47 protein-coding genes and 1 tRNA gene (1 of these 48 running past the window's edge) are annotated in these 57,671 nt (G+C 71.6%); 24 read left to right on the top strand and 24 right to left on the bottom strand.

Translation table 11 applies throughout. The features are described from left to right. Positions 1-668 carry the 5' portion of a phosphoenolpyruvate carboxykinase gene (locus KY469_16260; protein ID MBW3664654.1) on the bottom strand. The gene continues 871 nt to the left of window position 1, outside the view, so 668 of the gene's 1,539 nt are visible here — the first part of the coding sequence; its start codon is at positions 666-668; the stop codon falls past the left edge of the window. Between the two features lie 256 nt (positions 669-924). Between KY469_16260 and KY469_16255 the strand changes: the two genes are divergently transcribed. Then, positions 925-1,326, top strand: a complete 402-nt coding sequence (locus KY469_16255) for a hypothetical protein (protein ID MBW3664653.1) — start codon at positions 925-927, stop codon at positions 1,324-1,326. On the opposite strand, the gene KY469_16250 is transcribed toward KY469_16255, so the two are convergent. The 5 genes from KY469_16250 to KY469_16230 all read right to left on the bottom strand — a co-directional run bounded on the left by KY469_16250 (position 1,327) and on the right by KY469_16230 (position 6,602). After that, a complete protein-coding gene (locus tag KY469_16250) occupies positions 1,327-3,201 on the bottom strand; it encodes a dynamin family protein (GenBank protein MBW3664652.1) in 1,875 nt (624 codons plus the stop codon). Positions 3,202-3,644: 443 nt separating this feature from the next. Next, a complete protein-coding gene (locus KY469_16245) occupies positions 3,645-4,010 on the bottom strand; it encodes a universal stress protein (protein MBW3664651.1) in 366 nt (121 codons plus the stop codon). A 2-nt stretch (positions 4,011-4,012) separates the two neighbouring features. After that, positions 4,013-4,786, bottom strand: coding sequence for a hypothetical protein (locus KY469_16240; GenBank protein MBW3664650.1), 774 nt, complete (start codon positions 4,784-4,786; stop codon positions 4,013-4,015). A 36-nt stretch (positions 4,787-4,822) separates the two neighbouring features. Continuing rightward, a complete protein-coding gene (locus tag KY469_16235) occupies positions 4,823-5,656 on the bottom strand; it encodes an MBL fold metallo-hydrolase (GenBank protein ID MBW3664649.1) in 834 nt (277 codons plus the stop codon). Between the two features lie 103 nt (positions 5,657-5,759). Then, on the bottom strand, positions 5,760-6,602 hold the full coding sequence (locus KY469_16230) for an NUDIX domain-containing protein (protein MBW3664648.1): 843 nt from the start codon (positions 6,600-6,602) through the stop codon (positions 5,760-5,762). 169 nt (positions 6,603-6,771) lie between these two features. On the opposite strand from KY469_16230, the gene KY469_16225 reads away from it, so the two are divergent. Genes KY469_16225 through KY469_16185 form a run of 9 tightly spaced genes read left to right on the top strand, consistent with a single transcriptional unit; the run spans position 6,772 to position 21,002 of the window. Beyond that, positions 6,772-9,264, top strand: coding sequence for a hypothetical protein (locus KY469_16225; GenBank protein ID MBW3664647.1), 2,493 nt, complete (start codon positions 6,772-6,774; stop codon positions 9,262-9,264). Between the two features lie 59 nt (positions 9,265-9,323). Beyond that, a complete protein-coding gene (locus KY469_16220) occupies positions 9,324-10,253 on the top strand; it encodes an ABC transporter ATP-binding protein (GenBank protein MBW3664646.1) in 930 nt (309 codons plus the stop codon). Beyond that, positions 10,250-11,389, top strand: a complete 1,140-nt coding sequence (locus KY469_16215) for an ABC transporter permease (protein MBW3664645.1) — start codon at positions 10,250-10,252, stop codon at positions 11,387-11,389. Before KY469_16220 ends, KY469_16215 begins: the two co-directional genes overlap by 4 nt. After that, positions 11,386-13,044 (top strand): hypothetical protein, encoded by a 1,659-nt coding sequence (locus KY469_16210; GenBank protein ID MBW3664644.1) that lies wholly within the window; start codon positions 11,386-11,388, stop codon positions 13,042-13,044. Before KY469_16215 ends, KY469_16210 begins: the two co-directional genes overlap by 4 nt. 2 nt (positions 13,045-13,046) lie before the next feature. After that, on the top strand, positions 13,047-14,030 hold the full coding sequence (locus KY469_16205; GenBank protein MBW3664643.1) for an AAA family ATPase: 984 nt from the start codon (positions 13,047-13,049) through the stop codon (positions 14,028-14,030). Further along, on the top strand, positions 14,027-14,914 hold the full coding sequence (locus KY469_16200; GenBank protein MBW3664642.1) for a DUF58 domain-containing protein: 888 nt from the start codon (positions 14,027-14,029) through the stop codon (positions 14,912-14,914). Before KY469_16205 ends, KY469_16200 begins: the two co-directional genes overlap by 4 nt. Further along, positions 14,911-16,872: a BatA and WFA domain-containing protein gene (locus tag KY469_16195; protein ID MBW3664641.1), complete on the top strand. Its 1,962-nt coding sequence runs from the start codon at positions 14,911-14,913 to the stop codon at positions 16,870-16,872. Before KY469_16200 ends, KY469_16195 begins: the two co-directional genes overlap by 4 nt. After that, positions 16,872-19,808: a VWA domain-containing protein gene (locus KY469_16190; protein ID MBW3664640.1), complete on the top strand. Its 2,937-nt coding sequence runs from the start codon at positions 16,872-16,874 to the stop codon at positions 19,806-19,808. The genes KY469_16195 and KY469_16190 overlap by 1 nt, the downstream gene beginning before the upstream one ends. Before the next feature lie 30 nt (positions 19,809-19,838). Further along, the gene (locus KY469_16185) at positions 19,839-21,002 is read left to right on the top strand and encodes an acyl-CoA/acyl-ACP dehydrogenase (protein ID MBW3664639.1); all 1,164 of its coding nucleotides are present in this window, start codon (positions 19,839-19,841) and stop codon (positions 21,000-21,002) included. Between the two features lie 150 nt (positions 21,003-21,152). Here the strand turns inward: KY469_16185 and KY469_16180 are convergent, their stop codons facing one another. After that, positions 21,153-21,305 carry a hypothetical protein gene (locus KY469_16180; protein MBW3664638.1) on the bottom strand — a complete coding sequence of 51 codons (153 nt, stop codon included), beginning with the start codon at positions 21,303-21,305 and terminating at the stop codon, positions 21,153-21,155. A gap of 143 nt (positions 21,306-21,448) precedes the next feature. Here KY469_16180 and selA point away from each other — a divergent pair, with 143 nt between their 5' ends. The 5 genes from selA to nrfD all read left to right on the top strand — a co-directional run bounded on the left by selA (position 21,449) and on the right by nrfD (position 30,282). After that, positions 21,449-22,804, top strand: a complete 1,356-nt coding sequence (selA, locus tag KY469_16175; protein ID MBW3664637.1) for an L-seryl-tRNA(Sec) selenium transferase — start codon at positions 21,449-21,451, stop codon at positions 22,802-22,804. A 2-nt stretch (positions 22,805-22,806) separates the two neighbouring features. Continuing rightward, positions 22,807-24,666, top strand: a complete 1,860-nt coding sequence (selB, locus tag KY469_16170) for a selenocysteine-specific translation elongation factor (protein ID MBW3664636.1) — start codon at positions 22,807-22,809, stop codon at positions 24,664-24,666. A gap of 458 nt (positions 24,667-25,124) precedes the next feature. Then, on the top strand, positions 25,125-28,424 hold the full coding sequence (fdnG, locus tag KY469_16165; protein MBW3664635.1) for a formate dehydrogenase-N subunit alpha: 3,300 nt from the start codon (positions 25,125-25,127) through the stop codon (positions 28,422-28,424). After that, positions 28,424-29,374 (top strand): 4Fe-4S dicluster domain-containing protein, encoded by a 951-nt coding sequence (locus KY469_16160; GenBank protein ID MBW3664634.1) that lies wholly within the window; start codon positions 28,424-28,426, stop codon positions 29,372-29,374. The genes fdnG and KY469_16160 overlap by 1 nt, the downstream gene beginning before the upstream one ends. Then, positions 29,371-30,282: a polysulfide reductase NrfD gene (gene nrfD, locus KY469_16155; GenBank protein ID MBW3664633.1), complete on the top strand. Its 912-nt coding sequence runs from the start codon at positions 29,371-29,373 to the stop codon at positions 30,280-30,282. Before KY469_16160 ends, nrfD begins: the two co-directional genes overlap by 4 nt. Here the strand turns inward: nrfD and KY469_16150 are convergent. The 4 genes from KY469_16150 to KY469_16135 form a co-directional block, all read right to left on the bottom strand. Next, on the bottom strand, positions 30,279-30,746 hold the full coding sequence (locus tag KY469_16150; protein ID MBW3664632.1) for a RidA family protein: 468 nt from the start codon (positions 30,744-30,746) through the stop codon (positions 30,279-30,281). The genes nrfD and KY469_16150 overlap by 4 nt on opposite strands. A 1-nt stretch (position 30,747) precedes the next feature. Beyond that, a complete protein-coding gene (locus tag KY469_16145) occupies positions 30,748-30,909 on the bottom strand; it encodes a DUF4177 domain-containing protein (GenBank protein ID MBW3664631.1) in 162 nt (53 codons plus the stop codon). A gap of 136 nt (positions 30,910-31,045) precedes the next feature. Then, positions 31,046-31,354, bottom strand: coding sequence for a WhiB family transcriptional regulator (locus KY469_16140; protein ID MBW3664630.1), 309 nt, complete (start codon positions 31,352-31,354; stop codon positions 31,046-31,048). Positions 31,355-31,501: 147 nt separating this feature from the next. Further along, positions 31,502-32,881: a hypothetical protein gene (locus KY469_16135; GenBank protein ID MBW3664629.1), complete on the bottom strand. Its 1,380-nt coding sequence runs from the start codon at positions 32,879-32,881 to the stop codon at positions 31,502-31,504. A 147-nt stretch (positions 32,882-33,028) separates the two neighbouring features. On the opposite strand from KY469_16135, the gene KY469_16130 reads away from it, so the two are divergent. After that, complete coding sequence (locus tag KY469_16130; protein MBW3664628.1) at positions 33,029-34,084, top strand: ATPase; 1,056 nt, start codon at positions 33,029-33,031, stop codon at positions 34,082-34,084. A 126-nt stretch (positions 34,085-34,210) separates the two neighbouring features. Next, the gene (locus tag KY469_16125) at positions 34,211-35,407 is read left to right on the top strand and encodes an AAA family ATPase (GenBank protein MBW3664627.1); all 1,197 of its coding nucleotides are present in this window, start codon (positions 34,211-34,213) and stop codon (positions 35,405-35,407) included. 186 nt (positions 35,408-35,593) lie between these two features. Here KY469_16125 and KY469_16120 read toward each other — a convergent pair whose 3' ends face one another. Continuing rightward, complete coding sequence (locus tag KY469_16120) at positions 35,594-35,836, bottom strand: WhiB family transcriptional regulator (GenBank protein MBW3664626.1); 243 nt, start codon at positions 35,834-35,836, stop codon at positions 35,594-35,596. A 255-nt stretch (positions 35,837-36,091) separates the two neighbouring features. On the opposite strand from KY469_16120, the gene KY469_16115 reads away from it, so the two are divergent. The 6 genes from KY469_16115 (at position 36,092) to KY469_16090 (ending at position 43,535) form a co-directional block, all read left to right on the top strand. Further along, the gene (locus tag KY469_16115) at positions 36,092-38,806 is read left to right on the top strand and encodes a transglycosylase domain-containing protein (GenBank protein MBW3664625.1); all 2,715 of its coding nucleotides are present in this window, start codon (positions 36,092-36,094) and stop codon (positions 38,804-38,806) included. Beyond that, positions 38,807-39,700 carry a metallophosphoesterase gene (locus KY469_16110; GenBank protein ID MBW3664624.1) on the top strand — a complete coding sequence of 298 codons (894 nt, stop codon included), beginning with the start codon at positions 38,807-38,809 and terminating at the stop codon, positions 39,698-39,700. 108 nt (positions 39,701-39,808) lie between these two features. Next, positions 39,809-39,886, top strand: a tRNA-Pro gene (locus KY469_16105). Positions 39,887-40,017: 131 nt separating this feature from the next. Beyond that, the gene (locus KY469_16100) at positions 40,018-40,986 is read left to right on the top strand and encodes a cation diffusion facilitator family transporter (protein ID MBW3664623.1); all 969 of its coding nucleotides are present in this window, start codon (positions 40,018-40,020) and stop codon (positions 40,984-40,986) included. A gap of 1 nt (position 40,987) precedes the next feature. Next, positions 40,988-41,266 (top strand): pyrophosphohydrolase, encoded by a 279-nt coding sequence (locus tag KY469_16095; GenBank protein MBW3664622.1) that lies wholly within the window; start codon positions 40,988-40,990, stop codon positions 41,264-41,266. Between the two features lie 169 nt (positions 41,267-41,435). Beyond that, entirely contained in the window at positions 41,436-43,535 is a 2,100-nt protein-coding gene (locus KY469_16090) for an EAL domain-containing protein (GenBank protein MBW3664621.1), read from the top strand. Between the two features lie 42 nt (positions 43,536-43,577). Here KY469_16090 and KY469_16085 read toward each other — a convergent pair whose 3' ends face one another. Both KY469_16085 and KY469_16080 read right to left on the bottom strand, forming a co-directional pair. Beyond that, positions 43,578-44,642 carry an aspartate-semialdehyde dehydrogenase gene (locus tag KY469_16085; protein MBW3664620.1) on the bottom strand — a complete coding sequence of 355 codons (1,065 nt, stop codon included), beginning with the start codon at positions 44,640-44,642 and terminating at the stop codon, positions 43,578-43,580. Continuing rightward, on the bottom strand, positions 44,639-45,922 hold the full coding sequence (locus tag KY469_16080; protein ID MBW3664619.1) for an aspartate kinase: 1,284 nt from the start codon (positions 45,920-45,922) through the stop codon (positions 44,639-44,641). Before KY469_16080 ends, KY469_16085 begins: the two co-directional genes overlap by 4 nt. 121 nt (positions 45,923-46,043) lie before the next feature. On the opposite strand from KY469_16080, the gene KY469_16075 reads away from it, so the two are divergent. Continuing rightward, positions 46,044-47,024 carry a hypothetical protein gene (locus KY469_16075; protein MBW3664618.1) on the top strand — a complete coding sequence of 327 codons (981 nt, stop codon included), beginning with the start codon at positions 46,044-46,046 and terminating at the stop codon, positions 47,022-47,024. 96 nt (positions 47,025-47,120) lie between these two features. Here the strand turns inward: KY469_16075 and KY469_16070 are convergent, their stop codons facing one another. From KY469_16070 to KY469_16025, 10 genes are all read right to left on the bottom strand, one after another. Then, entirely contained in the window at positions 47,121-47,750 is a 630-nt protein-coding gene (locus KY469_16070) for a phosphoribosyltransferase (GenBank protein MBW3664617.1), read from the bottom strand. A gap of 12 nt (positions 47,751-47,762) precedes the next feature. Next, positions 47,763-49,184, bottom strand: coding sequence for a cell wall-binding repeat-containing protein (locus KY469_16065; GenBank protein MBW3664616.1), 1,422 nt, complete (start codon positions 49,182-49,184; stop codon positions 47,763-47,765). A 141-nt stretch (positions 49,185-49,325) separates the two neighbouring features. Further along, positions 49,326-49,772, bottom strand: a complete 447-nt coding sequence (locus KY469_16060; protein MBW3664615.1) for an SRPBCC family protein — start codon at positions 49,770-49,772, stop codon at positions 49,326-49,328. A 51-nt stretch (positions 49,773-49,823) separates the two neighbouring features. Then, positions 49,824-51,560 carry a bifunctional sulfate adenylyltransferase/adenylylsulfate kinase gene (locus KY469_16055; GenBank protein ID MBW3664614.1) on the bottom strand — a complete coding sequence of 579 codons (1,737 nt, stop codon included), beginning with the start codon at positions 51,558-51,560 and terminating at the stop codon, positions 49,824-49,826. A 200-nt stretch (positions 51,561-51,760) separates the two neighbouring features. Next, entirely contained in the window at positions 51,761-52,183 is a 423-nt protein-coding gene (locus KY469_16050) for an MmcQ/YjbR family DNA-binding protein (GenBank protein MBW3664613.1), read from the bottom strand. Positions 52,184-52,284: 101 nt separating this feature from the next. Further along, positions 52,285-52,884: a recombination mediator RecR gene (recR, locus tag KY469_16045; GenBank protein MBW3664612.1), complete on the bottom strand. Its 600-nt coding sequence runs from the start codon at positions 52,882-52,884 to the stop codon at positions 52,285-52,287. A 90-nt stretch (positions 52,885-52,974) separates the two neighbouring features. Next, on the bottom strand, positions 52,975-55,566 hold the full coding sequence (locus KY469_16040; GenBank protein MBW3664611.1) for an ABC transporter permease: 2,592 nt from the start codon (positions 55,564-55,566) through the stop codon (positions 52,975-52,977). Further along, entirely contained in the window at positions 55,563-56,270 is a 708-nt protein-coding gene (locus tag KY469_16035; protein MBW3664610.1) for an ABC transporter ATP-binding protein, read from the bottom strand. The genes KY469_16040 and KY469_16035 overlap by 4 nt, the downstream gene beginning before the upstream one ends. A gap of 28 nt (positions 56,271-56,298) precedes the next feature. Beyond that, on the bottom strand, positions 56,299-56,814 hold the full coding sequence (locus KY469_16030; protein ID MBW3664609.1) for a PadR family transcriptional regulator: 516 nt from the start codon (positions 56,812-56,814) through the stop codon (positions 56,299-56,301). A gap of 186 nt (positions 56,815-57,000) precedes the next feature. Continuing rightward, positions 57,001-57,444, bottom strand: coding sequence for a hypothetical protein (locus KY469_16025; protein MBW3664608.1), 444 nt, complete (start codon positions 57,442-57,444; stop codon positions 57,001-57,003). Between the last annotated feature and the right edge of the window lie 227 nt (positions 57,445-57,671).

The raw sequence follows: 57,671 nt of genomic DNA, 5'->3' as shown, positions 1-57,671 counted from the left end.
TTCCCGGTGCCCGACAGCCCGATGATCAGCGCGAGCTTCTCCTCGCCGTCGGGGGTGTTCGCGGCTGGGAACGTCTTGCACCCGGCGTGCATGGCGAGCCCGCCACGGTCGTAGACCAGCTTGTTCCACATCCTCAGTCCGCCCATCTTGGACTCACCGAAGTAGTCGGAGCCGAAGACGCGCGTCACGTAGTTGTCGAGGTCGACGATGATGAGCCGGTCGTCGGGCACACCCGGCGCCATCAAGCCCGGGGTGTAGATGACCGAGAACTCGGCCTCGAAACCGTCCTCGCGGGGGAAGTACAGCTGCTGCTGCATCGCGGGGATGTTGGCCTGGGTCTTCTCGATGTACAGCTGCGACGCGGTGCGGAAGTCGGGGTCAGGGCCGATGTAACCCTCGATCAGGATCATGTCCTGGTCGGCGATGTAGGCGTCCTGCTTGGCCGCCCAACCGTCGGCCTCGGAGCGCGACATGCGCTGCTGATGGATCTCCTCGTCGGCCACGAAGAACGTTGAGCGCTTGAGTCGAGCCGTGACGTCGGCCTGGTAGTTGAGGTTGCCGAACTGGGTCTCGGTCACCCGTGGCATGTGCTCGAGCACCCACGCACGCATCTGCTCCTGCGTGGGGTTGACCTCGACGGACCGGGCCTCGGGGAGCTGGAACGCCACGGCTGCGATCTCCTGTGATCCGAACGGGGATGCTGCCGCTTCGCCACGGCGGCCCTGGACCTGGGAGCCTATCAGCGGCCGGTTGGGCGGCAGGAACCGACCGCGGTCGTTCGCAGAGTGCCCCGCGTCCCCGCGCGGAGGTTTGACCGGCCGAGCGGTGACTGGTTCGCTAACGCCTGGTAACGGGGGAAGAGACTCGCGCTGAGACCGGCACAATAGGGCCGGACGAGACGGGCGCGAACCCGGGAGGCGAACCTTGCCAGCGATGTCGAAAGCCCACAAGCAGGCACTGGCGAAAGGCCGCAAGCAGGCCCGCGCCGTGCGCGATTACCTCGAAGCGCTCGATCGGACCAAGAAGCGCGGTCCGAAGCCGGACAAGAAGGCCCTGTCGAAACGGCTGAGTGACCTCGAAGGACAGATCGGCGCGGAGGACGATCCCGCCAAGAGGCTCGAGCTGGTCCAGAAGCGTATGGATGTCCAGGAACGTCTGACCGACATCGAGGACAAGCCCGCGGTCGACGAACTCGAGAAGGAGTTCGTCAAGGTCGCCGCCGAGTACGGCGAGCGCAAAGGGATCAGCTACCCGGCGTGGCGCGAGATCGGAGTCCCGGCGTCGGTGCTGCAGGAAGCAGGGGTGAAGCGCACCCGGCGAACCTGATCAGGCCGCGACCGTGACCCTGACGGCCTGCCGGGCACGTTCGGCGCAGCCGTCGAACGCGGCGATGAAGCGCTGGCCGTCGAGGCGGTAGCTGTCGAGCAGGGCGGGATCGTTGGCCAGGCTCTCGACCAGATCGAACTGCGTGTAGAGGTCCTCGGCGAACATCTGGCGTCGGCGAGCAGCGGCACGACGGAGGGTCTCGATGCCCGCGTCCACCTGCGCGTCGAAGTCGCGAGCGAGCTGGTCGGCGATCTCGTCCAGCCGCTGGATCATGCCCTCGCGCATGCGTTCGATCCCCGAGCCGCCGAGCATCCCCGACAGCTTCCAGCCGACGAGCGCCCCGCCGAGCAACCCCAGCGGACCCAGCAGCCCACCGATGGCGAGCATGGCCATGCCGCCGCCGGTCAACGCGCCGCCCGCCGCGCCGGCCATCGCGGTCTGCTTCTTGCGGTCCTCCGCGCGGGCGAGCTCCTGCAGGTGCTCGGGAGCGACCAGCAGCGCGCCCCGCCCGAGGTTGACCTCGGGGATGTTGGGGGAGAAGTCGCTCATGACCGCGTGGAACTGCGCCTCGAGCGCGGCACGGACACGATCGGCGATCGTGCGGAAACCATCCGCGAGGTTGCGGGACGCCACCTCGCCGGCGACCTCGATCTCGCGGCGGAACTTGCCCGCGAAGCGCTCGAGCTCCTCGACCTCCTGCATCCGGCTGACGGCACCCTTGGCGCGCGAGAACGGCTGCAGCAGCATCCCGCGGATTCGCATCTTCAGGGGACCGAGCTCGGTCATCGCCGAGTTGACGACGCGGTCGTACTCGGCCTCGAGCTCCCTGACGTTCCCGTCGAGCTGCACCCGTCGTTGTGCGAGCTGCGCGGGATCGTCGAGCAACCGCAGACGTACCTGCACGTCGCTCTTCGCCATCTTCGTCAGTTCGACGATGCGCCGAGCCGTATCCGCGAGCACGTCCGCGCCGGCGACCTCGGTCAGGTACAGCTCGAGCTCGCGCATGAGCCGGTCCGCACCGGACCGCTTCCACTTGTCGATGTCGTCCTCGAGCTGGGCGTTCCAGGCCTCGAGGGCACAGACGGGGTAGACGCGGACCTCGCCGGTTCCGCCTGCGCGGCGGGTGGCCTCCACGATCTTGCGCCCCGCGTACTCGAGCACCGCGTTGCGCGTCTCGACGTCGTAGAAGTGCTGGGGGTACATGTTGCACACGAGGAAGGTCTTCTTGAGGTTGCGGGCGACGATGTGCTCGAGGAAGCGCATCTCGGTCGCGCTGACGTTGGGAGGGCTGAGGAACACCACGACCCCGGCGTCGCAGATGTCCAGCTCCTGCATCGTGCGCTCGGTGTAGACCTCGTCGGCGTGTGCGTCATCGAGCCCGGGCGTGTCGATCAGCCGGGTCCCGTTGCGCAGGAACCCGACGGGGACGCGCTGGTGGACGTAGGTGACGCCGAGCTGGTTGTTCGCGTTGGACTTCTGGCTCGTGTACTCGGCGACATCCTCGACCGCCACGTGCCGGACGCTGCTGTCGGCGAAGTGAACCTCCGCCTCCGGCGTCTCGCCGTAGCTGCAGTAGACCGGCACCGCGGTCTCGGGTGTCACGTGCATCTCGCTGACCTGACGGCCGACCAGCGCGTTCATCAGGGTGGACTTGCCGCGCTTGATGAGTCCGAACACGCCGACGGTGAACGACGTGGCCTCGAGGTCGTTGCGGATGAGCATCAGCTCGTTGGTGACGAGGCTGTCGGAGACCGACTGGCCCTCGATCTCGAGCGCCCGTCGCTCGAGGAAACGGTCCCAGACCTCCTCGAAGTGACGCAGCGCTTGCAGGAGCGACCCGCGTTCGACGTCGAAGCTGTCCAGGAACTCGGCCATCGAGGCTCCTCCGGGCGTGCCTGCACACGGCCCTGTCCATCCGTTCGGCACGAACCGTACCCACCTTGACACTGGCTACCGACGAGGGGCCGACGTCGCGGCCGGGTGACTCGGAAGGACTAGACGAATTGGTCCTTCCGTGGCTGGGGGGTCGCCCGGTGGGTCGGTACAGTCTCGTGTGTAGAGATGCCGGTGTGACTCTCCCCTCAGGTCACGCTGGCGGGTGGATAACCAACGGAGCGGGTCTCTCCCCATCCCCTCTCCCGCTCCGTAGGGAACCACCACGCGGAACCCCTCCTCCGGGAGGGGTTCCGCGGTTTTGGCCCAGTGGGTGCAACCAGACCCGCCCTCCGGGTCCAGATGCACACGCTGCGGCTGTCGCGAACCCAGTGGGTGCAACCAGACCCGCCCTCCGGGTCCAGATGCACACGCTGCGGTTCGGATCAGGTGGTGGCGGCTATCAGCACGTCGCACGGGGCGGTGTGGCTGACGGTGTTGGGCACCGATCCGAGCACGAACCGCCGCGCGCCCCGCATGCCCCGGTTGCCCACCACGATGCAGCCGGCGCCGAGGTCAGTCGCCGCCTTCACGAGCATCTCCGCGGGGTCGCCCTCGCGGTGCAGGGTGCGCACGTCGTCGTCGGGGTAGGGCTCGACGGCCTGGCGCAGGATGTTCTCGGATCGGTCCGGCGCCCCGATGTAGACGACGTGCACGGTGGCGCCCGTGGCCCGACCCAGCTCGACCGCCCGTCGCACGGCCTCCGACGCGGTCACTGAACCGTCGGTCCCCACCACGATGTCGCGGTAGATGCTCACGGGCTGTCGCCGGGGAAGCGGGTGCGGTCGAAGCGGTAGGCGTCGTCGCGCCAGACGTAGACGTCCGTCGTCCACGCGGCGACCGGGAGCGGGCTGTCGTCACAGGTGGCGTGGACCTCCGCCGACCCGTCGCCGTCGGTGTCCTCCAGTTGCGCCCCGACGACCCCGTAGGTGTGGGACCCCGCGTGGCAGCCGCCCTGGGCGGTCAAGGGGTCGAAGCGTCGGGCACCGTCCGCCGCCCGCCACAGCGTCAGCGACTGGCCGGATGCACCCACCGACTGCGACACGGCGATCTCGGTACGGCCGTCGGCGTTCACGTCGCGGACCGACAGGTTGTCGACCCGGTCGGCCGCCCCGCCGTCGCCGGTCCACTCGATGCGGTACTCGGCGCCCGCCCACCAGGCGACCTCGACCCTCGAGACCGAGGCCGCGGTCTGGACGTAGACGAACACGATCTCCTCCACGGCGTCGCCATCGACGTCGATCGCCACGTGCTCGAGGTCGCCGGCACCGTCGGGGTGGTGCCCCTGGATGAAGCGCGCGCGATCGGTGTCCGTGGGATCGTGGGGAGTCGGCGACACCTCCTCCAACGGGGAAGGTGACGGGGACGGTGCGGGCAACGGTGTGCTCGGCGTCGCCGGAGGCGATGGCGGGTCGACCGGCACAGCCGTCAGGCTCGGGCGGGCGGTCGGCTCCGGTGCGGCGTCGTCGCCGCCGCACGCCACGGCCAGCACGGCCATCAGCGCGCACGTCCCGATCGTCCGTCTCATCACGTCCTCCGTCGCGGCATCTTGCCAGGGGTCGGCTCAGCCACCTGCGTCGACCAGCCGCGCGATGTCCTCCTCCAGGGCTACGACGCCCTGACGCTGCAGCTCCTCCACAGCCGCCCGGGTCGACAGCTCCGCCGCGTCCCACAGACCGCGGTCGACATCGGCGTAGATCCGGGCCACGAGCTCTCGTGGAGTGTGCGGGGCACGCGCGAGCACGGCGATGATCTGGCGCATCCGGAACTCACGGTGGGCGCGGTAGTAGGCGATGACCTCGGTGGCATCGCCGGCGACCAGCTCGGGCCCGTGGCCGGGGTAGAGCGCATCCGGGCCGACACCGAGCACGCGTCGCAGCGACTCGAGGTAGGCCCCGAGGTCCCCGTCGGGGTAGGCGACGACCGAGGTCCCGCGGCCGAGGATGTGGTCGCCCGTAAGGAGAGGACCGTGCGGCAGCCGGAACGCGAGGTGATCCGCCGAGTGTCCCGGGGTCGCCACGACCGCCACGGTCGCGCCCGAACCCGGCATCGCGACGAGGTCCTCGGCACCGAGCACGAGACCATCGGGGCCGGCCACATCGGGGCGTGCTGCCGCCACGCGACACCCGAACCGAGACGCCCAGGCGAGGGCTGCCTCGGCGTGATCGCGGTGGTGGTGGGTCACCAGGATCAAGGCGACCTCGGCGTCGAGCTCAGCGATCGCCGCTTCGACCGCAGCGAGGTGCTCGGGGTCCTCAGGACCCGGATCGACCAGCAACACCACCCCCGCCCTCGGTTCGCCGACGAGGTAGGTGTTGGTCCCATCCAAGGTCATCGGCGAGGCGTTCGGGGCGAGCACGCGGGTCACCCGAGGGTCGAGCTCCACCGTGGTCGGCATCGTGCCGAACGGAGGAAGGTCCCACGTCGCGCGTGGGTCGGCGGGCGGCTCGAGCGCGGCCAGCGGATCGGCGGTCACGCTCCGAGCGTATGCACCTCTCGGCTCAGCCGGGTTCGGGGGGGCCGCCGTGGGGGTGCTGGACGAGCAGCTCGCCCTCGGGGCCGCGGATGATGCGAGGTTGGACGCGGCGGCGGTCAGTCTCGCGCGCCGCAGCGGCCGCGAACGCGGTGGCAGCGGTGGGGTAGGCAGACAGGGCCGCGAGGTTCTTGCGGGTCGGGTAGACGATCGTGACCGCGCCCCGCTCGGCCTGCGCGAGGGCCTCACTCGGCGCGATCCAGCGCGAACCGGTGGTCTCGACGTGGTTGTGCGCGGCCACCTCGGCCTGCTCGTCCGGTAGCTGGGCGAGGAAGAAGCGCGTGTCGAAGCGCCGGTGCACGCCAGCAGGTGTGGCCCACCACGAGAAGAGCGCGAGCGCGCTGAGATCGAGCGCCAACCCCTCGGCCGCGAGCCAGGGCCGCCAGTCCCACGGCTCGCCGCGCACGTTCAGCCGTCGCCGCGCCTCGACGTACGTCTCGGTCGCGAGCAGCGCGGCGTCGACCGGACCGTCGGGGGAGGTGGCCAGCAGCACCCCGGCCTCCTCGAACGTCTCGCGGACCGCGGCGACGTGGAGACCGAGTGCGTCGGCTGGGGCGTCACAGGACAGCTCCCGTGCCAGCTCCGATGCCTCGGGGCCGGACCAGCGCCCCGCGTCCAGCGAGCGGTCGGTGTCGTCGACCTTCCCGCCCGGGAAGGCGTACGCCCCGCCCGCGAAGTCGCTGTCGAGGTGGCGCTCGAGCATCAGCACCTCGAGCCGCTCATCGCCGCCCCGCAGCAGCATCACCGTGGCCGACGGCGTGGCGGGTACCTCCTCGCCGGTGATCTCGCCGACGCCGATGCGTTCCGCCACTGCAACCTCCCGCGCCGCTCGTGCGTCACGGAGGGCGAACGGCGTGCGCCGAGCACCGTAGAGGGGGATACTGCGGCCCGCCGAACCCGGCGGGGGCGGTCCGGAACCTCACGGGAGCGGGGCGCGTCTGACGAGGTGAGTCAACAGCAGGCGCGGAAGGGTGGAGATCGTGCGACGACGGCGGGGTGTCGGCGCGTTCGCGTTCGTGTCCCTCCTGGCCTGGTCGCTGTTGCTCACCTTGGCTCTCACCGCGACACCGGCAGGAGCCGGGGAAGCCGACGCTGCGCTCACCGCCGAGGAACTCGGGCTCGAGGTCCGAGCCGGGTTCTCGGACGACCACGGCTTCGGCTGGGTACCGGTTACCGTGCGGCTCGCCCCGACCCGCGTCTTCGCCGGCACGATCTCCATCGGCGCCCACCTGTCCGTCGCCGAGATGGTCGAGGAACGCGAAGTCGAGGTCCCGGCCGGCTCGGAACAGGTGTTCCGCTTCCTGATCGCACCGACCGAGCGCATCCGGGTGCGGGTGAGCGAGGACGGTCGCGACCCGCTGGAGCGGGCCGTGACGCTGCGGCTGATGACCTCCTCGTACGCCGTCGGGGTCGTGGGAGAGGTGCCGGCCACCGCCCCGACGATCCAGTTCGCCGCGACGCAGGAGACCGCGCTGCTCGTCCCAGTCGATCCCGCCTGGCTCGAGGTGTCTCCGCGTTCGATGCAGTCACTGTCGACCCTGATCATCACCGCCGACCAGCTCGTGGCGCTGCCGGACGAGGGTCGCACCGACCTGGCCACGGCCGTCACGTCCGGGCTCGACCTCGTCGTGTCGACGACGACTCCCGGGCCCGTCGATCTCGGCCTGCCCTGGAGTCCCGCGACGGCGGTCGAGCCAGCCGGTGAGGCTCCGGCGCTCGTGCCTGCCGAGGGTGCACGCACGATCGAACGTGACGACGCGGTCATCGCGGCGGCGACGATCGCCGGACGCGGCCGGGTCACCGTGACCGCCGCCGTGCTCGGCGAGCCGCCCCTCGGCACCGACGCCGGACTGTGGAGCCAGCTCGCCCCCAAGTCCGTCGGGTCGGTGGAGCGTCCTCCGAACTTCGACGACAACCACTCGGTCACCGGCATCGCGACCGAGGCGGTCGGCAGCCAGGGCCTCGACGTGCCGTCGCTACCGTGGCTGACGGCCTTCCTGGTCGGCTACGTGCTGCTCGTGGGTCCCGCGAACGGCCTGATCCTCAGACGACTGCGTCGCCCCGAGCTCGCCTGGGGGACGGTGCCGGTCATCACGCTGTTGTTCGCTGGAGGCGGCTTCCTGGCCGCGACCGGCTCCCAACCGCCGGTCGGGCTGCAGGGAGCGACGAGCTGGTGGCTCGACGGGAGCGGTGCGGAGCTCGTGACCGCGGTCGTCCGCGCCCCGACCCCCGGCGAGCACCAGGTGGTGCTGCCTGGGACCGACTGGGACGTGATCCCCCAATCGTTCTCGGGACCCGCGCACCTCTCCCGGGGCTCCGACCGGGTCGAGGTCGAGTTGCCGCTCGAGTCGCTGCAGGTCGGTTCGGTGGTGGCGTGGCGACCGACGGCGCAAGCGCCTCCCCTCGACGTGGTCGCCGAGGTCGATGGCGACGAGCTCACCGTCGAGGTCACCAACCTCGGCGACGCCGTCCTGCAGGACGCCCGGATCCGACTGGCCACCCGCGCCGTGCGCCTCGACGACATCGGACCGGGCGAGCGCACGAGCGGCACCGTCGCGCTGCCCGAGCGGCTCGGTACGGTCGACCCCTACCTCGATCCGTTCCAGGGACTGCGCAAGGCCAACGGCCAGCCCACACCGCCGGGCGCGTTCGCAGCCCTGCTCCGGAACTCGATCCTCGACGGGAGCCCTGGGGCGGTGTTCGTGACTGGCGCCTACGCCACCGAGGAGGACGCGACCGGCGCGGTCGAGGTCGACGGCCGCCCGGCCCGCGACCTCGGTACCTTCGTGGCGGTCGGCATCACCCCATCAGCGGATGGCGTCGCGAGCCCCGCGCTGACGCCCCGCGCGGTGCTCACCAGCCGCGGGTTCGGCGACCTCTGGCGTCCTGGGCCGCTGGCGGTCGAGGGTTCGGGACAGGTGCTGTTGCGCTTCCGGCTGCCTCAGACCGACGGCGACACGCTCGTGGCGACGCTCGGGGCGCAGGCGGGTCACCTGCTCGAGCCCGGTGGCCCGGTGGCCGTGCCGGGCGACTGCTTCGACCAGGACGGGATCACCGTCTGCCCCGGCGGGGCGGGTCTACCACCCCTACCCCAAGCGATCCCAGCCCCACCCCTTCCCGACTGTCCCCCCAACGCGGAGTGCAGCTTCGATGGTGAGGTCTTCGAGATCTGCACCTCCGACGGGGACGTCGTCGAGTGCAGCGCGATCGTCCAGTCCGAACCGATGCCTCCACCCCCGCCCGACTTCCCCTTCCCCGGCGGACAGGTCCGCCTGTCGGTGTGGGACCACGTGGCCGGTGAGTGGCGCCCCTTCGACGAGGCGTTCCGGGAGGAGCGTAACGGCGAGGTGACCGCCCCGGCGGAGCCCTACCTCCTGCCGCTCGGTGACGTCTACATCCGCGTCGAGGGCGAGTTCTTCCCGTTCGACTTCTCGGGACGAGGCCTGACCCTGCGACAGAGGGCGATGACGTGACCGCGACCGCAGTACCGCCCGACACGTCGGCGTCCGAGGTCGTCCTCGGTGACGCGGCGATCACGGTCCGGGGTCTCGTGAAGCGCTACGGGCATCTCCGGGCGGTCGACGCGCTCGACCTCGACGTCCCCAGCGGGGCGGTGTTCGGTCTGATCGGGCCCAACGGGGCGGGCAAGACCACGACCATGCTCGCGATCGTCACGCTCCTGACCCCGGACGGCGGCTCGATCGAGGTCTGCGGGTTCGATCCGACCACCGATCAACGCGAGGTGCGCCGTCGCGTGGGCTACATGCCCGACTTCTTCGGCACCTACGACGGGCTCACGTGCGCCGAGTACCTCGACTTCTTCGCCAGCGCCTACCACCTGTCCGGGCCCGAGCGGCGCCGGCAGGTCGGCGACCTGCTCGAACTCGTCGAGCTGAGCCACAAGCGCGACACCGACGTGTCGGGGCTGTCGCGCGGCATGCAGCAGCGGCTGTCGCTGGCCCGGGCGCTGGTGCATGACCCGGAGGTGCTGGTCCTCGACGAGCCCGCGTCGGGTCTCGATCCGCGGGCCCGGGTGGAGCTGCGCGAGATCCTGCTCGAGCTGAGCCGGCAGTCACGCACGATCCTGGTGAGCTCGCACATCCTGGCGGAGCTCGAGGAGCTGTGCGACCAGGTCGGCATCATCGAGGCGGGCAAGGTCCTGGCCCAGGGCACCCCCGACGCGATCCGGGCCACGCTGGCATCGGCGATCACGATCTCGATCCGCATCCTGGGGGACGAGGCGACCGTCGAGCGCGCCGTGGCGACGATCGGACGCCACGGTGGCACAGCGATCGCGATCACCGGCAACCGCATCAACACCGAACTCGCCGGGAGCGAGGAGGCGGTCGCCGACCTGCTGGCGGATCTCGTCACCGACGGGATCCGGGTCGTGGACTTCCGGGAGGCGCGGGGCGGCCTCGAGCACCTGTTCCTGTCGGTCACGGAAGGGATCGTGCGATGAAGGCCCTGGCGGTGAACCCGGTCCTGCGTCGTGAGCTGCTGGAGCGCTGGCGCGGCCGCCGCACCTTCGTGGTCCTGACCGCCTACGTCACCACACTGGCGCTGCTCATGCAGTTGCTGTGGTGGTGGGCGAACCACGACATCGAGCAGCACGCGCGCTTCGCCGGGTTCGAGGACTTCGCACTGAGTCCGTCGCTCGGGCGCTTCCTGTTCGACAACCTCCTGGGGTTCGTGCTCCTGCTCGTGCTGTTCATCGCTCCGGGGTACGCGGCGGCCCAGATCGCCGGGGAACGTGAGCGCCGGACGCTGTCGCTGCTGCAGGTGACCCTGGTGCGGCCGTGGTCGATCGCGTTGGGCAAGCTCGGGGCGTCGGTCGCCTGGCTGCTGCTGCTCGTGGTCGCCGCGCTGCCGTTCGGGGCGGCCACGTTCTTCCTCGGCGGGGTCTCGGCCGGTGACCTCGCGAAGGGCGCACTCGCGCTGATCGTCATCGCGATCTCCCTGGCCGCGATCAGCCTCGGGATCTCGTCGTTCGCACGCCGCACGTCGGCGGCGGTCGTCACGACCTACGGCCTGGTGCTGTTCCTGACCATCGGGACGGGCTTCGGCCACCTGATCGAGACGTCGGTGCGTGAGCTCAACTTCACCGGCAGCACATCGATGTCGCTGCACCTCAACCCCTTCTACGGCGTGGCAGACGCGGCCGGCGCAGCGCGGCAGCTGTACGTCGGCCGCGAGCTGCCGACGCTGCTGTCGCCGTTCGCATCGCAGCTGCCGTTCGGAGATGGAGGGATGGAACACGTGATGCTCGAGGGCGGGTTCGTCGAGGGTGAGTTCCTCGACGCGCCGGCGTTCTTCGAGGAGCGGATCTTCGAGGAGCAGGGCTTCGTCGGTCCCGACTTCGTCGGCTTCGACGAGGAGCCCGAGGACGTGTGGTGGCGGGTGCTGGCTATCTACGCCGGACTGGGCCTCGTGGGCTTCGTGGTGGCGGCGCGACGCCTGCGCCCCGACCGGGTCCCGCCCCGGTACCGCCGACGCGTGAAGGGCGCCAACGGCACCCTGATCGAGCCGCTGCCCGACCTGACCGTTGACCCGCCGCCCGCGACGGCGGCCGGTGACGACGAGGAGGTTGTGAGGTGACTGGGCCGACCCCCAACCTCGACCGGCTCGTGACCCGTGCGCGTCGGCGCATGCGCGCCAACCGCGCCATCGCGGCGGGCGCGCATGCACTCATCGCGGCGGGCGCCGTCGGCGTCGTCTGGGGCATCGCCTCACGGCTGTGGCTGCTGCCCGACGCGGACGTGGTCCTGGTGGCGCTGCTCGGCACGGCCGTCGCTCTCACCCTCGCGGTCGCCGCGAGCGTCCGCATCCCGTCGGTGTGGGCGGCCTGGGCAGCCGACCGCTGGCTGGGGACACACGACCGGTACGCCACCGCCGTGGAGCTACGCGAGCGCGAGAGCCGGTCACAGCTCGCGCTGCCGCAGATCGCCGCGGCCGAGGCTGCGGCCGGGTCGGTGGAGTCGTGGCCCGACGGGTTGCGCCGCCCCGGCAGGCTCCACGCCCTCGGCGCCGTCGCGATCCTGGCCGCCGTCGCCCTGGTCGCGGCGCCCAACCCGATGGACGAGGTACGGGCCGAGCGTGCCGCCGTCGAGCAGCTCCTCGACGACGAGGCGGAGCAACTCCGTGAGGAGGCAGCGGAACTCGCGCGCCCCGGCGATCCCGAGCGCGACGCGCTCGCTGCCGAGCTGGAGCAGCTCGCCGAGCGGCTCGAGAGCGGTGAGCTGGAACAGGCGCTGGAAGCGCTCGCGCGTTCGCGGGCGGAGCTCGCGGAGCAGCTCGACCGTGACCTGGCGTCCCAGCGCACCGCCTTGACCGGACTCGCGCGCGATCTCGCTCGCTCGCCACTGGGAGCCGGCGACACGGTCCGGTCGCAGCTCGAGGATCTGGCGCGCCAGGCTGAGCAGCTGTCCGACGAGGAGGCCGCCGCCACCGCGGAGCGGCTCGCGGAACTGGCGGAGTCGCTCGCGTCGGGACAGCCCGAGGTCGCTGCGGCGCTGGGTCAGGCTGCCGACGCGCTGGCCAGCGGGCAGGCCGGTGAGGCCGCCGGGGCGCTGGCCGAGGCATCCGAAGCGGTCGGTTCGGCGCTCGACCACCTCGACGCGCAGGGCGCCACGGCGCAGGCCGAGGGCGCGGTCAGCGGGGCGCTGCAGCGCCTGCGCAACCCGGCGGCGGGCGGGGGCCAAGGACAAGGCCAGGGCCAAGGCCAGGGGCAAGGCCAGGGGCAAGGCCAAGGACAAGGACAAGGGCAAGGCCAAGGACAAGGACAAGGGCAAGGCCAAGGACAAGGACAAGGCCAAGGACAAGGACAAGGGCAGGGCCAAGGCCAGGGCCAAGGGCAAGGACAGGGCCAGGGACAGGCGCAGGGGAACACCGGTGGGGGTGGCAACCCGACCGGGACGCAGGGACAGGGCGACGCGACGCCGGGAGAGGGCCCGGGCAACGCCGCCGGTGCCGAGACACAGCCCGACCTCGCGACGGTCTTCGATCCGCCGCAGCTGGCGGGCCCGGACGGGGACGACATCCACCTCGGCGGGCGCGACTCGGGGCAGGGCGAGCAGGCCACGGTCGGGCGGGGCGAGGGCGAGGGCGTGCGCAACGAGGCGCTGGTGCCCTACCTGGATGTGCTCGCCCGCTACCGCGACGCCGCGACCGAGGCGATCGAGCGCGCCGGGTTCCCGGTGCGCCTCCGCGACCTCATCCAGGGCTACTTCGACCGCATCGGGACCGGAGGTTGACGATGGACGCTGACGGCTTCGCGGATCTCGCAGGCCGCGTCGAGTCCGAGATCCGCAAGGTGATCGTGGGGCAGCGCGAGCTGGTCCGTGATGTGCTCGCGGGCCTGTTCGCCGAGGGCCACGTGCTGCTCGAGGGCGTGCCTGGCCTGGGCAAGACCGTGCTGCTGCGGACCCTGGGCGAGGCGCTGCACCTCACGTTCACGCGCGTGCAGTGCACCCCGGACCTGATGCCCGCGGACATCGTCGGCACGACCGTGCTCGGCGAGGCCATGGAGGCCACGTTCCGCCAGGGGCCGGTGTTCACCCAACTGCTGCTGGCCGACGAGATCAACCGCGCCACGCCGAAGACCCAGAGCGCCCTGCTCGAGGCCATGGCGGAGCGACGCGTCACCGTCGGCGGGGTCACCCGCGACCTGCCGCGGCCGTTCTTCGTGATGGCGACCCAGAACCCGATCGAGATGGAGGGCACCTACCCGCTGCCGGAGGCCCAGCTCGACCGCTTCCTGGTCAAGGTGCTCGTGCCGTTGCCGACGGCGGACGACCTCGTCGACATCCTCGACCGCACGACCGGCGTCGACACCCCCATCGCGGAGCCGGTCGCGACCGACCGCGACCTCGTGGCGGCCATCCGACTGGTGCGTGAGGTGCCCATCGCGTCGCACGTCACCCGCCACGTCGTCGATCTCGTCGAGGCCAGCCACCCGACCTCGGCGACCGCACCCGACGTCGTGCGTCGCTACGTGGCGCATGGCAGCTCGCCGCGTGGGGCGCAGTCGTTGGTCCTCCTCTCGAAGGTGTACGCCCTGTTCGATGGGCGCCTCCAGGCGTCGGTCGAGGACGTCCGCGCCGCCGCCTACCCGTGCCTGCGCCACCGGCTCGTGCTCGGCTACGAGGCGCTGCCCGCCGGCATCGTCCCCGACGACGTCATCGACGCGGTCCTCGAGGCGGTCCCGGTTCCGGGACCGCCGGTCAAGGGCGCGGTGTGAGCCGACTGCTGTCCACCGACCTGGTCGCGGGGCTGTCACGGTTCCGTCTCCAGGCGCGGCGCCGCGTCGCGGGGCGCTACGCCGGTGGGCACGCATCCCGTCGCTTCGGCAGCTCGCTCGACTTCGCCGACTACCGCGAGTACGTCGCGGGCGACGATCCCCGACGTCTCGATCTGCCTGCCTACCTGCGGCTGGGACGGATGCTCGTCAAGCTCTACGAGGCCGAGGACGAGGCGGCCCTGCGCATCGTGCTCGACCGTTCGGCGTCGATGACGTTCGGGGACAAGCTCAGCGCCGCGCAGCAGGTCGCGGCCGCGTTCGGGGTGCTCGCCACCAACGGTCAGGACCGCGTCCGGCTGATCGCTGCCGATGGCGATGCCGTAGCTGCCGGTCCGTGGCTGCGTGGCCCGTCGGCACCCTACGCCCTGGAGGACCAGCTCCTGGCGGCCGTGTCTGCGGTCGGGGGCGACGAGCCCGCCGGCCGCCCCGACCTCGTCGCCGCGCTCCGACGCGCCCACGGCGAGGGACCGACAGGGCCGGTCGTGCTGATCAGCGACCTGCTGTTCGACGGTTGGGACGAGGTCGTGCGCACGCTCGCGGCAGGGCGGGGCGACGCGCTGCTGGTGCAGGTCCTCGGGCGTGACGATCTCGACCCGCCCGAGCGCGGGGACCTGCGACTCGTCGACGCCGAGACCGGCGAGGAGGTCGAGGTCGGCATCGCCGAGGACACCCTCCGTCAGCACGCAGAGGTCCGCGACGCCTGGCTCGACGCCATCGCGGAGGCGTGCGGTCGGCACGGCGTGGTGCTGTCGCGTCTGGTCGACGACGAACCGGTCGATCGGCTCGTGTTCGAAGCGCTCCGGCGGCTCGGGGTGGTGGCGTGAACCTCGCGGTCCCCATCGGCCTCGGGGCCGCCGCCCTCGCGGTCCCTCTGGTGGTCTGGTACCTGCTGCGCTCGCGCCGTCCCGCCGTCCGGGTCGCCTCGACCTACCTCTGGGGGCACACCGATCGGTCCGTGACCGCCGCCGTGCCCTGGCAGCGCTTCCGACCCGACGCCACGTTCTGGCTCGTGCTGCTGGCGATCCTCGCGGGAGCGGTCGCACTCGCGCGTCCGTTCGTGACCGTCCCGGCGGAGCTGGGCGACCACACCATCCTCATCGTCGACGCGTCCGCATCGATGCTCGCCGACGAGGAGGGTCCGACCCGACTCGAACTGGCGCGACGGGAGGCAGACGAGCTCGTCGCGCGGATGTCACCGGGGCAGGAGATCTCGGTCGTCGAGGCGTCGAGTCGTGCCCGCGTGCTGCTGTCCGCCTCCTCGGACCCCGCCGCGATCCGGCGTGCGCTCCGTGCGGTCCGCCCCACCCACGGCGCCGCCGACCTCGTCGACGCGTTCACGCTGGCAGCAGCGCTGCAGCGCCCCGCCCAGTCGACCGTGCTGCACCTGCTGACCGACGGCGCGGTGCCGACCGAGGCGCAGGCCGCCGTGCCCGAGGAGCTGGTCGTGACCGCCGTGGGCATCGACCGACCGAACCTCGCCGTGACCCGCCTCTCCGCGGTCCCCCTCGGGGCGGGTACGAACCAGGCCCTGGTGCAGGTGCGCAACCTCGGCCAGCTCGGAGCGGACGCCGTGCTGACCCTGTCGGTCGACGGCATCGACGTGGTCGAGGAGACCGTCCACCTCGCGCCCCGCGGGACCGAAGACCGTGTGCTGACCGTGCCGGCTGGCGACGGCGAGATCCTGCGCGCCCGCGTCGAGCCGGTCGGGACCGACGTGACGGGAGTCGCGGTCGGTGATGCGCTCGGGCTCGACGACCAGGCGTTCGCGGTGCTGGCCGCGCCGCGCGAGCTCACGGTGATGATCGCCGGTCCCGGCAACGTGTTCCTCGAGGCCGCGTTCGCAGCGGTGCCGGGTGTGACCGTGCAGACCTCCCCCGTCGTCCCGACCAACCTGCTCGAGGTCGACCTGCTCGTGGTCGATCGTGTCGCCGCCCCGGGCGCCCCGACCCTGCCCACGCTCTACGTCGCTCCCGCCGAGCCACCGGCCGGCGTCGTCGCCTCCGGCGAGGTGGAGCTGCCGCCTGTCACGTTCCAGGATCCCGCCCACGAGCTGCTCGCGGACGTCGACCTGTCCGAGATCGCGATCGCGGCCGCGACGAGCTACGACGCGGCCGCGTTGGCGCAGGTCGTCGGCGGCCCCGACGGGGCGCTGGTGCAGGCGGGGCGGCTCGACGGAGCGCCGGTCGTGCTGGTCGGGTTCGACCTGCTCCAGTCCAACCTCCCTCTGCTGACGGCGTGGCCCGTGTTCGTCGCGAACGCGGTGTCGTGGCTCGCAGGCCCTCCCGCGACCGCTCCCGCCATCGCCGGTTCGACCGTGGCGCTTCCCGCCGATGCGCCAGGTGCGGACGGCGACGGAGCCATCACCGTGGCTCCACCCAGTGGCGACCCGGTCAGCGTCGATCCGCTGCGCCCCCAGCTGCTGGTCGACCAGGTCGGGGTCTGGCGCATCGAGGGCGGCTCCGACGCGGCACCCGCGGCGATAGCGGTCAATGCGGAGCCGACCGAGGCCGACCTCTCCCGAGCGCGCCCCGACCCCGTCGAGGCCCGCGCTGAGGCCGACGTGGTCCGATCGGGCGCGGCCGAGGGCCGCCGCAGCTTCGCCCCGTGGCTGGTGCTCGCGGTGGCGGTCCTTGCGGCCGCCGAGTGGCTGTGGGTCCACGTCGGACGGCGTTGGCGGTCGCGCCACGGCGGTTCGGGACGTGAGCGTGGACCCGTGCGGCGCGGTCGCTTCGGGCGGGGTCGGGGCGCGGAGCCCGCCGACGCCGCGGGAGGTGCGGCCTGATGCGTCTCGCGTTCGATCATCCGCTGTGGCTGTTCGGACTCCTAGTCGTCCCGCTTATCGTGTGGGCGGGGCTGCGCCGAGGCGGCCCGGTGGCGGCGGTGCGACCGCGCCAGCAGCGCGCCGCCACGTGGCTGCGTGCCACCGCGATCGCGCTGCTGGTCCTCGCGCTCGCCGCACCCCGGTGGGCCTCGGCGGGGCGCGACGTCGACGTCGCGTTCCTGGTGGACGTGTCGGACTCGGTCGGCGGCAACCAGCACGACGCACGCGATTGGGTGGACGCTGCCATCGCCGCCAAGCCGGAGGGTGACCGCGCCACGCTCGCGGTGTTCGGCCGCGACGCACGCCTCGAGTACACGCTGCGCCCCGACCCACCCACGGACGAGTTCGCCACCGTGGTAGACGCCAGCGCCACCGACCTATCCCGAGCGCTGCGGCTGGCTCAGGGCGCGCTGGGCAGCCAGCAGCGGCGACGGGTCGTGCTGATCACCGACGGACGCGAGACGTCCGGCGATGCGCTCGCCGCCGCCGAGGAGCTGGCCGTCTCCGGCGTCGCGGTCGACGTCGTGCCGATCGCGTCGGGTCAGCGCGCCGACGTCCTCGTCGAGTCGGTGCACGCACCGTCGAGGGTGCGCGAGGGTGACGCGTTCGACGTGACCGGGGTGATCCGCAACACGGGCGGGTCCGCAACCGATGTCGTCGTCGTGGTCGAGGCCGACGGCAGCGAGGTGCACCGGGAGTCCGTCTCCGCCGCGCCCGGACGCACCGAGGTCACCGTCCCGCAGGTCGCCGACCGCACCGGCACGGTGCGCTACCAGGTCCGGCTCGCGTCCGGAGCGTCGTCGATCACCGCCAACGACGTCGCCTACACCGCGGTCCAGGTCGACGGGCCGGCACGCGTGCTCGTCTACGAGCACGAGACCGGCGCGGGCAGCGACATCGAGGCCGCGCTCGAGGCGGCATCGGTCCCGGCCGACCGCTCCGGCGCCGAGCAGGCCCCGCTGCCCCCGCTCGACCGCCTCCTCGACTACGACGCGGTCGTGCTCGTCGACGTGCCGGTCAGCGCGATCGGCGAGCAGGGGATGGTGACGCTGGACGCGTACGTGCGCGACGCGGGGCGCGGCCTGGTCACGGTCGGCGGCGACGACTCCTACGGCATGGGCGGCTACGACACCACGCCCCTCGAGGACCTGCTCCCGGTGTTCGCCCGGGTCAAGGACCCCAAGCGCCGACCCTCCGTCGCTGAGGCGCTCGTCGTCGACGTCTCCGGGTCGATGGCCGCGTGCCACTGCCGCGCCGACGGCTTCGGCGGCGGCCCTGGCATGTCGGAGGAGGGCGGGATCAACAAGACCGACATCAGCAAGGAGGCGGTCGCCAGAGCCGTCCGTGCGCTCGAGGCCCAGGACCTCGTCGGCGTGCTGGCCTTCAACGCCAACGCACGCTGGGTCCTGCCGCTTCAGAGCCTGCCCTCGGACGCGGTCGTGGACGACGCCCTCGCCAAGCTGCACCCCAACGGCGAGACCAACGTCCCCGGCGCCATCCGCGAGGCCATCACCGCGCTCAAGGACGCCAACGCCCGGCTGCGCCACATCGTGCTCTTCACCGACGGCTTCAGCGAGAACCCCGACATGCTCGACGTCGCACGGGAGGCCGCCGAGGCCGGGATCACCCTGTCGGTCGTCGCGACCGGCGAGGGCACCGGCGAGGTGCTGCGCCGCATGGCCGAGGCGGGTGGCGGGCGCTACTACCCCGGACGCGACCTGATGTCGATCCCCGACATCATCGTCTCCGAGGTGCAGTTCGCCGCGCGCCCCATCATCAACGAGGGCTCGTTCCTCCCCGTCGTGACCGGCATCGCCCCGGCGACCGAGGACCTGTCCGAGACCCCGCCGCTGCTGGGCTACCTCGCCACGACCGCCAAGCCGACGGCACGGACGCTGCTGCAGATCGGCGAGGAACGCGACCCGTTGCTCGCCACGTGGCAGGCGGGGCTGGGAACCGTGACCGCGTGGACCTCCGACGCGACCGACCGATGGTCGGCGGGGTGGGTGTCGTGGGAGCGCTTCTCGCAGTTCTGGGCCGACGTCGTCAAGGCGACCCTGCCCGCGGACCCCGACCCCAGTTTCGCTGTGTCCGCCACCACCGACGCGGACCGGATCGAGGTGACCGTCGACGCCGCGGAGGTGGTCTCCGGCGACGTCACTGGGCTGGCGACGGTGACCCTGCCGGACGGCAGCCGGGTCGAGGTGCCGCTCGAGCGCACCGACCTCGCCACGTTCTCCGCATCGGTTCCCGGTGGCGGCGAGGGCGTGCACGCGGTATCGGTCCAGCTCTCGCGGGGCGACACCGCGGTGTTCCACGACACCGTCACCGCGATCCGCTCGTACTCGACCGAGTACGCGCTCGACGCCAGCAACGTCGGGCTGGCCGAGCGCATCGCGGAGGCCGGTGGCGGGCGCTTCGATCCTGCCCCCGAGTCGGCGTTCGCGGCCGAGGGCCTCGAACCCGGCGAGGCATCGCGAGAGCTGTGGCCGTGGCTGGCACTGCTCGCGCTGCTGCTGCTGCCCGCGGACGTGGGCCTACGGCGGCTGCGGCTCGAGCGGGGCGACCTCGGCCGCGTGGGCCGCTGGTTCGTCGCGCGCTGGCGCGGGCGCCGCGCCCCGGCCGAGCGCCGCGAGTCCACCGAGGGCCTCATCGCCGCCAAGCGCCGCGCCCGCGAGCGACTCACCGCCGAGCGACCGACCCCCGACCGCTCGGGGGACCATCCCTCTCCGGATACTGGGTCCAGCGCTCCCGTCGACGAGGGAGCGGCGACACCCGCCCCTCCGGAGCCGCCACGGGACGGCGGGCCCGAGCCGCAAGGGAGCGCCGGGGCGGCGGGCCTGCTCGATGCCCGCCGGCGTGCGCGCGGTACCGGGGACGACGAGCCTCACCGGTAGCGTGCGCCCCCCGCCGAGGACAGGGGCGTCGTGGACTTCTCGATCCCCGACGAGTTGCAGGCACTGCGCGACTCGTACGGCTCGTTCCTCGAGCGCGAGGTACGCCCGGTCGAGGATCGTTGGCGGCCACAGCTCGAACTCGGCGAGTGGACCGACGACATGCAGGCCGACGGGGTCGCGATCCGCAAGCGCTCGGCGCAGGAGGGCTTCTACGCCTGCTACCTCCCCGAGGACGTCGGAGGCCAGGGCGTCTCCACGCTGGGGACGACGCTGCTGGTCGAGGACACCGGCCGCAGCGGGATGCAGTTCGCGATGGCCGCGATGGGGCCGCCCAACCCCGCGGCTCCGTCGCCTGTGCTCCTGGACGCGCAGCCGCACGTCCGCGACCGCTACCTCCCGCCGCTCGTCGCCGGCGAAGAGACGATGTGCTTCGCCCTGACCGAGCCCGAGGCCGGCTCGGACGCGCAGGCGATCCGCACGCGGGCGGAGCAGCGCGGCGACACGTGGGTACTCAACGGCACCAAGCACTACATCACCGCGGCCGACGACGCGTCGCTCGCGCTCGTGTTCGCGGTCAACGATGCCGACAAGCGCGCCCACGGCGGCATCACCGCGTTCATCGTCCCCCGCGACCAGTACCGGGTGGTCCGCCAGCAGCTCACGGTCGCGGGCACCCACCCCTACGAGCTGGTCTTCGACGACGCCGAGGTGCCCGCCGACCACGTCGTCGGCGAGGTCGGCTTCGGCTTCTACACCGCCATGACCTTCCTCAACGCGGGGCGGGCCTACATCGGCGCGAACTGCCTCGGCATGGCGCAGTTCTGCCTCGACGTTGCGGTCGAGCACGCCCAGAGCCGCACCGTGTTCGGCAAGCCGCTCGCCCGCAACCAGGGCGTGTCGTTCCCCCTCGCCGACACCAAGGTCGAGATCGAGGCGGGGCGCTGGCTCACCTACAACCTGGCCTGGAAGGTCGACCAGGGCGACGCGCCGATGCTCGAGTCCAGCATCGTCAAGCTCTACGACACCGAGATGGCGTTCCGCGCCGCCGACCGCGCGATGCAGGTGCTCGGCGGCATGGGACTGATGCGCGAGGCCCCGATCGAGCGCGTGTGGCGCTACGTCCGCATGCTCCGCATCGTCGAGGGCGCCTCCGAGGTCCAGCGCCTCGTCATCTCCCGGTCCCTCGGCCTGTGAGGCAGACGCCTGCGCCCCGTCCATGTACCTGTTCCGGTGCCATCTGGCACCGAAGCGGGTACATCGACCCACGCCGTCCGTTCGGACGCGTCAGTGCTCGTCGTGGGGGTGGTCGTGGTGGCCCCGACCGGAGCCGCGATCAGCGGCCTGTCAACAGCCGGGCTCGCCGTGGTTACCGCAACAGTTGCTGCGTGTGCGCAGCTTGATGGCCTGGTTCTTGGCCGACAACCGGAGCTTGGTCGCGATCGACGCGTCGTAGGTGCGCCAGTTCGTGAACACGTCACGCATCGACGGGCGAGCCATGTCGGTCTCCTGGATCGGGCCGTCGCCAGCCTAGGAGACGGGCAGGGAAGAGCGCACAAGTAGGCTGGGCGACCATGACCGATCCGGACTCACCCCCCAGGCCGGCAACGCCGGCCCCTCCCCCCTCGACGAGGGGGGAGGCGATGACACCGGACCTGTCGCGGCTGCCCCAGCTGGGGATGCTGTTGGAGCGGCACGCGGCCGTCGCCCCGATCGAGCAGTACGGTCGGCGCGCCGTCACCGAGGCGCTGCGACGTGCGCTGGCGGAGGCGCGCGAGCGCGTCCGCAACGGCGGTCCGGTGCCGCGCCCCGACGAGCTGTTCGCCGTCGCCACCGAGGACCTCGCCGCGCGACGCCGTGGTCGGCTCACGCGCGTCGTCAACGCCACGGGGGTGGTGCTGCACACCAACCTCGGCCGCGCCCCGCTGTCCCTGGACGCGCGGCGGGCCGTCGAGGAGGCGGCGGGCTACACGACCCTGGAGTTCGAGCGCGACGAGGGAGCGCGCGGGTCGCGCACCCGGCACGTCGGTCGGCTCGCGGCGGAGGCGTGCGGGGCGGAGGCCGCGACGGTCGTCAACAACGGTGCGGCGGCGCTCGTGCTGGTCCTCGCCGCGCTGTCGGGAGGCCGCGAGACCATCGTGAGTCGCGGCGAGCTGATCGAGATCGGCGGCTCGTTCCGACTGCCCGACATCATGGCGGCGTCGGGAGCACGCCTGCACGAGGTCGGCACCACCAACCGCACGCGCCCCGGCGACTACGAGGCCGCGGCCAGCGACCGCACCGGACTGATCCTCAAGGTGCACCAGTCCAACTACCGCGTCGTGGGCTTCTCCGAGACCCCGAGCGTCGAGCAGCTCGCCCGCGTCGCCAAGGACGCCAGCGTTCCGCTCGCCTACGACATCGGCTCGGGTCTGCTGCACGACCACCGCGGCGTACTCGCCGGAGAGCCCTCCGTCGAGGCAGCGCTGGCGGAGGGAGCCGACCTCGTGATCTTCAGTGGCGACAAGCTGCTCGGTGGTCCGCAGGCGGGGATCATCGCGGGCCGGGACGACCTGATCCTGCGCTGCTCGCGACACCCGCTCGCGCGAGCGCTCCGCATCGACAAGCTCCAGCGAGCCGCACTCGAGGCGACCCTCGAATCGCATCTGCGCAACGACGTCCCGCTCGATCTGCCGACGTGGGCGATGCTCCACGCCGATCCCGAGACGCTCCACGCACGGGCCCGCACCGTCGCCGACGCGATCGGGACCGACGCCGACGCCCAGCCGAGCACCGCGCTGGTGGGAGGCGGTTCGATGCCTGGCGCCGATCTGTCGTCGTGGGCGGTCGCGTTGCGCGTGGCTGATGCCGACGGCTTCGCCGCTCGCCTTCGCAGCGGCGAGCCGCCGATCGTCGCCCGCGTGGAGGATGGGCTGGTGCTGCTCGACCTGCGCACGGTCGCCCCCAGCCAGGACGAGACCGTCGTGGCTGCGGTCCGGGCGGCGCTGGGGGTCGACTGACGGTGCGGGTCGTCGCGACCGCAGGGCACGTCGATCACGGCAAGTCGAGCCTGCTCCGCGCGCTCACCGGCATGGAGCCTGACCGCTGGGAGGAGGAGCGCCGCCGCGGCCTGACGATCGACCTCGGGTTCGTCTGGACCGACCTCGAGGTCGCGGGTCGCACGGTCACGGTCGCGTTCGTGGACGTCCCGGGCCACGAGCGGTTCGTGCCCAACATGCTCGCCGGGGCGGGCGCGGTCCGGCTCGCGCTGTTCGTCGTCGCCGCCGACGACGGCTGGTCGGAGCAGTCGCAGGAGCACCTCGACATCCTCGACCTGCTCGAGGTCGACGGGGCGGTCGCGGCGGTCACCAAGCTGCGGCTCGCTGGCGAGGATCGCGCGCTCGAGGTCGCGGCCGACGTCGAGGAGCGGCTGGCAGCGACCACGCTCCGTGGCGCACCGGTGCACCTCGTCGACTCCGTGACCGGAGACGGCCTCGACGAGCTCCGCGCCAGCCTGGCGTCGCGCCTCGCCGCCGCGCCCCGACCCCGCAACCAGAACCGACCGCGGCTGTGGGTCGACCGCACGTTCAGCATCAGCGGCGCCGGCACGATCGTGACCGGCACCCTGACCGGGGGGGTGCTCGCGGTCGGCGACGAGGTGACGCTGCTCCCCGAGGGCGGGACGACCCGCATCCGCGGTATGCAGTCGCTGGGCGAGCCCATCGAGCGCGCCGAGCCCGACAGCCGTGTCGCGCTCAACCTCGCCGGGGTGGCACGCGAGGACCTCGGACGAGGCCACGTCGTGGTCGCAGGCCCTGCTGACCGCTGGGTCGTCTCCAGCACCTTCGACGGGTGGGTCCGGGTGCTACCGGGACAGGAGGTCGGCAGGACGGGGGCGTGGCACGTCCACACCGGAGCGGCGGAGGTGACCGCGACGGTCCACCCACTGCTCGGCGAGGACCTCTCCGGCGGGAGCGAGGGGTACGTACGCCTCGACCTCGATCGCCCCGTGGTCATCGCGGCTGGCGACCGATTCGTGCTGCGTGATGCCGGCCGACGTGCGACGTGCGGCGGGGGGGAGGTGCTCGACCCGCTGCCGGACGGGCGCATCCGCGGTACCGACGCCCGGCTCGAGCGCGTCAGCGAACTCGAGGCCGTGCGCCACGCGCCGCGAGACGCACGGCTGCGTCCGCTGCTCCTGGCACACGGCGGGGCGTGGAGCCGTGGCGTCGCCCTCGCTGCCGCCGGTGTCGACGAGCCCTCACCGGGAGTCGAGACGGTCGGCTCCCACCTGGTCGAGCCGGGCCACCTCGCGGCGTGGGCGGGTGCAGTCGCGGCTGCCGCTTCGAGGCACCACGAGGCAGAGCCGACCAGTCCCGGCGTGGGACGGGGCGCGTTGACCGCCGCCGCGACCGCCGCTGGCTGCCCTCCGGAGGCGGCGGACCAGCTGATCGATCACCTCGCTCAGTCAGGCGACCTGCGCCGGTCAGGGTCGGCGTACGCGCTGGCCTCCTTCGCGCCTCGACGTGACGAGGCCCGCGAGCGACGACGGACCGAGCTGCTGCGACGCCTCGGGGAGGAACCGTTCGGCCCACCGGACCTCGCGGCGACCGCCCGGGAGCTCGGCATGAGCCACGAAGAGCTCACCGGGGTCGTGCACGATGGCGTGGTGGTCCGCTGTGGGCCGGTCGCGTTCACCCGCACCGCGGTGGACGATGCCGCGGCGCTCCTGCGTTCGCTGGCAGCGACCCAGGGACCGTTCACCGCCTCGGAGGCGCGGGAGGCGCTCGGCACGTCGAGGAAGTACGCCATCCCGCTGCTCGAGCACCTCGACGCAGCGGGCGTCACCGCGTTCGACGGCGCGACCCGCACGGTCCGTTGACCGCCCCTACGGTCGCGTCCCCCGTGTCAGAGACGGTGATGCCCGCGGCCCCCAGCGAGCCGCGGGCACCACCTGGCATGGACCGCGAGATCTGGGCTTGGTGGTCGAGTTGCTCAGGCGAAGATGAGGATCAGGATGATGATGAGCAGCAGGGTGCCGAGGCCGATGTACACGGTGTCCTCCTAGGTCGCGGTGTTCGCGCTCCGTTCGTGTCCTCAATCCTGCCGCAGGTCGCCGGGACGCGGCGGTGTTCGCCCTGACCGTGGGTGGGTGACCGCGACCGGGCCGGACCGACCGGCCGAGACTCGCTCGACCGAGTGGCCACCGTCGTTCGTCGTGCAACACGCCGCCCCCCGGTCGCGGCGAGGTTGACTAGCGTCGGCGATAGCACCACCTGAGTGCTCAAGTAGCGAAGCGATAGCACAACCTGATGGTGCGGCGGAGGCGCGGGAGGATCCGTGGGTCTGGGTGAGCGGCTCGAACGCTGGCCTGTCGTGCGACAGCTGCGCCACCGCGACCTGACCGCGCTGCTCGTGGACACCGCCGGCAGCGAACGTTCCGCCTCGCTGGCCCCGCGCAGCGACGAGGCCGACGGCGTCGCACGTTCGGTCTGTCCCTACTGCGCGGTCGGCTGCGGCCAGCTGCTGTACACCAAGGACGGCGAGCTCACCGACATCGAGGGCGACCCCGACTCGCCCGTCTCGCGCGGCAAGCTCTGCCCGAAGGGCGCGGCGACGCTCCAGCTCGTCACCGGCAGCCACCGGCCCCGCACCGTGCTCTACCGCCGCCCCGGCAGCGAGGACTGGGAGCCGGTCGACCTCGAGTGGGCCATGGACCGCGTCGCCGAACTGGTCAAGCAGACCCGCGACCGCACCTTCGAGGTCGAGCGCCCCGACGGCGTACGCGTCAACCGCACCCTGGGGTTCGCCCACCTCGGCGGCGCCACCTTGGACAACGAGGAGAACTACCTCATCAAGAAGCTGTTCACCGCGCTGGGCGCGATCCAGATCGAGAACCAGGCGCGGATCTGACACAGCTCCACGGTGCCCGGTCTGGGCACCTCCTTCGGCCGCGGCGGCGCGACCACCTTCCAGCAGGACCTGGCCAACAGCGACTGCGTCGTCATCCAGGGCTCTAACATGGCGGAGTGCCATCCGGTGGGGTTCCAGTGGGTGATGGAGGCCAAGCGCCGCGGAGCCACCGTGATCCACGTCGACCCGCGCTTCACGCGGACCTCTGCGGTCGCTGACATCCACGTCCCGCTGCGGGCCGGGACCGACATCGCGTTCCTCGGTGGCCTGATCAACCACGTGCTGACCGAGGAGCGGTACTTCCGCGACTACGTCGTGCACTACACCAACGCCGCGGTGGTGCTCCGGGAGGACTACGTCGACACCGAGGACCTCGACGGCGTCTTCAGCGGCTGGGATCCGGACGAGGGGCAGTACGACCCCAGCTCGTGGCAGTACCAGGGCACGGAGGTGGCCCCGTCGGCGGGCCAGCGCGAGATGTTCGCCTCGGGGGCGGAGGCACACCGCGGCAAGGACGTCACCCACGAGGAGACCGACCCGACGCTGCAGCACCCGCGCTGCGTGTTCCAGGTGCTGAAGCGGCACTTCGAGCGCTACACGCCCGACGTCGTGGCCGAGATCTGCGGCATCGACGAGGAGCTGTTCCTCCGCGTCGCCGCGTCGCTGTGTGACAACTCGGGGCGCGAGCGTACCTCGGCCTTCTGCTACGCGGTCGGGTGGACCCAACACACGGTGGGGGTGCAGTACATCCGCACCGCCTCGATCCTGCAGCTCCTGCTGGGCAACATCGGGCGTCCCGGCGGCGGCATCCTGGCGCTGCGCGGCCACGCCTCGATCCAGGGCTCCACCGACATCCCGACCCTCTACAACCTGTTGCCGGGCTACCTGCCGATGCCGCACGCCGACCACGACACCTCGCTGGACGACTACATCGCCTACAACGAGGCCGGCGCGGGCTGGTGGGCGAACTTCGGCAAGTACGCGGTGAGCCTGCTCAAGGCGTACTTCGGCGATCACGCCCAGCCCGACAACGACTTCGCGTACGAGTACCTGCCGCGCCAGTCCGGCGACCACAGCCACATGACGACGGTCGCGGCGATGGCCGACGGCGACGTCGAGGGCTACTTCATCATGGGCGAGAACCCCGTGGTCGGCTCGATGCACGGGGCGCTGCACCGTGCCGCGGCGCGCAACCTGAAGTGGTGCGTGGTGCGCGACTTCGCCCCGACCGAGTCCGCCGAGTTCTGGCGCACCGGCCCCGAGTTCGAGCGCGACGAGGTGTCCCCGGCCGACTGCGACACCGAGGTGTTCTTCTTCCCCGCGGCGAACCACACCGAGAAGGACGGCAGCTTCACCAACACCCAGCGGATGCTGCAGTGGCACCACAAGGCGGTCGAGCCACCCGGCCACGCCCGCAGCGAGCTGGGCTTCGTCTACCACCTGGGCCGGCGGCTCAAGGCCCTCTACGCCGACAGCCAGGACCCCCAGGACCGACCGATCCAGCACCTCACCTGGGACTACCCGACGCAGGGGCCGCACGACGAGCCCGTCGCCGAGGCGGTGCTGCGCGAGATCAACGGCTGGCGCTGGAGCGAGCGCTCGAGTCGCGGCGTCATCCACGATGACGACCTGGTGTCCTCGTTCACCGACCTGGCCGACGACGGGTCCACCGCCAGTGGCTGCTGGATCTACTCGGGGGCGTTCGCCGACGGCGTGAACCAGACCGACCGGCGCAAGCCGTGGTACGAGCAGAACTGGGTCGCCCCGGAGTGGGCCTGGGCCTGGCCCGACAACCGCCGGATCCTGTACAACCGCGCGTCCGCCGACCCCGACGGGCACCCGTGGTCGGAGCGCAAGCGCTACGTGTGGTGGGACGCCGACGAGGAGGAGTGGACCGGCTACGACAGCACCGACTTCATCCCCGGCCGCCCACCCGGGTACGAGCCGCCCGAGGATGCATCGGGCACCGATGCGCTCGCCGGTGACTCGCCCTTCATCATGCAGACCGACGGCAAGGGGTGGCTGTTCGTCCCGACCGGCCTGCTCGACGGGCCTCTGCCGACCCACTACGAGCCGCAGGAGTCGCCGGTCGAGAACCTGCTGTACGGCCAGCAGTGCAACCCGGCGCGGATGGAGTGGGCGCGCGCCGACAACCCGATGCACCGCGCCTACGACGACCCTCGGTACCCCTACGCGCTGACGACCTACCGACTCACCGAGCACCACACCGCCGGGGGGATGAGCCGCTGGGTCGGGTGGCTGAGCGAGCTGATGCCGGAACTGTTCTGCGAGGTCTCCCCCGAGCTCGCTCGTGAGCGCGGCCTGGAGAACGGCGGCTGGGCCACGGTCTCGACCGCGCGGGGCGAGATCGAGTGTCGCGTGCTGGTCACTCCACGGGTGCGGCCGCTGCGGGTCGGCAAAGGCCGCCGGCGCGTGGTGCACACCATCGGCCTGCCCTACCACTGGTCCTACCTCGGGCTCGTGACCGGCGACACCGTCAACGAGCTGATCGGGTTCGTGGCCGACCCCAACGTGTCCATCCAGGAGTCCAAGGCGCTCACCGCCGATATCCAGCCGGGGCGGCGCTCGCGCGGCCGGCGGGTCGTGACGTCGGGCCTGCTCGCCGACACCATCCCCGACGTGAGCCGCGACCTCCCCGGGCTCGAGCGGCCGCGTGGCCGTCACGGCGTGCGCGCGGGACAGACGCAACAGGACGAGGAGACCTGATGGCCACCTCACCCGAGACGTTGCCGGGCCCCGACGAGTCGCGCGAGCTGCGCACGTCCTCCGAGCTGGTCGGCGTCGACGCGTGGCAGCCCGGGCGGGGCACCGCGCACCCACCCGGGGCCTACGGCTTCTTCACCGACACGACCGTGTGCATCGGCTGCAAGGCGTGCGAGGTCGCGTGCAAGCAGTGGAACCAGCTCCCCGACGACGGCTTCCTGTTCACCGGCGAGAGCTACGACAACACCAGCGACCTCGGGGCGTCGACCTGGCGCCACGTCGCCTTCGTGGAGCGCGAGGGCCCCGTGGACCTGAGCTGGTTCGGCGAAGACGTCTCACCGGCTGTCGCTCAGACAGGTGAGGATCCGTTCCGGTGGCTGATGATGAGCGACGTGTGCAAGCACTGCACGCACGCGGGCTGCCTCGACGTGTGCCCGACCGGCTCGATCATCCGCACCGAGTACGACTCGGTGTTCGTCCAGCCCGACATCTGCAACGGCTGCGGCATGTGCGTGGTCGCTTGCCCGTTCGGCGTCATCGACCGCAACGAGGACGATGGCCGCGCGTTCAAGTGCACCCTCTGCTACGACCGCCTCCACGGCGGCCTCGAGCCGGCCTGCGCCAAGGCGTGCCCGACCGACTCGATCGTGTTCGGCGAGGTCGAGGATCTCGTCGAGCTGGCCCAGGAGCGCGTCGCGGTCCTGCACGAGCGGGGCGTGTCGAGCGCGTACCTGTACGGCGCGGACGAGGCGCAGCTGCCCGGGACCGGCCAGCTCAACGCCTTCTTCCTCCTCACCGACCGCCCCGAGGTCTACAACCTGCCGCCTGACCCGGTCGACCCGACGGAGTGGGTCGGCTCGAGCTGGCGCTCGGCGTTGGCGACCGGGGCCGCGATGGTCGCAGCGGTGATCGGAGCGGTCGTCAGCGTCGCGGCCGGACGGTCGGGGCGATGAGCGAGGAGACAGACGCGGCCGACGTTACGTACTACGACCGGCCGGTCATCAAGGAGCCGGTGTGGATCTGGTCGGTCCCGACCTACTTCCACGTCGGCGGGGTCACGGCGGGCGCGGCGATGCTCGGGGCGGTGGCGCAGCTCGCCGGCGGACTCGACGGTCTGGTGCGGTGGTCACGACGGACCGCGGCGGTCGGCTCGATGCTCGGCACGGTGCTGCTGATCGTCGACCTCGGCCGACCCGAGCGGTTCCTCAACATGCTGCGGGTGTTCCGTCCGACGTCGGCGATCTCGGTCGGGTCGTGGACGCTCGCCGCAACGGGTGGGACCACGACCGCGTCGGTGGTCCTTCCGGGAGCGCTCGGGAACGCCGCCGGTCTGGCGTCCGGCGCGCTCGCCCCGGTGCTGGGGACCTACACCGGGGTGCTGCTCGCGGACACGGCGGTCCCGGTGTGGCGGGCGACGCAGCGGTCGTTGCCGCTGCTGTTCGGGGCGTCCGCGCTCGCCGGGGCCACCTCGACGCTGGACCTGCTGCCGTTGTCGGAACAGGAGCACGAGGTCACCCATCGGCTCGGGGTCGCCGCGAAGGTCGCCGAGCTCGGGGCGACGGTCGCGGTCGAGCGCGACGCCGACGCGGTCGAGCAGGTCGGCCGCGCGCTGCACGAGGGTGTGGCCGGCGACCTGTGGGGCGCGGCGAAGATCCTGACCGCGCTCAGCCTGCTGGTGTCGTTGCTGCCTCTGCCGAAGGGGTGGCGGCGGAGGCTGTCGGGGGTCCTCGGGACGCTCGGTGGGCTGGCGCTGCGCTTCGGCCTGTTCCAGGCGGGGCGCGCATCGAGCCGCGACCCCCGCGCGACGTTCAGCCAGCAACGACGCGCGCGTGAGCAGCGTCCTCGCTCTCGAGCTGGCTAGCCCTCGAGCACCTCGAAGACGGCCTCGACCTCGACCGCGGCGTTCAGCGGCAGAGCCGCCATCCCGACCGCGGACCGGGCGTGCACGCCGTTGTCGCCGAGGACCTTCGCGATCAGCTCGCTGGCACCGTTGGCGACGACGTGCTGCTCGGTGAAGCCCGGGGCGCTGGCGACGAAGACGGTCAGCTTGACCGCACGGAGTCCACTGAGGCCGCCGGCGGCATCGGCGGCGACCGCGAGCACGTTGCGCGCACACAGCTCCGCGGCCTCCGCGCCCTCGTTGGTGGTGAGCTGATCGCCGACGAGACCGGAGTAGCGCACCGCCCCGCCCTCGACCGGCACCTGCCCGGCGGTGAAGATGATGTCGCCGATCCGCCGCCAGGGCACGTACGCCGCCGCTGGCTTGGGGGGCGGGGGCAGCTCGATGCCGAGCTCGGCGAGCCGGTCCTCGGGCGTATCGGTCACCTCAACCTCCCTCCCCGGTGCTGCCACCCTCCCGCGGCCGCTTGAAGTAGGCGACGTTGTCGATGACGGTGACCAGCTCCCAACCCTCGGAACCCCACTGGTTGAGGATCTGCTGGAGGGCGTGGCTCACCAACGGCACGGTCACGTACTCCCACACGGTCACGGCGCGGCCTCTCGGTCGTGGCGGGCGTTGCGTACCGGCTGACGCACCCCGCAGCGAACCGGCCATGGCGTGCAACCGCGGCGGCAGGGGCGCCGTGAGGCCGACCCGGGCGGCAGCGCCGCCCGGCCGGGCGGGATCAGCCGGCCTTGGAGTAACGCCCGCGGGCCTCGACCAGCAAGCGCCGTTCCATCTCGCCGAGCCCGCCCCAGACACCGAAGCCCTCCTCGAGCCGCACGGCGGACTCGCGGCACGGTTCGATGACCGGGCAGTTGGCACAGATGGCCTTCGCGGCCGCCTCACGGGCGAGGCGCTCACGCTTGGGCTCGAACCGGTTGGGTCCGAAGAACAGCGTCGGATCGACACCACGGCACGCGCCGGCCTGTTCCCACCCCTCTGTTTCGACGATGCGAGTGGCGATCGTCTCCCGCTCCCTCTCGTGCGGCATGGAACCTGCACCGTAGGGCTGCTCATGCCTGACGTAAAGACCCGGGCTGCTCGCTGTCGGCAAGCTCGGATTAGCTGTCAGCTAGCGGTGCGGCCACGCTCTGGTGCCGGTCCGCCGCGTAGCGGGACCTCAGGAGCCGCTCCGGGCTCAGGTGGATGTCGAACGATCCGCCACATCGCTGGGACCGGTCGCGGTCGCGACCCGGTCGACGAGCAGCACCGCCCCGTCGACCCCGACCACCTCGACGGTGGTGCCGACGGCGAGCCTGCCCTCGCCGGTCCAGCGCGAGCGCCACAGCGCGTGTTCGATGAAGACGTGACCCTCGGGGTTGAGCACGGATCGCACGACGCCGACCTTGCCGACGAGCGCCGCCACCGCCTCGCGGTCGGGACCCGCCTGCGCGCGTAGCACGATGGTCATGATCACCACGAAGAACACGACCGCGCTGACCGTCATGAGAGCGATGATCCAGCCCGCCATGCCCAGGTGGGGGGAGGGGAACAGGTTCATCGAACCGAGCACGATCGCGAGGGTGCCCGCGGCGGTGGGGATCCCGAGCCCGGCCACGGCGACGTCGATCGCCAGCAGCGCCAGCCCGACCACGATCAGCAGTGCTGCCCACCACGCGATCGGCAGGACGACCACGCCGTAGCCAGCGATCGGCAGCAGGACCGCCGCGGCGAACCCGGCGACGCCGAAGCCCGGCTGGAACAGTTCGAACAGCAGCAGGGCGACCCCGACCAGCAGGGTGAGGTACAGCAGCGTCGGTGTGCTCGAGGCGTGCAGGACCCGGCGGACCAGCCCGATGGTGGTGAAGCGCACGCCGACGTCGTCGTCGTTACCCAGCTCCAGCGTGCGCAGCGCCCCGTCCGTGGCCGTCACCTCGATGCCGTCGAGATCCACCAGGAGCGTCTCGACCCCGTCGGCGACGAGGTCGACCACGCCGGCCTCGAGCGCGTCCGTGGCGTCGAGTCGCGCGGTGGCGAGCAGCTCGGCGAGCTCGTCGGCGTCGACATCGACCCCAGCGGACGCGACCGCCGCCTCGAGCACCTCCCGCCCCTCACCGACGTCGTCGGCGAGGTCGACGGGCAGGGCCGGCCCGAGGGTGGCGTCCGGCGCCATGGCGGCGATGTCGGCAACCAGCAGCATCGACACACCCAGACCCTGTACCTCGGCCTGGACCAGGCCAGGACCGGCGTAGACCGCGACCGGGACGGTGGAACTGGCCAGCGCCCCGAGGACCTCGGCGTCATCGACGGCGAGCGCGCCGGGCGTGTCGATCTGGAGCACGACGAGGTCGACGCCGTCGTCCGCCGCGGTGTCGAGCACCGATCGGATCCCCGACACGACCGCGCGGTCGATGGCGCCGGTCAGCGGGAGCACGTCGACGCGGGTCGTGGGACGGTCGTCCTCCGTCGCTCGAGCCGTGGCCCCGGACGTCCACAGAAGCCCGAGCAGGCTGGCGAGCACGAGCGTGCACGCCAGCAGCAGTCGGATCCGCCTCGGAGGCAGGGAGAGGTGGGACATCGGGGCGCAGGCTACCCCGCCCCGAACCCCCGCCCCGCCCCCGCCTCCGACGCAACGAGCTCGTGAGCGCACTTCGTCGGCTCGAGCGGACGAAGTGACACCACGATCCCGGGGGGCGCGCCACGCGCCCCGCAGTAGCCTCGGGGCATGCCCACCCCGTCGTCACGCGCCGCCGCGCCGCCGCTGCCCGACAGCTTCGACGCGCTCTTCTCGTCGAATCTCCTCGTCGTCACTGGCAAGGGCGGCGTGGGCAAGACCACGGTCGCGGCGGCGCTGGCGCTCGCGGGCGTCGCCTCGGGGCGCCGCACGCTGCTGGCCGAAGTCGAGGGTAGGCAGGGCTTCAGCCGGACCTTCGGGACCCAGCCGTGGGACTTCGAGGAGCGCGAGTTCCGCCCCGGCCTGTGGGGCATCGCGATCGACCCGACCGAGTCGGTGCTGGAGTACCTGGAGCTGTTCTACGGGTTGAAGCGGGTCGGCTGGATGATGGAGCGCACGAACGCGCTCGACTTCGTCACGACCGCCGCGCCGGGACTGCGCGACCTGCTGCTCATCGGCAAGGTGTACGAGATCGAGGCACGTCGCCGCCCCGACGGCCGTCGCCAGTACGACCTCATCGTCCTCGACGCCCCACCGACCGGACGGATCGTGCCGTTCCTCGAGTCCCCGGAGGGCGTGACCGAGATCGTGCGGGTCGGGCCCATCAAGCGGCAGTCGGCTCAGATCGCCCAGATGCTGCACAACCCCCAGCGCACGCAGGCGATCCTGGTCACGCTGCTCGAGGAGATGCCGGTCACCGAGACAACCGAGGCGATCGAGGCGTTGCACGCGACCGACGTCGCCGTTGGACCCGTCATCGCCAACCAGGTTCGGCGGCCGCGGCTGGACGGACCCCAGTTCCGGTCGCTCGAGGAACTCGGTGTCACCGGCATCCAGCGACGGACCTCCGAGGTGGGCGCACCGCTCGATGGACCCACGGCCGCCGCCGTACTGGACCAGGTGGCCGCCCATCGCGCCCGCCTCGAGCTGCAGGACGGGCTCCGCGAGCAGCTCACGACGAGGACCGAGCGCCCTCTCATCGAGCTGCCCCTGCTCACCGGGGCAACCTTCGACCACCGGGACCTCGAGATCCTCGCTGACGTGATCGCACGGAACGTCGGGGAACCCGGACCGCGTGCCGACGAGGCGCTGGGCGGCGCCGCATGACGGATAGGACCTCACCCCCCAGGCCGGCAACGCCGGCCCCTCCCCCCTTGAGGGGGGAGGCATGACCCATCGGACCTCACCCCCCAGGCCGGCAACGCCGGCCCCTCCCCCCTCAAGGGGGGAGGCATGACAGAAGCGGCGCTGGACGAGGCGCGTGCCCGTCGGCTCGACGGCGACGTGACCGATGCCCACGTGCTCGTGACCACCGGCGCGGGCGGGGTGGGCAAGACCACGATCGCGGCCGCGATCGGGCTCGCAGGCGCTGCGGCGGGACGCCGGACCCTGGTGCTGACCATCGACCCCGCGAAGCGGCTCGCACAGTCGATGGGTCTGGAGCGGCTCGAGAGCACGCCCCGCCGTGTGGAGCTCCCCGCGAGGCTCGAAGGCCCCGGAGACGACGCGGGCCCCGGCGAGCTGTGGGCGATGATGCTCGACATGGGCTCGACCTTCGACGCCCTGGTCGAACGCCACGCGCGCGACCGTCGGCAGGCCGCCGCGATCAAGGCGAACCGGATCTACCGCACCCTGTCGTCCACCCTCAGCGGGACGCAGGAGTACATGGCGATGGAGATGCTGCACGACCTGCACGAGTCGGGCGAGTGGGATCTGCTGGTGATCGACACCCCTCCGACGCGCAACGCGCTCGACTTCCTCGACGCTCCGAAGCGCATGACCAGCTTCCTCGAGGGCCGACTGCTGCGCCTGCTCATGAAGCCGGGGATCGCCGCGGGCAAGGGCATCGGGCGCGTCGTGGGGTTCGGGGCGACGGCGTTCATGAAGGTCGCTGGCAAGGTGACGGGCATGGACCTGCTCGAGGACCTCGCCGACTTCTTCCGCAACTTCGAGGGTATGTACGAGGGCTTCAAGCAACGCGCCGACGAGGTCCTCGAGCTGCTGCGTGACCCCGGCTCGAGGTTCGTCGTCGTGACCTCGCCACAGCCGCCTCCGCTCCGCGAGGCGCGCTACTTCCTGGAACGGCTCGAGCAGGAGGGGTTGCACAGTGCCGGCCTGGTCGTGAACCGCATCCACCCGACGCTCGGCGGTCTACCGGACGACACGACGCTGGAGAAGGCGACCAACGCCCTCGGGCTCGACGATCCCGTCGCTGCGGCCCTCGACCTCGCGGCGGACATCCGCAGGCTTGCCGGACGCGAGCGGCGCGACGTCACCGCCGCCATGTTCGCCCTGTCGCCCCGCGCCATCATCGAGGTGCCGCTGCTGCGCTCGGACGTGCACGACCTCGACACCCTCGCCGCGATCGCCGCACGACTGACCACCCACGAGGCCGAGGTGCCGGTCGGCGAGGGCTCCCCCGGAGCCTGAACGCTCGGTGGACCTCGATGAGGCTAGGAGGGCTGTGCGTAACGTGGTGTGCGGCTGGACGAGGACAGATCGTCATCTGGCAAGGCGCGGCGAGCGACGCGTAGCAGCGCTACGCGAGCGAGTCCGCAACGCAGCCAGGGGCGATCTGGACCGTCCAGGCGTGCGCCACAGTTGCGCACAGCCCTCCTAGGACGCGACCGAGGTGACGTTGAGCCGGCGCGCCAGGGAACGGCGCTGACGCTCCGTCAACCCACCCCACACGCCGAACTCGATCTGCTCGTCCATCGCGTACTGCAGGCACTCCTCACGCACGCTGCAGTGCTGGCAGATGTTCTGCGCGCGTCGCGCCTTCGCTGCCCCCCGGACGAAGAAGATGTCCGTCTCGCGGTCGTGGCACCTGGCCTCGGACAGCCAATCCGTTCCCGCCACGTGTCTCCCGTTCCCCGGGTAGCGCCCCAACTTGCTGACGTCGCAGACCGTACGGGGGTGGCCCGGCCAGTTGGATAGCTCAGGGGAAGGGTCCGCTATGGGCGGTCCGGACTAGTCCGTCGGCCGAACGTCCGCTGCCGCGCCCGCAACGAGAGAGCAGGTCGGCAGGCCGGTATCCTCTGCGACCGCGCCTCCACCGCTCCGCCCCGCGCGTGGACGCTCGCTGGTACACCCTCCGCCGACACGCTGGATCCCGTGACTCCGACCGACGTGAGCCACCCCCGCCGTGCCCTCGTGGCACGGCTCGTGCTGCTGCTGTTCGTCGTGGGCGCGTCGGGAGCGCTGCTTGCCGGTCTCTTCCTGCCGACCGCGTTCGCCGTCACCGACGTGGTCGATTCGGTGCGGACCGAGGTGCTGTCCGTGCCTCCGCTGCCCGAGGAGTTCGAGGTACCGCCGGAGCGATCGATCGTGCTGGCCGCCGACGGGTCGGAGCTGGCCGAGATCTACTTCGAGGAGAACCGCGTCTCGGTATCCCTCGACGACGTACCCGCGCTCGTGCGCAACGCGGTCATCGCCACCGAGGATCTGGGGTTCTACGAGCACAACGGCATCAACCACACCGCCATCGTGCGTGCCGCCATCGCCAACGTCCGCGCAGGCGAGGTCGAGCAGGGCGGCTCGACGATCACCCAGCAGTACATCAAGACCGCAGCCGGGTTGGCGACCGACAAGAGCCTTGACCGCAAGATCAAGGAGGCGGTCTGGGCCGTCGAGCTGGAGCGACGCCTGTCCAAGGACGAGATCCTCGAGCGCTACCTCAACCGCACCTACTTCGGCTCCGGCGTCTACGGGATCGGCACCGCCGCCGAGTACTACTTCAGCCGTCCCCTGGGCGAGCTCAGTGTCGAGCAGGCGGCGATGCTGGCCGGCCTGATCCGCTCGCCCGAGCGGAACAACCCGCTCAAGAACGAGGCGAACGCGCTCGAGCGTCGCAACGTCGTGCTGGACCAGATGGCGACCGCGGGGTTCATCACGGCCGACGAGGCCGAAGCGGCGACGGCACGGCCGCTCGAACTCAAGATCAACGAGCTGGCCACCCCCGAGACGCCGTTCTGGATCGACTGGGTGACACGGCTGCTCATCAACGAGCCCACCGCGCAGGGTCTGGGATCGCAGATGAACGCGCTGCGAGCCGTGGGCGAGACGCCGGACGAGCGCATCGCGACCGTCTTCCAGGGCGGGATCCGCATCCACACGACCATCGACCCCGAGTTCCAGCTGCACGCCGAGGAGGCGCTCGCGGAGTTCCTCAACGATCCGCTGCGCGACCCGATGGGAGCCATCGTCTCGGTTGAGCCCGGCACCGGCGCGATCCGCACGATGGCCGTCGGCCCCAAGACGCACGGGGACTGCGGCGAGCCGGTCGAGGTCGACGAGACCGGCCGCGAGCTGTGCGACAAGACCAAGTTCAACCCGGCGGTGCCGGCGGACGCCGGCAGCGGGCGCCGTGGCCGGCAGCCGGGCTCGTCGTTCAAGCCCTACGTCATCGCCGCAGCGCTCGAGGCGGGTTACCCGCCGGGGTGGCAGATCGAGGCGACCGGGCCGCAGACGATCACCGATCCCACCTGCAGCACCAACAACAAACCGTGGACCGTCAACAACTCCGGCGGCAACGGCGTGCGCGACATGTACTCGGGCATCGCCGGCTCCAGCAACGTCTTCCACGCACGCCTGATCTCCGAGGTGGGGCCGGCGAAGGTCAAGGAGGTCGCCACGCGGCTCGGGATCCGCTCGACCGAGCTCAAAGAGGTGTGCGCCATGGCGTTGGGCTCGGAGGAGGTCTTCCCGGTCGAGCACGCCGCCGCGTTCGCGACGTTCGCCAACCGCGGCGTCTACTGCCCGCCGTTCGCGATCAGCCGCATCGAGGACCGCACGGGCAAGCTGCTCTTCGAGCACACGCCCGACTGTGAGCGCGTCATCGACGAGGGCATCGCCGATCGCGTCGTCGACATCATGAAGGGCCCGGTGCAGTCCGGCGGGACCGCCCCGGTGGCCAATCTCGGGAAGTGGGACACCCGGGGCAAGACCGGGACCACCGACGACAACGTCGACGCGTGGTTCGTCGGCTACGTCAAGCAGCTCGCCACGGCCGCGTGGATCGGCTACGAGAACGGTGTTGACCGCTACGCCACAGCCGAGCAGGCCGCCGCCGCGTGTCCCCACCAGCACGATGGTGGGGGTGGCGACGACCTCGAGGGCAACGTCTGCATCGTCACGCGCTACCTGCGCAACGTTACGATCGGCGGCCAGGCGTACTCCCGCGTCTTCGGCGGCACCATCCCCGCCCCGATGTGGAAGGCCTACATGGAGCGCGCGGTGGAGCGCTTCGAACCCGTGGGCTTCCCGCGCCCCGGCCCCCTCCCGGGAGCGACCGTCCCCGACCTCAGCGCGTTCATCGACCGATCCATCGACGAGACCCGCGGCGAGATGCAGAAGATCGTCGAGGGCGCCCGCCTCAACTTCGAGGTCGCGACCATCGAGCACTACGCCGCGCCGGGGACGGTCGTCGGCCAGGACCCGCCGCCCGGCACGGGGGTGCTCGCGGGTCGCGCGATCTTCGTGCACGTGAGCAACGGCGAGGGTCAGGCCCCGTTGGTGCCGGATGTCGTCGGCATGTCGCAGAAGAAGGCCACCGCGGTCCTCGAAGGGGCCGGCTACGAGGTCCGGGTGCTCGAGCGCGAGGTGGATGACGAGGACCAGAACGGCGTCGTCGTCGACCAGAACCCCAAGCCCGGACGCGAACTCGTTCCCGGAGACGGGGCGCAGGTCGCCATCCTCGTGGGCAAGTACGAGGAGCCCGAGCCCGAACCGTCACCGACCGAGACACCGTCGCCCGACGCGACCGAGTCGCCCAAGGGCGGCGGCGGGGGTGGTGGCGGCAACTCCAGCGGCGACGACGAGGAAGGCTGAGTGCGCTGGCTCCCGCGCTTGACGGCAGCGACGGTCGTCGCCGGTGGGGCCTGCATCGCCTACGGGGTGTTCATCGAGCGTCGCTGGTACCGCCTGCGTCGCATCCGCGTCCGCGACGCGCTGGCCGATCCGTCCCAGGGTCCGCTGCGGGTGCTGCACGTCTCGGATCTGCACCTCGATCCACCCCAGCGACCCCTGGAGCGGTTCGTACGCAGCCTCGCCGTCGAGCGCCCCGACCTCGTCATCTGCACCGGCGATGTCCTCGGGGCGGCCGGGGCGGAGGATGCGGCCACCGAGCTGCTGGCGGAGCTGACCACCGAGGACACGCCGGCGGTCATGGTGCTGGGATCCAACGACCTGTACGGACCCACGGCCAAGAGCTACCACCACTACCTCACCGATCCCGACCGGCGCATCCACGGCCGACGACTCGACACCGACCGGCTGGTCCGAGGGTTGGACAAGCACGGCTTCACCGTGCTCCGCGACGACACCGTGGTCGTCGAGACGCGTGCGGGGCGGGTCGCGGTCGGCGGGATCCACGACCCCCACCTCAAGTCCACCGTGCTGCCGCCCCGTTCTGCGATCGCCTGCGACGAACCCGACGTGGTCGCCCGCCTGGGCCTCGTGCACGCCCCGTACACCGCAGCGCTCGATCTGCTGGTCGAAGGCGGCTACGACGTGCTGTTCGCCGGCCACACCCACGGCGGTCAGGTGCGCTTCCCGCCGTTCGGGGCGGTCATCGGCAACTGCGACCTCCCGCTCGACCAGGTCCGCGGCCTGTCGCGGTGGCGCTCGGCGTGGCTGCACGTCTCGCCCGGGCTCGGCACCTCGCGCTACGCACCCTTCCGCTTCGCCTGCCGCCCCGAGGCCACCCTCCTCGAACTCACCTGACCGCCGCTCCGGGTCGACCTCCGGGCGGATACGGCTAACCCGACCCACAGCGGGGCGCGCGAGGGCGGCGAGGCGTTGGGTACCCTCGCGACCCGCTCCGAGCAACAGCGGGATGTAGCGCAGCTTGGTTAGCGCGCCACGTTCGGGACGTGGAGGTCGCCGGTTCGAATCCGGCCATCCCGACCACACGACGCCCCGCCGACGGCGGGGCGTCGTGTGACCCGGACGGTGGCACGTCCGGTGAAGAGTCAGCGGCGTCGCGGCCACGTAGGCTCGGGCTGTTGTCCTACCGCCCTCCGGGCTACGTGAGGACGTCCATGGCTGACCGGTCCACTCACGTGCACAGCCACGACGAGCGCACCCGCATCAAGCGGGGCGCCGCAGCGACGAGCATCGCGGTCAACATCGGCCTGTCCCTGCTCAAGGTCGTCGTCGGCGTGATCACGGGTTCGATCGCGCTGTGGGCCTCCGCCGCCGACTCGTTCCTCGACCTGACCGCCAGCCTGTTCGCGTACATCGGGGTCCGCATCGGATCGCGTCCCCCGGACGACACCCACGCCTACGGCCACGAGAAGTTCGAGAGCCTGTCGAGCCTGGTGCAGCTCGGCGCGCTGTTCCTCACGGTCGGGATCATCGCGGTCGAGGCGATCGAGCGCCTCGGAGGGACGAGCGCCGTCGACGTGCCGCTGCTCGGGGTCGCCGTGATCGTGTTCAGCCTCCTCGTCGACTGGTGGATCTCGCGCAAGCTCCTCCGCGCGGCCGCGGAGTCAGGAGGCAGCCAGGCGCTCGAGGCCGACGCGCTGCACTTCACCACCGACGTGTGGTCCAACATCGCGGTGCTCATCGGCCTGGTGGCAGCCGGTGCCGGTTGGCCCATCGCGGACCCGATCGCCGCCCTCGTCGTCGCGTTCTTCGTCGCCATCACCGCGATCGGACTGCTGCGGCGTACCGCTGGCGTGCTGACCGACAAGGCGCCGAACGAGGACATCGTGCGGCGGATCGCCGAGGTCATCCACTCGTTCCCCGAGGTGCACGAGCACCACACGCTGCGCGCACGGATGGTGGGGTCGCGGATCTTCCTCGACGTCTGCGTCGAACTCGACGCGGACCTCACCTTCGAGCGTGCCCACAACATCAGCCACGAGATGCAGGACTCCTTGCGGGTTGCGGTACCGGACATCGCCGATGCCGTGATCCACTTCGAACCCGCCGGCCACCCCGAGCACCAGGACGAGGACCACCACGCGCACGGCTTCGACGCCCTCAGCGTCGACGGGGACCGGTGACGTGGACATCGGCGAGTTCCAGCAGCTGATGGCGGCCACGTACGGCGAGCGCGACCGCGCACGCGGCCTCGACGCGACCTTCGGCTGGTTCGTCGAGGAGGTCGGCGAGCTGTCGCGGGCGCTACGGCGGGGCGGTGACGAGGACCGGCGCCGCGAGTTCGCTGACGTCCTGGCGTGGCTGGCGTCGCTGGCCGACCAGGCCGGGATCGACCTCGCGGCCGCCGCCGACCGCTACCGCCAGGGCTGCCCCAAGTGCGGCCAGCTGCCCTGTCGGTGCTGATGGGAGCCCTCGGGACGCGGACCGCCCTGTCGGGGCTCAAGACCCGCCCCGCGGCTGCCGAGGCCCCTTACTGTCAGTAGGAACTAGTCACTCTGGGCCATCCCCCATGGAACGAGCTCCATGCGGGCCGGGCGGCGCTCGGCCCGAGTCCGGAGCCGCGAGGTGTGAGATGAGCAGCACGACAACTTCGATCCCGCGCGTCTGGCGCGACGCAACCGGTCGGTCGCGCCTGCACGGGTGGCTGGCCGTGCGGGTCGCGATCGTGACCGCCGTCGCCTACGCAACGGGGTGGGGGCCCCTCGTGGGCGCCTTCGGGCACCTGCTCACCCTCGCCGACGGCCTCAGACGCGGTGGCGCGCGGACGATCCGCCCCGCCCTGGCCTGGTCCCTGGTCGCCACCACCGCGGCGCAGCTCGGCATCGTCCTCGGCATCGTCCCCAACTACGTACCCGACGCCTCGACGCACGGCGTTGCCCTCGTGGCTTCGGGGGCGCTGGTCGTGGTCGCCGAGCAGATCCGCATCATGATGCGCACCAAGGAGCTCGCCGAGGCCGAACTGCGTGCCAGCGAGGAGCGCTTCCGTGGCCTGGTCCAGTACAGCTCCGACGCCATCGTGGTCATCGGTGGTGACGCCCGCGTGAAGTACATGAGCCCGTCGGCGACCGGCGTCCTCGGCTACTCCGAGGAGGACATGCTCGGCCAGGAGTACCTCCAGCTGCTGCACCCCGAGGACCTACCGCGCGTGCTGGCGTTCGTGGAGCAGATGGCAGGCGAGGCCGGCGCGGTCGGCATGATCGAGAACCGCATCCGCCACAAGGACGGACGCTGGTTGCCGGTCGAGTCCAACTGCCACAACCTGCTGTTCGATCGCAACATCCGCGGCTTCGTGCTCAACACCCGCGACGTCAGCGACCGCAAGGTCCTCGAGGAGCGGCTGGAGTACCGCGCGTTCCACGACACCCTCACCGGCCTGCCGAACCGCGCCCTGTTCCGCGATCGCGTCGCCCACACCGTCGCGCGCGCGAGCCGCTCCAAGAACCCCTTCTCGGTGATGTTCCTCGACCTCGACGGCTTCAAGGTCGTCAACGACACCCTCGGCCACGCCGCCGGTGACGAGCTGCTGGTCGAGGTCGCCAAGGTCATCCAGGCCACGATCCGCGAGTCCGACACGCCCGCCCGGCTCGGCGGAGACGAGTTCGCGATCCTGCTCGAAGAGGTCCGCGACGACGCCAGCGCGGCCCGCGTCGCGACGCGTCTGCTCGAGGCGCTGCGCCGTCCGATCACGTTGCAGGGGAAGGAGGTCCGCATCGACGCCAGCATCGGCATCGCGTTCTCGCCCGAGGCCGCCGACGCCGAGGAGCTGCTGCGCAACGCCGACATCGCGATGTACATGGCGAAGCACACCGGCAAGGGCGACTACGAGATCTTCGAGCCGCAGATGCACGTCTCGGTCGTCCAGCGCTTGGAGCTCGAGGCCGACCTGCAGCACGCGGTCGAGGACGATCAGTTCGAGCTGTTCTACCAGCCCATCGTGGTGCTCGAGACGGCCAAGGTCGTCGGTGTCGAGGCGCTGATCCGCTGGCACCACCCCGAGCGCGGAATGGTGCCGCCCGGCGAGTTCATCCCCGTCGCCGAGGAGAGCGGCCTCATCATCCCGCTGAGCCGGTGGGTCTTCGAGCAGGCCACGAGCCAGCTGAAGGCGTGGCAGGAGGCGTTCCCGTCACACCCACCGCTGTACATCTCGGTCAACGTCTCAGCGCGCCACGTTGCCGCCGGGTGCCTGGTCGAGGACGTGAGCGCCGCGCTCGACGCTGCCGGGCTGCCCGCGGAGAGCCTCACGCTCGAGATCACCGAGGGCGCGTTGCTCCAGGACACCCAGGCTACGATGGAGGTGTTCACGCAGCTGCGTCAGCTCGGGGTGCGCATCGCGATCGACGACTTCGGCACCGGCTACTCGTCGCTCAGCTACCTGCAGAACTTCCCCATAGACGTGCTGAAGATCGACCGCTCGTTCATCGACGGCATGAGCAAGGGCACCCAGAGCCCGGCCCTCGTCCGCGCGATCATCGAGCTCGGTCGTTCGCTCCACCTGGAGACCGTCGCCGAGGGCATCGAGCACAACGAGCAGCTCAGCCGCTTCCGTGAGCTGCGCTGCCAGCTCGGCCAGGGCTACCTGTTCGCGCGCCCCGCCGACCAGGCCACCATCGGGGCGCTGCTGGCGAAGACCGCCGACCCGGTCGGCGCGGCGAGCAAGGTCGACGCCTCCTGACCGCCAGTGGGAGCAGTTCACCGCCCTGAGCGGCGGGCGGCCTCAGGCCTCGTCGAGCAGGAGCTCGGCGATCTGGATGGCGTTGAGGGCGGCGCCCTTGAGGAGGTTGTCGCCCGTCACCCACAGGTTCAGCGCCTGGGGATCGGCGAGATCGATTCGGACGCGCCCGACGAGCACCTCGTCGACCCCGGCACCGTCGAGCGCCGAGGGGTAGGCGAGCTCCTCGCCGTCCACATCGACCCCGTCGACGACGCGGAGGTTGGGGGCCGCCTCGAGCGCCGCGACCGCGCGGTCGCGGTCAGGCAGCTCGACGAACGTCATCCGGGCCGCGATCGAGTGCCCGACGAAGACCGGCACGCGGACGCACGTCGGCGACACGCGGAGGGCCGGCAGCTCGAGGATCTTGCGCGACTCGTGGACCAGCTTCCACTCCTCGACGGTGTAGCGCTCGTCCGCGAAGTCGCCGCAGTGCGGGAGCACGTTGAACGCGATCGGCTTGCTGAACTGCTCCGCCTCGACGCTGCGGAGCGCCGCAGGGCCGTCGGTCACGAGCAGGTCCGGGTCGGCCAGCAGCTTGCTCGCCTGCTCCGCGAGCTCGCGGATGCCGGACTGTCCCGCCCCGCCCGCCGCCTGGTAGGTCGTGGCCACGACGTCGGTCAGGCCGAACGCCTCGTGCAACGGCTTGGCGGCGACCATCAGCACCATCGTCGTGCAGTTTGGGTTGGCGATGATGCCCTTGGGTCGCCGCCCCGCCGCTTGAGGGTTCACCTCGGTGACGACGAGCGGCACGCCGTCGTCCATGCGCCACGCCGAAGAGTTGTCGATCACGACCGCGCCCCGCTCGGCGGCGACCGGCGCCCACTGCTTCGACGTGGAACCGCCGGCGCTGAAGATCGCGATGTCGACACCGTCGAAGATCTGGGATGACAGGGCCTGGACCGTGACCTCGCCGTCGCGCCACGGCAGCTTCCGCCCCGTGGAGCGCTCGCTCGCGATGAAGATCGGGGCGTCGGCGAGAGGGAAGTCGCGCTCGTCGAGGAGCCGACGCATCGCGTACCCGACCGCGCCGGTGGCTCCGACGATGGCGATCCGAGGAGGATGGTTCATGCCTCCCCCCTCAGGGGGGAGGGGCCGGCGTTGCCGGATGCTCCCACCTCCTCGCGCACATCGGCGCCCAGCTCGAACTCGGCGTGGATGGCTCGCACGGCCGCTTCGACGTCCGACTCGTCGATGACGACCGAGATCCGGATCGTCGACGTGCTGATCATCTCGATGTTGACGCCCGCCCCAGCGAGCGCCGCGAACATGCGGGCGGCGATGCCGCTGTGGGTCTTCATGCCCGCGCCGACCAGCGAGACCTTGGCGATCGCCGCGTCCACCGTGACGCCGGCGGCCTCGACCTCGTCCCCGATGCGCTTGACGATCTCGCCGGCGGACTCGGCCTCGGCCCGTGGCACGGTGAACGAGATGTCGGTGTGCTGCGCCTCCGAGACGTTCTGCACGATCATGTCGACGGAGACACCGGCGTCGGCGAGCGCGGTGAACAGCGTCTTGGCGACGCCGGGCTTGTCGACGACGCCCTGGACGGTGATCTTCGCCTCGCTGGTGTCGTGCGCGACTCCGGAGATGATGGCGTCTTCCACGTCGGCTTCTCCTTCCGGGCCGACCCACGTGCCCTCGTCCTCGCTGAACGAGGAGCGCACGTGGATCGTGACCCCGTAGTTGCGTCCGAACTCGACCGAACGGACCTGCAGGACACGTGCCCCCTGGGCGGCGAGCTCGAGCATCTCCTCGTAGGTGACGCGGTCGAGACGACGAGCGTCGGGTACCAACCGCGGGTCGGCGGTGAACACCCCGTCGACGTCGGTGTAGATCTCGCACACCTCCGCCCCGAGCGCCGCCGCGAGGGCGACCGCGGTCGTGTCGGACCCGCCCCGTCCGAGCGTGGTGACGTCCTTGGTGTCCTGGCTGACACCCTGGAATCCCGCGACGATCACGACGTGGCCGGCGTCGAGCGCCTCCTGGACCCGCCCCGGGGTGATGTCGACGATGCGGGCACGGCCGTGGGCGGCATCCGTGATGATCCCGGCCTGCGATCCGGTGAACGATTTGGCCTCGATGTCGCGCTCGTGCAGAGCCATGGCGAGCAGCGCCATCGAGATGCGCTCCCCTGCGGTCAGGAGCATGTCGAGCTCGCGTCCGGGTGGCGCCGGCGAGATGCGCTCGGCCATCGCGACGAGCTGGTCGGTCGTGTCCCCCATGGCCGAGACCACGACCACGACGTCGTCGCCGTCCTGGCGCCGGCGCGCGATGCGGTCGGCCACGCGCTGGATCCGCTCCACGTCGCCGACCGAGGTGCCTCCGAACTTCTGCACGACGATGGCCACGCGGGACTCCGGGAGAAGGCGCACGATCCGGGCGTTGAGGGTACGGCAGAGGTGGCTGACCGTGTGCACGGCCACCCGCACAGCGGCCGCCTCCAGGGACACCGCGCCCTACGCTGGAGCCATGGCGTCACCATCGGGTACCGCCCCGAGCTGGAGCATCGGGCGGGCGCTCGGCCTGATCGGCGCCGGCCTGCTGGTCGCCGGCGCCTTCCTGCCGTGGACGGCGGATGGTCGCGTGGCCCTCGACCTCGGTCTGCTGTCGTGGGGCGAGGGCACGGGTCTACCCACGCTCGCGGTCGCGCTCATCGCGCTCGCGATCGTCCCGGGCATCGCCGCGCTGATCGATGACCACGGTTGGCCGCGAGCCGCCAGCGCGGTCGCCGCTGCCGTCCTCGTGGTCGCCTGGCTGGCCCTGGGCCCAGAGGGCGAGATCACCAGCGGATCGCTGGTCGCCACCGCTGCGGCGGCGCTGCTGCTGCTGGGGGCCGCCACGGCGGCTCCCCCGGCGCCCCCGACCACCGAACCGCTGGCCCGCCCCGCGCCCCCGACCACCGAACCGCTGGCCCACCCCGCACCGCCGTCACCCCAGCCGGACTCCGGGGACATCGAGGGTCCCGATGTCGCGGCGGTCCAACCCGGCGTGCAGACCGAGCCCGACGACGTCGAGCGTGATGAGCGGTCGTGGGACGCGGAAGCACGTCCCGGTCGGGTGGAGGTCGACGAGGACACCCTCTACGTGCGCGCGTGGGGCGCCACCCGTGCCGATTGCATCGCACAGGCGGTGCGCGGCGCGCTGTCGCTGTTCGCGACGGTGCCCGAGGGAGAGCTGGTGACGGTCCAGCCCATCGACCTCGAGACGACCGTCGACGACGAGTTGCTCGCCCGACTCGTGCGGCGCGCCCTACGCGCTCTCGACCTCACCGGCATGGGGGTGTCGGAGCTGTCGCTCAGCGACCGCTTCGACGGCGGCCTGTCGGGGCAGATGGGCTTCATCCCCGCGACGCTGACCCGATCACCGGTGCCCACCGATGTGCCGACCGAGGACGTCGTGCTGGGCCGCATCGGTGCCGCCTGGCGCGCCGAGCTGCGCTTCCGCGGATGATGGACGAGGGGACGGCACCGTCGTCGACCTCGAGCGGAGCCGCAGCAACGTAACCGCCACCACCTCCCCGCCCTCCACCGCGGGCACGATCCCGACTCAGGCGGCGAGGTGCGACTGGACCTCCTCGTCGGTGACCTGGTGGAAGTCGCCGTACCAGCTGCCGACGGCGCGGAAGCTGCGCGGTGCGTGGGGACACACCACCTCGTCGGAGAGGCGGCGCAGATCGTCGACGCTCTGGGGTGCCCCGACCGGCACCGCGACGACCACTCGCCCCGCACCGCGCTGGCGCACGACGGCGACCGCAGCGCGAGCGGTGTTGCCGGTGGCGAGCCCGTCGTCGACGATCACGACGGTCCGGTCCCGCAGCGAGGTCGGGGCACGGTCGCCGCGGTAGAGCCGGACCCGACGTTGCAGCTCGGTGCGCTCGCGCGCGATGGTGGCCTCGAGGTCGGCGCGACCGAGGCGGAGCGCTCGCATGGCGTCGTCGTCGAGGACCTCGACGTCCTCCTCGCCGATGGCGCCGATGCCGTACTCGGCGTGGCCGGGCGCACCGATCTTGCGCACCACGAGCACGTCGAGCGGGGCGTCCAGCTCGTCCGCGACCTCTCGTGCCACCGGCACGCCGCCGCGCGGAAGACCGAGGATCAGGGGGTCGTCGAGCTCTAGGTCGCGTAGCGCGGCAGCGAGCTCGCGGCCAGCTTCCTCACGGTCGGTGTAGAGGCGCATGCCCCCAGGATGTCAGCTGGCGAGCAGCTGCTCCACCGCCGACCGTGCACTGCTGGTCACCGCGCTGCCGAACAGCGGAACGACACCGTCGTCCTGGGCTGCCAGCCAGTTGGCCACGCTGCTGGGCACGTCGTCGTTGACCAGGATCGTCGGGGCGCCGTTGCGCACGGCGTAGGCGCTCCACGCCAGGGCCCTGCCCCATCCGTCGGGGTCCCAGCCGTCGATCACGACCACGCGTGATCCGACCGCGCCGAACAGGCCGTCGGCGACCGCGAGGGCGGTGTCGTGGCGTGTCGCGCCAGCGAGGCGCTGACCCGACACGTCGCGCAGGACGCGGTCGCTGACGACGACCGAACCTCCGAGCACGAGGCGCTCGGCCTTAGGATGGCGGGCGAGGAACGAAGCGGTCGCTGCGGGAACCGCGTTCGTGTCGACCAGGACCAGCGGGACGCCGTTGCGACCAGCGGCCGCGCCACCGGTGATGGCGTCGGGCCAGTTCCACGCGTAGGCGACGGCGATCTTGTCGGGGGTGCCGCGCAGCTTGACGGTCTCGTCGGCGATCGCGATCGCGGTCTCCACGCGCGTCGCGCCGGCGAGTCGCTTGACGTCGTAGCCCGCGCCCCGCAGCTCCGACTCGACTCGAGGGCTCAGCGCGTCCGGACCTCCGAGCAGGTACACGCGGCCGCTGCCACCCAGGAGGCGGTCGATCTCGACCCGCGTGTCGGGGCGCAGGACCGGCTGGGGCTCGGCGGGGGTCGGGCCGTCGGTGAACAGCACCGGGGCGTCCCCACCGGCCAGGGCTGCGCCGCCGAGCGAGTCGGCGAACAGATCGGCGCGCGAGACAACGATGAAGTCGGGGCGGTCGTCGGTCGGGAAGGTGACCTGGCTGGCCTTCAGTCCCTCGCCGATCGCGGTCAGGACCGGTGGCGTGCCGCCGCCCATGAAGATCTGGGTGACCCACGTGGTCCCCCTGCTGTCGACCACGACCCCGATGCCGACGTGCTCGACGTCGGGCGCGAGGACGTTGGCACGGTGACCCGGGGAGTTCATGAAGCCCTGGTGCAGCGACTCGGGCGAGCCGAGCGTCCCGCTGCCGCAGCCGACGTTCTCACGCAGGCTGCGCCAGTTCTCGGTGACGCCGCCGTCGAGGGGGTTGCGGTGGCGCAGAGTCCGCCCGTCGCCGCAGCTGCCACCACGGTCGGAGTCAGCGGCCATCACGCCGGAGTGTCCACGGCCGATGCGGGTGAGCTGCAGGTGCACGGTGAGGGGGCGCAGCCCGGCCTTGGCTCGTTCGCCGTTGATCAGCCCCTCGTAGGCGACCTCGTCGAGCGGGGCGAGACCCGGTGAGCCGCCCGCCTGGGCGACACCCAGCGGCAGCAGCGTCAGCACGGTCGCCAGCACGGCGACGGCGGTTCGGATCGATCGGACGGACACGCGCACACCCTCTTCGGACGTCGTTCGACGGCACAGGAGAGGTATCGGTAACTTTCTGTGAGCACTTGAACACGGAGCGCTGTGCGCTCGTGGCCCAGGGTGGGGGGCCCGCGCGACCGGGCCGCGGCGCGACCGTGGGTCTCAGCCTCGGTCTGCGAGGACCCGGGCGAGGGCGCGGAACTGGCGCCGGTACTGCAGCGCGATCAGCGGCTTGAACAGTCCGGTGAAGCGGCCGGCCGCTCCCGCGAAACGTGCCTGCGCGGTCTGGGTCAGGCGCGTACCACCCCCGGGAGTGGGCTCGAGCTCGTAGGTGAGGACGTAGCGACGACGCGGCGTCGTCGCGACGCTCTCCATGCGGCGGGGTGGTTCGAGCGCGGTGATCTCGACCTCGCCAGCCAGCGCCTTCTCCGGCTTGAAGCCCTCCGTGAACCGGTAGCGCGCCCCGACCTCGCCGGCCGGCGCACCCCCCACGTACTCTGTCGTCGGTACCGCGGAGCACCACGACGGGTCGTTGGTGGGGTCGGCGAGGAACGCGAACACGGTCTCCGGCGCCTGAGGCAGCTCGATGCTCACCCGGACGGTCGTCACGTCGCCTCTCCTCCGGTCCGGTCGGCCCCGGTCCGTCGACGTCTCGCGTGCTCAGCCGCTCTGCGCGCCCCAGTAGCCCTCGCGCTCGAGGTGCAGCAGGATCCGGTTGGCCGCTTCCTCGGGTGTGGTGTCGGTCGTGTCGATGTCGAGTTCGGCGTCAGCGGGTTCCTCGTAGGGGTCGTCGATGCCGGTGAACCCGGTGATGATGCCGGCGCGTGCCTTGGCGTACAGGCCCTTGCGATCGCGCCGCTCGCACACCTCGAGGGGCGTGCAGACGTACACCAGTACGAACCCGCCGCCGGTCTCCTCGACCAGCGCTCGGACCTGCTCGCGCACGGCGTCGTAGGGGGCGATCGGGGCGCACACGGCGATGCCGCCGTTCTTGGTGATCTCGGACGCGACGAAGCCGATGCGCTGGATGTTGAGGTCGCGGTGCTCCTTCGAGAACCCCAGCTCGCTGCTGAGGTGCTTGCGGACGATGTCACCGTCGAGCAGGGTGACGGGCCGGCCGCCCACCTCCAGCAGCTTGGTGACCAGCACGTTGGCGACCGTGGACTTGCCCGAACCGGACAGGCCGGTCAGGAACACCGTGAAGCCCTGCTTCGCGCGGGGCGGGTGGGTGCGCCGCAGTTCCTCGACGACCTCCGGGAAGGTGAACCACTCCGGGATCTCGCGGCCGTAGGCGAGGCGCTCGCGCAGCTCGGTCCCGCTGATCGACAACGTCCGTGTGCCCTCGTCGATCTCGTCGACGGGCTGGTAGGCGTCCTTGTCGGGCACGTAGACCATCATCTTGAACGGCACCATCTGCACCCCGAGCTCGTCGGTGTGCTGGCTGAGCAGCTCCTGCGCGTCGTAGGGCCCGTAGAAGGGCTCGCCCGAGGAGTCGCTGCCGGGACCGGCGTGGTCGCGACCGACGATGAGGTGGGTCACGCCGTGGTTCTTGCGGATGATGGCGTGCCACACCGCCTCGCGCGGGCCGCCCATGCGCATCGCGAGTTGCAGCAGCGCCACGTCGACCGTCCCCGGCGGGTAGTGGTTGACGATGTGGCGGTAGACGCGGACCCGGGTGAAGTGGTCCACGTCGCCGGGCTTGGTCATCCCCACCACGGGCTGGATCAGCAGGTTGGCCTCGACCTCCTTCGCGGCGCGCATCGTGATCTCGACGTGGGCGCGATGCATCGGGTTGCGGGTCTGGAACGCCACGACGCGGGTCCAGCCGTTGCGCGCGAAGTCGGCGCGGACCTGCGCGGGGGTCTTGCGCAGGTCCTTGAAGTCGTACTGGTTGGGCAGTTGCAGCGCCTCGATCGATCCGCCCAGGTACACCTCGCCCGCGGTCTGCTGCAGGTACGCCACGGCCGGATGCTCGGTGCTGGTGGTTCCGAAGACCTGTTCCGCCTCGAGGTCCTTGTCCGGCGTCCACCGGTCGGTGACGTGCAGGACCGCCAGCATCGTGCCCTCGGGGTCGCGCAGCGCGACGTGCCCCCCGACGGCCACCTCGTCGGCGAACTCCTCGGTGACATCGAGCGTGACCGGCATCGGCCAGAGGGTCCCGTCGGCCAGCCGCATCTCGTCGCGGACGCGCTCGTAGTCGGCCTGGCCGAGGAACCCGGTGAGTGGCGAGAACGCCCCGTTCGCCAGCAGCTCGAGGTCACACAGTTGGCGGTCGGTTAGGTCCCAACTCGGCCAGTCCCGCGACGCCTCCTTGAGTTCCACCGCGCGGCCGGCGGCGACGGTCAGATCCACGAGCGCCCCGCCGTGGGGCGCGATGAGGTGGGAGGAATCCGTCACGCCTCCCCCCTCAAGGGGGGAGGCGCCGGCGTTGCCGGCGTGGGAGGTGAGACGATATCGGTCACGGAGTGGGTCTCCTGGCGCGCAACGGCGCTCGAGAGGGAAGTCGACGTGAGCGAAGCGTAGGCGAGTACGGCGGGGCGACGAACCTCGCGGTGCGAGCCATCGATCCTCTTGACCGTACGGAGCAGGATTACGGGCTACCCCCGGTCCGACCGGGCGTCGTCCAGCTTGCGGACGAGCGCCTTCGGGGCGACGAGGCGGTACGCCTCGGTGAGTAGAGTCGCAACCTCGTCCCGGTCAGGATCGATGTCGACCCGAAGTCCGATCCATCCGCGGTGACCGACATATGGCGGTCGGAAGAAACGCTCTGGGTCCAACTCGACGAGCTCCTGCTGGGCACCCGGAGCTGCTGGGCAGACCACCGCGAGACGTCCGTCGCCGTGGTGGTCGTCAGTGAGGTAGCACAAGGTCCGCTTCCCACGTACGAAGAAGGTCAACGCCCCGTGGCTCAGGCGTTCGGTCAGCTCTGGCAGGCTGGAACAGATATCTCGAACCCACGTGGTTGCCGCTTCGACGTCGGCGTCGGTGTACGGCAGGCGATCGCGCGGTGTCGACTCCATCGAACGAGTATCCCACGAACCGCACGATGGTCCGGGTTGGCCTCCTCTTGGAGGGCGTCCTGCTCAACCACCGGAACGACGGATAGCGACGCGGACTGCGATCAGGCGGAGACCTCGCGGCGCCCCGAGAACGCCCGCCCCAGCGTGACCTCGTCGGCGTAGTCGAGGTCGCCGCCGACCGGCAGGCCACTGGCGAGCCGGGTGACGCGGACCCCGAGCGGGCCGATGAGCCGGCCGAGGTAGCTGGCGGTCGCCTCGCCCTCGACGTTGGGGTTCATCGCGAGGATGACCTCCGCGATCGGCTCCGTGTCGAGGCGGCCGATCAGCTCCTTGATGTGCAGCTGGTCGGGGCCGATGCCGTCGATCGGCGAGATCGCCCCGCCGAGCACGTGGTAGCGGCCGCGGTACTCGCGTGTGCGCTCGATCGCGATGACGTCGCGGGGCTCCTCGACGATGCACAGGTAGGTGTCGTCACGCCGCGCGTCGCGGCAGATGCGGCACTCCTCGGCCTCGGCGATGTTCCAGCAGCGCGCGCAGAAGCGGACGGTGTCCTTCACGCGGGTGATGGCCTCGGCGAGGCGCTTGGCGTCGACGGCGTCGGCCTGGAGCAGGTGGAAGGCGATGCGCTGGGCGGACTTGGGTCCGACCCCGGGCAACCGCCCGAGCTCGTCGATCAGGTCCTGGACCGCGCCCTCGTACATGCGACCGAGGTTACCCCCGCCCCGCCGACCCCCCGCCCACCCCCGGACCGAGCCCGCCTACCTCCAGCGCGGACGACCGCCCGCATTCGTTCAGGCGAGGCGCCGCCCCGGCGCCCCGACGGGAGCGGGGCGCATCACGAGGCGGAACACCGCGCCGACGACCAACGGGGAGAGAACGACGATGCCGATCAGCACCGCCCAGGGCACCACGAGCGGGTCCCCGACCGGGCCCGAGCGGCGCGTGGCGGCCACGAGCAGGATCCCCACCGGCGTCGCGACGATGGCGGCGATGCCGGCGTGGTACCACGCCTGCAGGCCGTGGAAGCGCCGTCGCAGGCGTGGCTCCGCGCCGACCGCGGTCACGAGCGCGAGGTCGCGATCGGACTCGGTGGCAGCCAGGGCGGTCGTCATCGCGGTGATCACGATCGCGAGGAGGATCGCCATGCCGGCGACGATCGCCATCGGGACCAGCGGGTTGCCACCGACCCCGTGCGGAGGCGCGAGGTTCAGCCCCCACAGCGTGGTCCCCCCGGAGCGCTGCGCGGCATCGGCCTCCGGATCCGTGAGCGGGCGAGCGAGTTCGAGCGCGACCACCGCCCCGACGGGTTCGAGCCGGAGCCGCTGCGCCACATCGGGCGCGAGCAGCACCTCGGGCAGGCCGTACGCCGCCACCGGGGTCGGGGCGCGGACGGCTTGCAGCCGGGTCGGGGCGGGGTCGTCGGCGTCCGGCGCCTCGATCCCGAGGACGAGGGAGTCACCGGCACCGACGAGGTCATCGATGGACGACCCGTTGGTGAGCACCACCGTCCCCGGCGTGATCTCGTCGAGGCCGAGGAGCTGGGCGGCCCCGGGGGTGAGAAGACCGGGCTGGACGCCGTAGACGACGCCAGCGGCCTCGCTCGAGCCGATCTCGAGGTACAGCCACTCGCGCTCCGACCGCCCGAGCACAGACACCGGCGTCTCACGCTCGGTGGCGACGGGCAGCGAGGCCTTGGCTGTCTCGACCATCTCGGCGGTGGGCGGCAGCTGGATGTCGGCGTACGACGGGCCGGTCACGATCGCAACGTCCTCGCGGCCGGCGGCCGCGGAGCGTCCCGCCACCGCGTCCGCCTCCGACGCCACGACCGTCGCGGCAGCGACGGGGGCGACGAACACGACGGTGAGCGCCGCGACCGCTGCGGCGCTGCGGGTCCGCTGACGGGCGGCATCCCGGGTCACGAGCCGAGCGTGCAGCCTCAGTCGGTCGGCGACGCGACCGACCACGCCGATGATCGGGGATGCCAGGCCGGCCGCCCCGCCGATGGCGAGGATGGTTCCGAGTGCGATGAGCGCGGACCGGCTGCTGCCGTACCGCGCCGAGCGGATGACGGAGCCGAGGAGCAGCAACCCGCTCGCGGAGGCGACGAGCGCGAGCGGGGCGACCCAACGCGGAACGCGTCCGATCGGTGCGCGCCCCGCCAAGGCGGCTACCACCGGAACGCGCGCGACGGTTCGGGCGGGCAGGTAGGCCGCCGCGACCGCGGCGACGACCCCGACGAGGGCGGGGACGACCAGGTCCGCGACGTGCCAGCGGTACCCGGCGAGGGGGCGCGCGGTGAAGGCCTCGATGAGCGGCTCGGCGAACCGGACCGCCACCACGCCGAGCACGATGCCGGCCAGCGCCCCGACGGTCCCCAGGACGCCGGCCTCGCGGAGGACCAGTGCGCGGACGTGGCGGGGGGAGGCGCCCCCAGCGGAGAGCAGCCCGAATTCGCGCAGTCGCCGGCGCGTCCCCGTCGCGAAGGCCGCGGCGGCGACGAGGGCGACCTGCGCGAGCAGAACCGCCCCGACCATCGCGCCGACGAAGGGAGGTTGGCTGAGCATCTGGGTGCTCTCCACCATCCAACCCCGTTCCTGGGCACGCGAGGTGACGGACACGTGATGGGGTGGTGCGGGTCCGCCGACAACCGGATCCTCCTGCCGGTTGAGCAGCGTGTCGAGTCGCGCACCGAACTCGGCGGCCTCCTCCTCTCCCAGCCCACCGACCAGCCACACGGTGGTCCGACCCCAGAGGAAGGCGGGCAGGGCGTCCTCGGGGTGGACCACGGCGAGGCCCATCCCGAGCACATCGGCGGGTTCCGCCGTGCCGACGACCTCGAGCTGCGCGAGGCCCGGCAGCTCGACACGGTCGCCGACGCCCACGTCGAGCGCCTCGAGGAGGCTGGGAGAGACCAGCGTCTCGCCGGGGCCGGGGGCGGGACCCGGCGTGATGAGCCGGCCTGCGGCCAGGCCGGCGGTCGGGTCGATGGTCGAGATCATCGCGTCGAACTCGTCGCTGACCAGGTACGTCTCCTCGTAACGCAGGACCTCGGCCCGGGTGGACAGCTCGCGGTCGAGCACGGTCTGGACGGCCGCCGCGGTGAGTTCGGGTACGGGTCCGCCGTAGCGATCGTCAACCACCGCCTGCAACTGCGGCGGAAGGTCCCCGTAGCTGACACCGTGGCGGAACAGATCGACGCGCAGGTCGGCGGTGCCGTACCGGGCGGCGAGCTGCTGATCGAGCGGGACCTGGCCCGAACGCACTCCGACGGCCGCAGCGACCGCACCGGCGACCGCCAGCGCGATGAGGATGACGATGAGGAAGCTGCGCCGCTTCGACGTCCACGCGGACCGTCGTGCGATGCGCCACAGAGCCGGCGTCACCGCACCACCTCCACGTCGCGGCTGGTCTCGACGACGGATTCGATGATCCCGTCGCGGAGTCGCACGATGCGATCGGCCCAGGCAGCCTGCGCCGGATCATGGGTCACCATCAGCGCCGATGCGCCGGCATCGCACCGTTGCCGGATCAGGCGCAGCACCCCCTCGGCGCTCACCTCGTCCAGGGCACCGGTCGGCTCGTCGGCGAGCAAGAGACGACGGCGGCCCGTCAACGCCCGCGCGACCGCGACGCGCTGCTGTTCGCCGCCCGAGAGCTGGTCGGGGTAGCGGTCGGCGAGCGCCGGGTCGGCGACGGAGGCGATGGCCGCGCGCGCCTCGTCGTGAGCATCCCGGACCGAAACGCCGTCCAGTTCGAGTGGCAACGCGACGTTCTCGACCGCCGTGAGCGTCGGGATGAGGTTGCCGGACTGGAAGACGAACCCGAGGTGCCGCCGTCGGACGGCCGCGAGGTCGTTGGCGCCGAGGGTGGTGAGGTCGGTGCCCTCGATCAACACCTTGCCGGCGGTGGGTCGGTCCAGGCCACCGGCGAGGTTGACGAGGGTGGACTTGCCGACGCCGCTCCGGCCGGTGATCGCGACGAGTTCCCCCGGGTGGATCTCGAGGTCGACTCCGTCCAGAGCCGCCACGAGCCGGTCGCCGTCGCGGTAGTGACGGCAGACGCCGGCGAGTTCGAGGACTGCGGTCACGGTGTGCTCCTTCGCGTTCGGAGTGCGTTCATCGGCCGTTCCCGGCGTGGTGCAGGCGCTCCTCGACGAGGTCGAGCCAGTCGAGCTCTGCACGGCAGCGCAGGATGAGACGGTCGAGGTGGACGAGCCAGGCGAGGTCACCCTCGTCGGAGGCCTTCTGACGGGTGTAGGTCTGCAGGGCCCCCATCGTGGCGGTGCGCTGCGCGGCGATGACCGCGAGGGGATCACCGGCGTCGGTGCTCGCGGCGAGGAGGATCTTCATGACGACCTCGTCGCGGGTGTCAGTTGACCGATCGACTGGGCCGAGCAGCCAGCTCTCGAGGTGCTCGCGCCCTGCCTCGGTCAGCCGGTAGCTCTTGCGCTCACCGTCGTCCTCGGCGAGCTCGACCAGGCCATCGCGCTCGAGACGCTGCAAGGAGGTGTAGACCTGGCCGATGTTGATCGTCCACGCCCCGCCCGTGGAGGACTCGAAGTCCACCTTGAGCTGGTAGCCGTGCTTGGCCTCGCCGTTCAGCAGAGCCAGCAGGCCATCCTTGACGCTCACGCGCTCTCCTGGGTACATACGCAGTATGCATATCGCGTATGTATCTGTCAAGGCCCCGAGGCGAGGGAGCGAGCTCGTCGGAGCATCTCGCGACCGGGTGCCCACACAGTGGTGGAGCCTCACCACCAGCGGGTACCGGTCGACCCGCTACCCCCGGGTCCCGATGCGCACGTTCGGGTGGAGGGGCTAGTCGACGGGTTCGGCGTCGAGCTCGGTGACGAGCAGGTCGGCTGCCGTCTGAGCGGCCTCGTCGGCATCGACGGGCGGGGCGTACTCGGCCTCGACGACCGCGACCTCGTCGTCCTCGACCGCAACGGGATCCGTCGCGCCGCGCGAGGGAGCGCCGGGGTCCTCCTCGTCCTCGTCGAGCACGGTCGTGTCCACCCGTACGTCCTCCCCGAGGATGGTCTTGACCGCCTCTTTGAGGGTGTCCGCGTAGTGGCCCTTCTTCGCCTCCTCCGCGTGGAAGCCCGCGTGGCGCGGCTGGAACGCGAGGGTCAGCACGCCGCGGGCGAACGCGTGGGGTCGGGCCTCCGAGAAGATCGCGTGCACGCGCATCGAGCGCCTCCGCAGCTCCTCGAGCACGGCCGTCCACCGCTGCACGATCCGGGCGACGTCCTCGGCGGCCACCGGATCCGGCACCGGATCGGGCGGCGACGGTTCCGGAGCGGGGGTCGGATCCGGAGTCGGCTCGGGAGTGGGCTCCGGCGTCGGATCAGGCGACGGGGGCGTCGGGACCGGCTCAGGAGTCGGCTCCGGCACCGGATCAGGCGTCGGGTCAGGCGACGGGGGTGTCGGGACCGGCTCAGGAGTCGGCTCCGGCACCGGATCAGGCGTCGGATCGGGCGACGGCGGTG

It is taken from the genome of Actinomycetota bacterium (assembly GCA_019347575.1).
Taxonomy (GTDB): domain Bacteria; phylum Actinomycetota; class Nitriliruptoria; order Nitriliruptorales; family Nitriliruptoraceae; genus JAHWKY01.
Note: the sequence above shows the minus strand (reverse complement) of the source record. Positions and strands in the feature narration are given on the sequence as shown.

Excerpts from the sequence above, each read along its gene's own strand:
- KY469_16250 (MBW3664652.1), bottom strand. The coding sequence starts at position 3,201 with ATGGCCGAGTTCCTGGACAGCTTCGACGTCGAACGCGGGTCGCTCCTG.
- KY469_16240 (MBW3664650.1), bottom strand. The coding sequence starts at position 4,786 with ATGAGACGGACGATCGGGACGTGCGCGCTGATGGCCGTGCTGGCCGTG.
- KY469_16235 (MBW3664649.1), bottom strand. The coding sequence starts at position 5,656 with ATGCCGACCACGGTGGAGCTCGACCCTCGGGTGACCCGCGTGCTCGCC.
- KY469_16215 (MBW3664645.1), top strand. The coding sequence starts at position 10,250 with ATGAAGGCCCTGGCGGTGAACCCGGTCCTGCGTCGTGAGCTGCTGGAG.
- KY469_16205 (MBW3664643.1), top strand. The coding sequence starts at position 13,047 with ATGGACGCTGACGGCTTCGCGGATCTCGCAGGCCGCGTCGAGTCCGAG.
- KY469_16190 (MBW3664640.1), top strand. The coding sequence starts at position 16,872 with ATGCGTCTCGCGTTCGATCATCCGCTGTGGCTGTTCGGACTCCTAGTC.
- KY469_16180 (MBW3664638.1), bottom strand. The coding sequence starts at position 21,305 with ATGGCTCGCCCGTCGATGCGTGACGTGTTCACGAACTGGCGCACCTAC.
- selA (MBW3664637.1), top strand. The coding sequence starts at position 21,449 with ATGACACCGGACCTGTCGCGGCTGCCCCAGCTGGGGATGCTGTTGGAG.
- KY469_16160 (MBW3664634.1), top strand. The coding sequence starts at position 28,424 with ATGGCCACCTCACCCGAGACGTTGCCGGGCCCCGACGAGTCGCGCGAG.
- nrfD (MBW3664633.1), top strand. The coding sequence starts at position 29,371 with ATGAGCGAGGAGACAGACGCGGCCGACGTTACGTACTACGACCGGCCG.
- KY469_16140 (MBW3664630.1), bottom strand. The coding sequence starts at position 31,354 with ATGCCGCACGAGAGGGAGCGGGAGACGATCGCCACTCGCATCGTCGAA.
- KY469_16135 (MBW3664629.1), bottom strand. The coding sequence starts at position 32,881 with ATGTCCCACCTCTCCCTGCCTCCGAGGCGGATCCGACTGCTGCTGGCG.
- KY469_16130 (MBW3664628.1), top strand. The coding sequence starts at position 33,029 with ATGCCCACCCCGTCGTCACGCGCCGCCGCGCCGCCGCTGCCCGACAGC.
- KY469_16125 (MBW3664627.1), top strand. The coding sequence starts at position 34,211 with ATGACAGAAGCGGCGCTGGACGAGGCGCGTGCCCGTCGGCTCGACGGC.
- KY469_16100 (MBW3664623.1), top strand. The coding sequence starts at position 40,018 with ATGGCTGACCGGTCCACTCACGTGCACAGCCACGACGAGCGCACCCGC.
- KY469_16090 (MBW3664621.1), top strand. The coding sequence starts at position 41,436 with ATGAGCAGCACGACAACTTCGATCCCGCGCGTCTGGCGCGACGCAACC.
- KY469_16085 (MBW3664620.1), bottom strand. The coding sequence starts at position 44,642 with ATGAACCATCCTCCTCGGATCGCCATCGTCGGAGCCACCGGCGCGGTC.
- KY469_16075 (MBW3664618.1), top strand. The coding sequence starts at position 46,044 with ATGGCGTCACCATCGGGTACCGCCCCGAGCTGGAGCATCGGGCGGGCG.
- KY469_16070 (MBW3664617.1), bottom strand. The coding sequence starts at position 47,750 with ATGCGCCTCTACACCGACCGTGAGGAAGCTGGCCGCGAGCTCGCTGCC.
- KY469_16050 (MBW3664613.1), bottom strand. The coding sequence starts at position 52,183 with ATGGAGTCGACACCGCGCGATCGCCTGCCGTACACCGACGCCGACGTC.
- recR (MBW3664612.1), bottom strand. The coding sequence starts at position 52,884 with ATGTACGAGGGCGCGGTCCAGGACCTGATCGACGAGCTCGGGCGGTTG.